Source organism: Neobacillus niacini (assembly GCF_046591715.1).
GTDB classification, from domain to species: Bacteria; Bacillota; Bacilli; order Bacillales; family Cytobacillaceae; genus Neobacillus; species Neobacillus niacini_L.
Genome location: NZ_JAWVNQ010000015.1, coordinates 1 through 57671 on the forward strand (window position 1 = coordinate 1; position 57671 = coordinate 57671).

Here is a 57671-nt window from a genome sequence, read left to right on the forward strand (position 1 = left end):
TCTACTAAATTAACGTAAAAACTCCTATCATTTTTTTTGCCCCAGTTTAATAGACTAAATATAACAGGGACAGATAAGGAGTTTTCAGGATGAAAATTTATGAATTTTACCGCGGCAGTGCCAATATTACCTTAAATGGGAGCATAGCAGCGCTTGTTCCAGCAATTTTAATAAGTCTTGGAAACCTTTATTATTTTCAGGACAATGAGATTATGTTATTAACGATACCTTTTGTTGTCTATAGTTTTATTAATTTTCAACTCTATCTTTTTAGAATAAAACAATCTATTTCCATTGAGAGAAAAATGACTCAAAACCTAAACGATTATCAGCATATATTTCAAACCAAGAATCTTGTTGTTGTATTCATGAATCACCAGCAGCCCTGCGTGCATCTCTATTTTCCTAATGGACATCAAGCAGGTATGATTAAGAAATATAGGCAAAAGGGACACTTTCCATTCAGAAAACCAATTCTATATGCGTTATATAATCAACATGAACAGGCTGTTGGGTTTTATAAAATAAAGCAATTAAAGACATTAGTCATTGAGGTTTATGATCAAAATATGAAGTTTGTAGGCTGCTATGAAAAAGAAAAGTTATCTTGGTTCAAGAGTAAGAAAGAAATGATGGATGAGAATGGTCGTTTTATTGGCACAGTAGAAGGAGCAGCATATTATATGGATGAATGTGTTTATAATCCATCAAGGGAGCAGGTTGGGCGACTGCGACGGGGGTGGATGCCTTTTGAATGGAGTGATCGTTTTCCGGAACCTAATACGCCCGTTTTGTCACTTTCAGAAAACTTATCGGAAAAGGACAAGCTATTAAGGATGTCATTTTTGGTAAATGAATACTTTATTGAGAGGTAAGACAGTGTTAATCTTACTTAATATTTGATAGAATTAGGTATCAAAATTGCGGAGGTTTTTGTCGTGTTAATTGAGTTAATTAAAGGGCATGGTTCAGGAAATGATTTTCTTCTAATAGATGAAATAAACAATCCCTATTCCTTCTCAGAAGCAGAAAGAGCAGAACTTGCTAGTTTGTTATGTAATCGAACTTCGGATTTAGGGGCAGATGGTATTCTTTTTATTATGAACAGTGAGCATGCTGACGGAAGAATGAGGGTCTTTAACAGTGATGGATCAGAGGCATCAATGTGTGGAAATGGCCTTCGGCTGGTAGCTAGGTATATTTGTGAAATGAAAGGGTTAAGTGAAGCGGTTATTGAAACCATGAAGGCGGATTTAAAGGTTAGTAAACAACCAGAGATCTATCCTGCTGTGACTACATATCAAGTAGAGATTTCACCTGTTTCATTCCGTCTAGGGGATTTGCCGTTAAATCTTAATGAACCCAACTTAATAAATCAAAAAATTCCACAACTGTCACAGGAGTTAACATTTTCAGCGCTGGCGGTGCCGAATCCGCATTTAATATCGATTGTGGAAAGTGCGCATTTACAATCTGATATTCAGAAGCAGATTAGCGAATATGTGAATAATCCAAATGAATTATTCCCTGATGGAGTAAATGTCAGCTTTGTTAAATCTTTGGATGAAGGGAACATTTATGTAAATACTTTTGAACGCGGAGTGGGCTTTACAAATGCCTGCGGGACGGCAATGTCAGCATCGTCATTAGTCACCTGTCTACAAGGGTTAAATAAAGTAGAAGAAGTTATCCATGTCTATAATAATGGCGGTAAAGTGCAATGTGTTGTTCACGAAAACGATGAGGATTACTTTATTGATTTAATCGGAAATGCAACTTACTTATTCCAGGCAAGGGCAGAGGTGGATTTGGGGCTGAAAACGTTTAAAGTTAAGTCGAAGGAAGATTTTGCTGAACAGGAAACCTACGAGAAACTTCAGGGCGAAGCACAAGCGTATTTGAGGAATGCTGGATTATAAAATAGTTAAGGTCACATAGAAATTTTATGTGACCTTTTTGGTCTGTGCATACAGCCAAGAGTGGCCGAAGAGTACGTAGAGAATGAATTAGGTCAATGCTGATTTATGGAGAAAATTATAGATACCGAAATAAGAATAATTACAAGAGAACGGTAACTAAAAGAGGTCTATAGTGACCGAAACCAGATTCGAAGCAAGAGTAGAGTAACTATAAGAGGCTCATAGTGACCGAAACCGGTTTCGAACCAAGAACACGGTAACTATAACAGGCTCATAGTGACCGAAACCGTTTTCCAACCAAGAGAAGGGTACCTATAAGAGGTCTATAGTGACCGAAACCAGATTCGAAGCAAGAGAACGGTAACTAAAAAAGAGGCATAGTGACCGAAGCGTAATTCAAAACTACGAAACGGTCACTATAATGTATTATTTCTTAGCTTTTAATACCTCTAATACAGGCTCAAAAGCCTGGATCGATTTTGTCTGAAAGTAATTTTTAAACGGGTCGCCTTGTTTTCGTATACGATTCAAAGCAGTTTCCATTGTAAAGTGGACAGGATTCAGTTTGTCTGTCACTTCTTCCCAATAAAGCGGTGTTGCAACCCCGGCATGTTCATTTCCTCGCATCGAATAGGGGGCTACAATTGTTTTCCCTTCACTATGCTGGACGTAATCAACGTAAAGCCGGTTTCCGCGATTTTTTTTCATACGTTCGGTGGTAAATGAATCAGGGTCCTTTGAAATCAAATATTCAGCAACGAAACTCGTGAAAAGACGTGTATCTTCAAAGGAAAATACATCCTCAGGAAGTGGTAAATATATTTGCAATCCTTTATTTCCCGATGTCTTTACAAATCCAATTAGGTTTAATTGATCTAGGATCTCTTTAATAAGCAACGCTGCTTTTACTGCCAAGTGAAATTCTTCCTTTGAAGGAGGATCTAAGTCAAAGACAATTTCACTGGCTCCTTTACTATGAATGGTCTGAAAGGGGATATGGTATTCAATCGCTAATTGATTACCCAGCCAAATTAATGTTTTTACATTGTTACAAACAATATAGTCAATTCCCTCGTCCTGATGTGTCTGTACAAAATCTGGTGCATAATCTGGACAATTCTTTTGATAAAATGGCTCACCAAACATTCCATGAGGATAACGAATAACGGTCAAAATCCTATCCTTTAAAAAAGGCAGCATATAAGGAGAAATTTCTCGCAGGTACAGAATAAAGTCCGCCTTTTGTATATCATGATTCTTCCATAAAGGCTTATCTGGATGAGTGATATCCAGATCTTCTGGTAAGTTTTTTTGTTTAAAAATAAATTGTTCATATGTACATTCATTTGGCTTTAAATCAAACCGGAATTCATGAAAATGAGGCTCGCGGAGCTGGTTATCATAAAGTTCCAGATACTTTACCTCCAGACAAATAGCCGGGTCAACATAGATAAACTGACTGTCTTCCTGAACCATATTCTGTTTGATTGTACTTTGAAGTGCTGACTTCTCATCCGGTTTAAAACCAAATAAAACTTGGCCTATCCCATGAAGTTGTCCCTCTCTATAGACGCCAACATAAAAGTACCCATTTGCCTTTTCGAAAGCTGTAATAAAACAGGAGACGTATTTCCAATTCTTGTACTTTAACCACTGTAACGACCTTTTTCCCTCTTCCCATAGACTGTTTTTATGTTTAGCAATAATTCCTTCCCCATCCTGTAATACAACGTTTTCCCATAACTGATTAAAATCAGTACGTGCCTCTACAAGCTGAATTAATCGATCACTATATGGATCTGCTTCTATGGGTAGATTAAGTTGATTGAATAAGTTATACAGCTCATGCTTCCGTTTTTCAAACGGCTTCGAATGCATAGCTTTTCCTGCTAATACAAGGATATCGAAGACCATTAAGCGACAAGGCGATTTAGCTGCTTGTTCGGCTATTTTTTTAGCTGCTTTTAATCTGCCGCGAACCTGTATCGTCGAAAAATTTGCCTTATAAGGACTTTCTAGAAAAACTAGCTCACCATCAAGACGAAGGGGAAGGAAAGGTTGAAAAATTTTAGAATGAGATTCAAGGAATTCTTTTATTTCTGGGAACTGTGACATTAAAGGCTTATCATTTCTGCTAGTTAAGGTGATTCCGCTTTTATCCCAATTCAAAATAGCACGAAACCCATCATACTTAACCTCGTACAGCCAATCAGGTTGAATGCTTAGGTCAAAGGTTAGTGTTGGCAGCATCGGTTTCATTGGTGTGATTTCCTTTCTTTTTCTTTATTTTGTTACAAACGATATGGATTCATCCTTTTCCAATTGTTTTTAGGAATGGTGTGGGCATAGTAAAGCAAACCTAATAACAAAAAGATTGGAGAATGACGCGAATGCATACGATGTGGAAAGGCAGCATTAGTTTTGGGCTGGTGAATATACCTATTAAGCTTCATACGGCTACTGAAGATAAAGACATTAAACTTCGGACCCTGCATAACAAATGCCATGCTCCGATTAAATATGAGAAAATATGCACTGTATGTGAAGAAGAAGTAAAGCCAGAGGACATCGTTAAAGCATACGAATATACAAAAGGAAAATTTGTCGTGCTTGACCATGAGGACCTTGAAAAGCTCCGAAAGGAAAATGAGGAGAAGGCCGTAGAAATAATTGATTTCGTTAAGATGGAAGAAATAGACCCAATATATTTTGACCGAAGTTATTATATGTCACCGAATGAAGGTGGAGGTAAAGCCTACTCATTACTGCGAAAAGCTCTTCAAGAATCACAAAAAGTGGGAATTGCAAAAATCATTATTCGTTCCAAAGAACAAATGGCCGTTATTCGTGTATATGATAATACACTAGTAATGGAAACCATTCATTTTCCTGATGAGGTCAGGCGTGCATCTGATGTTCCCAATGTTCCCGCTGACGATAAAGTAACAGATAAAGAATTAGATACAGCAATTATGCTAATAGACCAATTAACTTCAGAATTTGAGCCTGAAAAATATACAGACGAATATCGAACAGCATTGCTGGAATTAATCGAAGCAAAACGTTCTGGTCAGGAAACGGTAACACCTACAGCAAAAGAAACACCTTCAAATGTGACCGATTTAATGGCCGCTCTGCAGGCATCCATTGATAGAACCAAGCCAAGAAGTGCAGGGACTGCAAGTACTGCAAGAAAAGAACCTGCATTAAAGGAAACAGCTGTGAAGAAAGAAACACCAGCAAAGAAGGAGACAATAGCCAAAAAGCCTGCGGCACCGAGGAAAAAAGCAGCACCAAAAGTAAAAAAGGAAGCATAAGATTAAAAACCGATTCGATGAATTCGAGTCGGTTCTTTTTTGAGTAATTAGTATTATAGAGGATAGTACTTTGAATCCAATTACTGGCATATTCTTATGGAAGAATAAAAATTTGGAGATGTACGGGGGAGAGGCAATGGCTTATAATGTGCTTTTGTTTGCAGATCCTGGAATTGATGACTCTTTTGCCATCATGTATGCATTATTAAATCCTGATATAAATATTGTCGGGATTGTCAGTGGATATGGAAACACACCGAAAGAGCAATCGTTAGAAAATACCGCCTATTTACTACATTTAGCTAAAAGAGAAGATATACCCATTATTGCTGGAGCAGCAGGTCCATTGTCTGGAGAACCTGTACAATTTTATCCTGAAATACATGGTCCAGAGGGACTCGGTCCAATTAAACCGCCCGATACTTTTAAATATACAAAGGTTTATGATTTTAACAAAATTCTTGAAATCATTAATCAATATAAAGGCAACCTGTTCATTGTCAATGTTGGAAGATTGACGGAGTTAGCACTCATGTTTATCTTATATGGAAATGGTGCATTAAAGGATGTGAATGCTTTTTATATTATGGGCGGTGCCTTTTTAGTTCCTGGTAATATTACAGCTGAAGCAGAAGCAAACTTTTTCTCGGATCCTATTGCAGCAAGAATAGTATTAGAGAAAGCACATAACGTCCATATATATCCATTAAACATTACCAATAAGGCTATTATTACACCGGAGGTAATTGATATTCTTGATAAAAACAGCCCTACATCCTTTAGACCGTTACTTAAACCTGCTTTTGATTTTTACTTCAAGGCCTATCAAAAAAATGTACCAGGTATTAAAGGAGCTCCGTTACATGATGTAGTTCCATTGATGGCGTTAACAAACCCTGAGATTGTCAGGTATATTCCGAGAAGGGTAAGGGTGGAGGAATTTGGAAATGCAAAAGGAAAAAGTATTGCTGACTTTCGCCCAAAACCAGATAAAGAACCGCCTCAAACCTTGGATTATATTGGTATGGAAGCTGATATTCAAAAGTTTATGATAAATTTAATGGATACCTTTTTAAAAGGAGATTTTGGAAAAAATAATTAATTATTATTTATTTATAGTAGCTTGTTAGTATGCTATACTATAAAATTAATTGACTTTTAGAGCAATTAAGGATATGATTAAGGTACGCTTTTAAGTTCGTGTAAATATTTATTGGTTTAAAGTAGTCGTAACTGCACGAAATGTGGGTGATGTCTATTGCCCGGAGAGTGCATTGCGGCTTTTTGATTTTTTAAATGGTTATAAACTTAAAGTGAACAAATCTTTGGGGGTACTATTCATGAACAACGGTAAAGTAAAATGGTTTAATGCAGAAAAAGGTTTTGGATTCATTGAAGCAGATGGAGGTCAAGATGTATTCGTACATTTCTCTGCTATCCAAACAGAAGGCTTTAAAACTTTAGAAGAAGGTCAAGCAGTTTCTTTCGAAATCGTCGAAGGTGCTCGTGGACCACAAGCTGCAAACGTAGTTAAGGCTTAAATGAAAAATAAAAAGGTGGTGCAATGATAAGGCATCACCTTTTTATCTTTATAAAAAGGTTTTTGGTTTGCAAAAAGTACAAGGGGTGATCATTTTGGCGTTTGGTAGAAGAAATGATGAAGAAGTAAAGCTTGAAGAAACTAAAATTTGGAAATGTAATTCAGAGAATTGTAAATGCTGGATACGTGACAATTTTAAGAGCACTGAAGTGCCCCTCTGTCCAATATGCAAAAGTGAAATGAGTCTAACGACAAAAGAACTGCAAGTCATTCATAATCATAGTAAAAACTTTATGTAAACATAAGAAAAGCAGGGGGAGTATTCCTCTGCTTTTTCTTATGAAACAATATTCTCTTTACAATAATTAAATACTAATAGTTCTTCATCTTCTTCTAGCTCAAAGTCTAAAACCTTTTCCGTTCCTCTTTCATATAGATGATAGTTAGAGATTTTTGGTCCATTGTCATCTACTACAAAAAGTACTCTTACTCCAATTCCTTTATCTGAAAAGAGTTCATCCTCTTCGTCTATATCAAGTTCAAGAAAAAATTCATAGCGGTCACCGCTTAATAAACCAAATGGATCTATAATTTTCTCAACTGTATGACCAGTAATATTCAATGGAATCATCCTTTGCCAATTATATTTTCTTTTTTATTATATACATATTTCGAGTCAAACTAGAAATAAAAGAGGTTTTTCGACAATAAATTGTTATCAAAATATGGATGACTTTTATGAATTAAATGTGAACGATGTTAAATTTAATATTTATTTAATAACAATAAAGTAAAATTGAACTATAAGGAGTCATAGAGAAAAGGCGTGAAAACTTGCTTTATTATTTGTGAAGAATTTCACAACTAAACTGATAAAGTGAAAAATAGTATAGGGAGTGACTATTTTGGGTCAAATAGGGTTCTATATTAACCAAAGTATTTGTCAAGGCTGTAAAGCTTGCAGTGTGGCTTGTAAAGATAAGAATAATACTGAAACAGGGATTAATTTCCGCAGGGTTTATACTAAAGAAGAAGGTTCGTATATACAGCAGCCTAATGGCGGGATTGTACATAATATTAAGTCGTATTATTTCTCGATTGCTTGTAATCATTGTGAACAGCCGGCCTGCCTTAAAAACTGTCCCACAGGTGCGATCGTAAAACGGGAGCAAGATGGAGTTGTAACGATTGACCAAGAAATTTGTGCAGGGGCGCAAGTTTGTGTCAGTGCCTGCCCGTATGGCGGACCGCAGTATAACAAAGAAACCTTCAAATCAAACAAATGTAATTTCTGTATTGATCTTCAAGAAAAAGGAGAAGACCCTGTTTGTGTCTCAACATGTCCGCTAGGCGCAATTGAATTTGGACCTATAGAGGAATTACGGAAAAAATACGGAAACATTAAACAAATCAAAGGCATGCCAAGTCCGAATATTACTAAACCAAACATTGTCATTACGCCTCATCGTGACGCTGCGCTTGTATAAGGACTTGAGTCAAATGAGTAGGTGGAAAGATGTCAGTTCTCATAAAATGGCTGGAGAGCCTGCATGAAGAAATCATTGTATCTTCTAGTTGTGTCAGAAAGCGAAACCGAAAGTCGACTTGCGAATATTGCCTTGAAATATGTGAGCATGAAGCCTTAAGTGTAAAGGGAAATCAACTGATAATCGATTCAAATAATTGTACATTGTGTGGTGAGTGTGTAATTGTCTGCCCGTTATCTGCAATAGAAGGTTTAGTAAATAATCGTACATTTGATAACGGTAGCCTGGTTTATAATACGGAATATGTGCCAACTATTAAAGAATTGCTCATTTATAAAATAAGAGGATTATCATCGATCCAAACACAAAAGCCACTAAATAAAGAATGGGAAACTGCGTTAACGAAGTCAAATAATATATTAGAATTGCTTGGTGAAAGTCCTATTATTGTTACCGAAAAAGTCTTGGGTGAAATGCTATCAAGAAGAGCTTTATTTAGTTCACTTCAAAAAGAGGGAAAACAGCTCGCAAAAAACATGGCTCCTGCTGCATGGAAGATGGAGAAAGATGATTGGAAATTAACTAAGTATTATCCGGACTATCAATTTTACTCTGTTAAAATAAGCGAAGACAAATGTACTCTATGTCAGGTTTGCTTTTCACTCTGTCCTGAAAACCTATTTCATATTGAAGGCACACAGCTTTTGATTGACCATGAAAAATGTGTAGATTGTACGTCTTGTACGGATGTTTGCCCGGAAAATGCGATAGAGATTGTACCTGACATTAAAAGAAAAAGTAAAAACAAAAAAAATATCACTCATAAATCTTGCAAGGATTGTGGTCATACCTTTTACACATTTAAAGAAACAATTGAAAAATGTCATATATGCATCAATCGAGACTCTGATTGGTTAAGTCCTTATTAGATTGAAACCTGCTATCAGGTATCATATATTTTGCTCCATTTGGACAAATTAAAGCCATCTTATTGTGGGTGGTGAGAATGTGACAAAACGGAACATTAAGACAAAATCTGGTCTTCAAACAGCAAAAAGTTTAACCAGCTCTGAGTTTGCCAGCGAATTGACTTCAAATAACAAAAAGGCTAAAAAAGAAAAGCCTCACACATAAAATAATCAAAGCGCTGGGGAGCCCCAGCGCTTTATTTTAACTTTTTGCGTGTGGTTTTATCGCGATTAAAGCTACTAATGCCGCGAGGATGCTGAGTCCGCTAAGAGTTATGAAAATCCAGTAAGTAGCTAGTTTCATTAACAAAGCAATAATCGGAGGGCCGGCTGCTACTCCGATAAATCTCATTGAACTGTAGATGGAGGAGATTGTACCTCGCTCTTCCTTCTCAATACCTTCCGTAATTAAGGCATCCAAACAAGGGAGACCAATCCCAATCCCAACCCCGGCAATTAAAAACATACTTATCATAAACCAGAGCTTTATCGAAAACCAGAGAGCTAATATAGATAAAGCTGCTGCAATTATTCCTCCAAAGGTCAGCCATTTCATCAGAACTTTATTCTTTTTGATTGTCTTACCTGCAATAAAGGAAGATAAACAAAGTGCTCCAAGCGGTAAAGCTAAAAATAGACCTTTTTTAACATCTTTGATCCCATACTTTGTTTCAAAGATTTCAGATAGGTAAAATAATATCCCAAAAAGCACTAACATCAGGATTCCGCCAATGAAAAAGATTGCGTATAACCACTTGCCTTTTTCAGTGAAGGTTTTCTTTATATTTGTAAAGAATTGTTTAAATGGAACCGGTTTAGCCGGCTCTGGGCATTTCACTAAAAGCATAACCATAATAACAGAGATTGTGCAAAACACTGGGAATGAAAAGAATGGTAAAAACCAGATAAATCCTGCTAAAACAGCCCCTAAAATTGGGCTGAGAACCTTCCCAAACGTATTGGCTGTTTCAATTAACCCTAAACAGCTGCTGACATCATCGTCATTTTTGAACATGTCACCCACTAAAGGCAGAACAATTGGGGCAGCGCCTGCTGCTCCTACCCCTTGAAGGGCCCGGCCTACTAAAATTAACCAATAGGCATTGTCCAATTTCCAAGCTGCCCACCCGGATAGTAAACCTCCAATTCCAGCTATGATGAGACTAGGTATGATCACCTTTTTTCTGCCTATATGGTCAGATAGGTAGCCAGCGACGGGTATTAAGAAAATGGCTACAATCGAATAAACGGTAATAACCATACTTGTTTGAAACGAAGATATCGATAATTTTTTTTCCATTGAGGGCAGTACGGGTATTAACATAGAATTCCCTAATGTCATTACTAACGGAATGGATGAAAGGGAGAGTATTGCCCATTTTTGTTTTGATACTTCACCCGATTTTTTCTTTTTTCCGGCTGAGGAGGATTTATTTTTCACAGCCTTAGAACTTGGGCATAATTGTTCAATATGATCCATTTTTCTTCTATCCCGCCTTCATAATGATGTGCTATTGTTAATATTGACATCTTCATTTCAAAATAACTATTAAATAGCTATCCTTTAAATGGAATAAAAATGGTTATTTTAAAATTGAATTTTCTAATAATTGATGTTGACATGAGCATTACATTTAGTTTATTATAAAAATCAATACGAAGGGCATTGATGAAGAGTAGTAACTTTTACGGATTCTTTAAGAGAGCTGATGGGTGGTGCAAATCAGTGTAGACGTTTAAGTGAATGGACTTCGGAGCCTCCAAACCGAACCTCCTATAGGGTCAGTAGGCTTTGGCGAAATCCTCATCGTTACAAGAGGCAGATATTAAAGCAGTTAAACGCTTCGATATCGGTAAAGTGAGCTGATTTTTGGCTAATGAAGGTGGCACCACGGGTTTCCCGTCCTTTTTGGATGGGGGGCCCTTTTTGTTTTTTTATAATAAATAAAATCGTTGAACAAGAGTAGTACACTTATTTCATTCTTTTTTCAGAGAGCCGGGGATGGTGCGAGCCCGGTAAGAATGGATTTGTGGAATGGACTTGTGAGAGGCTGCTTGAACCTAAAGTAGGGCAGCACGGAGTTCCGCCGTTAAAAGGATAGGGTATCGGACCTTAAGAGGTACTGTACTCGAAAGAGGAAGCTGTTTAAGTACCAGCTTCAAAAGGAGGTGGCACCACGACTTAGAATCGTCCTCTATATGCATAATTTTTTAATTATGCATATAGAGGACGATTTTTTTTATTTTCTTAAGAAGGGATGTAAAGCAAATGAAAACGAAAAATACCTTTTTTCTAAAGGAATTAAAAGGAGATACATTCACTCCTATCTCTATACTGCAGAAAATTAGCGGAGACAAAAAATTCTTATTAGAAAGTTCACATAAATACAATGACTCAGGGCGGTACTCATTCATTGGATCTGATCCTGCTTTTGAACTCATTTCCACAGGTGACAAGAATGAAATACATTATCGAGATGGCAAAAGAAAAGTTTTACAAGGAAATCCTCTTGAATTGATTAAGAACTTGCTGCCCAAGGTAGAAGATAACCCTTTTCCGTTTATAGGCGGGGCAATGGGATATGTTGGTTATGATATCATCCGTCAATATGAAGTGATTGGCGAGGAGTATCCTAATGGCCTGCAAATGCCGGATGTTCATTTAATGTTTTATGAAGAAGTAATTGTTTTTGATCATTTAGAAGAGAAAATTACCATTTGTGGAATATCGCTTACGGATGATTATGATAAAGATTTACTTGAAAAAAGAATAGAACAGAGACTGGAGGAGCTTAAACAGCCTGCCCTTTTTCAGGATGACAAACCATTTCAATTTACTGGCTTTCAGTCGGAAACCTCAAAAGAAGAGTTTATTGAGAATGTTGAAATTGCTAAAGAACATATAAAAGCAGGTGATATTTTTCAGGTAGTTCTCTCTAGACGAATGAAGTCAACTTTCCAAGGCTCGCCGTTATCACTATATCGTAAACATCGTGCAAATAACCCTACACCATATATGTTTTATCTTGATTTCGACGATTATACGGTAATTGGTTCTTCTCCAGAAAGCCTTATTAAGACTAGAGGTCGACAGGTGTATGCCAATCCAATTGCAGGTACAAAAAGAAGAGGAAAAACAACGGAGGACGATGAGCGGATTGAAAAAGAATTGAAGAGTGATGAAAAGGAATTGGCGGAGCATAAGATGCTCGTTGACCTCGGAAGAAATGATTTAGGCAGGGTTTGTGAATTTGGATCTGTAACGGTCGATAAGTATATGCAGGTTGAAAAGTTCCGTCATGTCATCCATCTTGTTTCAGAAGTCAGCGGAACATTAACAAAAGACCATAGCAATCTTGATGCACTAGCTTCCTGCCTGCCTGCAGGGACAGTTTCCGGAGCACCGAAGATTAGAGCAATGGAGATTATTAATCAATTAGAGAAATCCAAACGAGGACTTTATTCCGGTGCAATTGGCTATTTATCCGCCAACGGTAATATTGATTTTGCCTTAGCTATTCGTACGATGATATTAAAGGATGGAACAGCTTATATACAGGCGGGAGCAGGAATTGTACATGACTCAGATCCAGAGTCAGAATACGAGGAAACGATAAATAAATTAAAAGCCTTTTTGGAGGGAGAACAATGATATTACTTATTGATAATTTCGACTCCTTTACATTCAATCTTTATCAATACTTAGGAGAATTAGGAGAAACCGTTTCTGTTATTAGAAATAATCAACTGACTATAGAGCAAATAAGGGAAATGAATCCGAAAGCTATCATCCTGTCCCCAGGTCCTGGAAAGCCGGAAGAAGCAGGAATATGTATTGAGGTCATTCAAAAATTATATCAAGAATTTCCTATCCTAGGGATTTGTTTAGGACATCAGGCAATCGGGGCTGCCTTTGGCAGTGAAATTAAAAGAGCATCCTTCATCAAACACGGAAAAACATCACAAATCACACATAATGGCTTCGGGATTTTTTCCTATTTACCATCACCATTAGAGGTAATGCGTTATCATTCTTTGGTGGTCGATAAAGATACTCTGTCTTCAGATTTAGAATGTGTTGCACAATCTATGGATGACCAAGAAGTAATGGCGATAAGACATCGATATTACCCAGTATTCGGGCTGCAGTTTCATCCTGAATCAATTGGAACACCATCTGGAAAGCAATTGCTCAAAAACTTTTTAACTCAGATAGAAGGGAAGATGAAAAATGAAGAATTTTCTACTCCAATTAGCTGAAGGTGGATCCTTTACAGAACCACAAATGAAGGAGGCTATGGACCTGCTATTAGGTGAAGAAGTTTCTGAAAGTGAAATTGCAGCCTTTTTAATGGGTTTGAAGTCAAAAGGTGAAACAGTGGAAGAAATTACCGGTATTGTCAAAGGTCTTAAGGAGAACACACTTCCTTTCCGAAAGAAATTTCCAAATGTAATTGATAATTGTGGTACCGGAGGGGATGGTTCTTCTAGTTTTAATATAAGTACCACTTCAGCCTTTGTAATTGCAGGTGCAGGTATCCCTGTTGCAAAACATGGAAACCGAAGCATTTCAAGCAAAACTGGAAGTGCCGACGTACTTGAGTATTTAGGGGTGAATTTAAATTTACCAGTGGAACGAACAGAAGAGATTCTCGATGAAATTGGGATTGCCTTCTTATTTGCACCGCATGTACATCCTAAATTAAAAAAGATCATGACTGTACGAAGACAACTGAGAATTCCAACTGTTTTCAATTTTATCGGACCCCTTACCAATCCTATTGACTTGGACTATCAAGTACTTGGTGTTTATCGGAAAGATTTATTACCGGTGTTTGCAGAAGTTCTGCAAAACCTAGGCCGTAAACGTGCAGTAGTCATCAATGGTGCAGGGTCTATGGATGAGGCGTCGCTGCAGGGTGAGAACTATCTTACTTTATTAGAGGACGGTGTTATTACTACTCAAACTTTTGTACCGGAGGAAGCAGGGCTTCCGCAATATGATAACAGCGCAATCAGGGGCGGAGATGCAAAGGAAAATGCAGTTATTCTCAAGAAGGTCCTAACAGGGGAAAGAGGAGCACCTCGAGATACAGTTCTATTAAATGCAGGGTTAGGAATATATACAAGTGGAAAAGCTGCCAATATTGTTGAGGGAATCAATATCGCTAGAGATGTTATTGATTCTGGAGCAGCATACGAAAAATTACAGAAAATAATTGAATTGACAGCTAAAGCTCAAAGAGAGGCGATATAAGTGGAAACCATATTAGATCGTATTATTAAGGAAAAACAAAAAGAGGTACTAAACCTGCGTGATGGAGATTTAATAGAAGTAGAAGCGAGGCCAAAGAGATCCTTTATCCAAAAATTGCAGAATAGTGTTGAAATATCGGTCATCTCCGAATTTAAAAGGGCTTCTCCGTCTAAAGGAATGATTAACAATGGAGTGGAACCTGAAAATCAAGCAAGTAAATATGAAAAGGCAGGGGCATCTGCTGTTTCAGTACTAACGGATTCAACATTCTTTAAAGGCTCATTTTCTGATTTAAGGGCTGTTAGGGAGGCAGTTGATTTACCCATCCTTTGTAAGGATTTTATTATTGATTCAATTCAAATTGACCAGGCAAGAGCGTATGGTGCGGATATTATCCTGTTAATTGTTGCAGCACTAGACGAGAACAAGCTGGCACACTTGTATCAGTATGCAATGAATTTGAATCTAGAGGTGTTAGTCGAGGTTCATAATCAAGATGAATTGGAAAAAGCACTGAAAATTGGCGCACAACTTATTGGCGTTAATAATCGTGACCTAAAGACTTTTAACGTCTCACTTGAAGTTACAGAGACTTTGGCAAAACCAATAAAAGATGCTGGAGCCTTTCTAATTAGTGAAAGTGGAATCCACCACAAGGAAGATGTGGAGAGAGTTAGAAATGCTGGTGCGAATGGAATTTTGGTTGGTGAAGCATTAATGAAGAGTCCGGATTTAGCTAAATCCTTTCAAGACTTCAGATTACCATTAATTGGCGGGATTAAAATATGAAGGTGAAAATTTGTGGCATTACAGACCTTACTACTGCAATGGCAGCTGTTGACTATGGCGCTGATGCACTAGGCTTTGTTTTTGCAAAAAGCAAGCGCAGAATTACTGAAATTAAGGCAAAGGAGATTATTGGCCATTTACCAAAAGAGGTATTAAAGGTTGGTGTTTTTGTGAATGAGTCAATAGATAGGATAGAGGAAATTGCATCAAGCGTGGGTCTTACTCATGTACAGTTACATGGCGATGAAACGCAAGCCATTAGTGATTCGCTTTCATACCCGGTTATAAAAGCGATAAGTATTCATGATAAACAGAGCATTCATTCTGGTAAGGATTTCAAATGTGAATATGTTTTGATTGACGGCCCTAAAGGGAAATACAGAGGTGGAAATGGCCTTTCCTTTGATTGGAACATTGTCTCTTCAAAGGATTTTCAAGATAAAAAAGTGATTCTTGCGGGCGGGTTACATGCAGAAAATGTGGAAGAAGCAATTAAGCTGATTCATCCATATATGGTCGATGTCAGCAGCGGTGTTGAAAGTGACGGAAAAAAGGATTTAGACAAAATTCAAACATTCATAATTAAGGCAAAGAGGAGCCATACAGGAGGAATAAAAGATGAATTCATATACACTGCCGAATGATAAAGGGCAATTTGGAATTTATGGCGGAAGATTTGTACCAGAAACATTGATGAAAGCGGTTCTTGAGCTGGATGAAGCTTATAAAATTGCAAAGGAGGACCCAGCCTTTCAAGCAGAAATAGATGGATATTTATCGGAATATGTTGGGAGAGAAACTCCGCTTTACTTTGCAAAAAATCTTACAAAATATGCTGGCGGTGCACAAATCTATCTTAAACGGGAGGATCTGAATCATACGGGTGCCCATAAGATTAACAATGCAATCGGTCAGGCACTTTTAGCTATCAGAATGGGTAAAAGAAAAATTGTTGCTGAAACGGGTGCAGGTCAGCATGGGGTGGCGACGGCAACTGTATGCGCCTTATTAAATCTAGAATGTATTATTTTTATGGGAGAAGAAGACATCAAAAGACAGGCGTTGAATGTTTTTCGCATGGAGCTGCTTGGAGCTAAGGTTGTTAGTGTTACCTCTGGCAGCGCTACCTTAAAAGACGCAGTAAATGAAGCTTTACGCTACTGGGTTGAGCATGTAGATGACACCCACTATCTTTTAGGTTCAGTAATGGGGCCGCATCCATTTCCAGTTATGGTTAGAGATTTTCAAAGTGTTATTGGCAAGGAAACGAAGCAGCAGTTTTTAGTACTGCAAGGAAAGCTTCCAGAAGCAGTGGTTGCATGCATCGGCGGGGGAAGTAATGCTGCTGGAATGTTCCATCCGTTTATTGAGGATAAAGAAGTTAGTCTATTTGGAGTTGAAGCAGCGGGACAAGGGATTGATACAGCTTACCATGCTGCATCACTGACAAAAGGAAAACCAGGAGTCCTGCATGGTGCATTAATGTATTTACTGCAAGATGAGGAAGGACAAATTATTGAAGCGCATTCTGTTTCAGCTGGGCTGGATTATCCAGGAGTTGGACCTGAACATAGTTACTTAAAAGACAGTGGCAGAGCAGAATATCGTTCAATTACAGACAAAGAAGCACTGGATGCATTTCAGCTTCTCTCAAAGCTGGAAGGAATCATCCCTGCACTTGAAAGTGCTCATGCCATCGCCTTTAGTGTTAAACTTGCTGCTGAAATGAAGGAAACAGAGAATATCGTTGTTTGCTTGTCCGGCCGCGGGGATAAGGACGTAACAGCTGTTAAAGAAAGGTTAGAAAGGGAGAGGTTATAATGAATAGAATTGAACAATCATTCAAGTCGTTAAAAGATCAGAATCGGAAGGCTTTTATCCCCTATATTATGGCTGGTGATGGTGGACTGAACAACTTGACAGATCGACTTATTACTTTAGAAAAATTCGGTGCTACACTCATTGAAATTGGCGTACCTTTTTCTGATCCTGTTGCAGACGGTCCGACCATCCAGCAAGCAGGCATAAGGGCACTCCAAAATGGAACCACACTAAAGGGAATTATTAAAGAACTTAGAAAGGCAAGGGATGTAGTGTCCATTCCTATCGTCCTTATGACGTACTTAAATCCTATCTATTCATATGGGATTTCAACATTTGCACAAGATATTGCGAATGCCGGTGTTGACGGCTGTATCATTCCAGATCTTCCGATTGAAGAAGAGGACCTTATTACAGGTGAATTAGAAGATTTCGGAATTGAATTAATCCGACTTGTAACGTTAACATCACCAAAGGAACGAATCAAAGAAATATCTAATCGCGGCAATGGATTTTTATATAGTGTTACCGTAAAAGGAATAACGGGAACGAGAAACGAATTTGATCAAGAAGTGATAGAATTTTTAAAGAATGTAAAAGAAATTAGTCCTATTCCGGTAGTCGCTGGATTTGGAATTTCAAATGAAAAACAAATCCATGAATTAACAGCCCATTGTGATGGAGTGATTGTCGGAAGTAAGATTGTAGATTTATTATATAAGGATGATTTAAACGGGTTAGAAAACTTTATGTCAGTTCTTAAACCTGCAAAAAACATCAGATAGGAGAAAAAATCTACTCATTATGAGTGGATTTTTTTGGTCTAGTGCCATTTGTTACAGCATCGCTATAGATTATTTACTATAATTTTGGTTAGAAGAATAAGTTTGGTACGTTAGGATGAGGATGTATGAGGGTGAAGGAGACAATCAGCTCATTAATCGCAGGTATTGATGGTTATTCAGGAATCTCCTATAAAGTTCACGTTGATTTTTTGAGGAATACTTTTACTGTCTTTGAATGGAGAAACAAAGACTATATCCTTCCATTTACCAATCTAGGGAATAAAAGATTTGGGGACATGGAGGAATTTAAACGAGAAATTTATTCACTTAACATCTTGGAATGGGAAACATCTTATCGAAAAGAAAAAGGAATTATTCTAGATGGGAAGTATTGGAGTATAAGGGTGAGTACAAAACAAAAGGTTTATGAGAGTGAAGGAATTGAATGTTTCCCGCCAGATTGGAAACGATTTTGTGATTCGATTGAAAAATTAACTGGCATACCCTTCAGGTAAACTTACTCCCCCCTGCACAATTGGCAGTAATGTCTTCTTGATACCTCAGTATATCTCTTATATAATAAGTCTATACTTTTACTGAACTTCTTTGTCATTTAACCATTTATTAGGGATGTCCCTTTATTTTGATTTCAAACTTCCAATCTTGGAAGTTTTGTTTGTTTTAGCATATTTTATAATAATGAAGTAGAAAGAAAGAGGCGTTAATATAAAATGAAGGAAATAACTGTCGAGGAATTACAAACGATCAAGAATCCCATCATCATTGATATTCGTGCACCGATTGAGTTTAAGGATGGTTCAATTCCAGAAGCAATCAATATTCCTTTATTTACGAACGATGAGCGTGAAGAAATTGGGACCATTTATAAACACGAAGGACAAGCTGCAGCTAAATGGAGAGCAATGGAATTGGTTTCACCTAAAATCCCATCGCTTCTAAAGCGAATTAAAACAGCCATGCAGAATGGGGAAGAGTTAATTATCCATTGTTGGCGCGGGGGAATGAGAAGTAAAGCGGTCGTAACTTTCTTAGACTTTGCAGGTATTCATGCAATGCGTTTAACTGGCGGCTATAAGGCTTATAGACAATATATTCTTAAGCAAATTCCGACGATGTTTCCAGAAAAAGCAGTAGTATTACATGGACTTACTGGAGTGGGAAAAACAGAAGTTTTGAAGAAGATGAAGTCTCTTGGATATCCAGTACTTGATCTTGAAGAAATGGCTGCCCATCGAGGGTCTATCTTTGGCACAATTGGGCTTGGAGAGGGAAATAATCAAAAGACTTTTGATTCCCTTTTATACAAAGAATTAAAAGAGCTGCAAGGTTCCTCTTATTTTGTTATGGAAGCAGAAAGCAAACGGATTGGGAAGGCCGTTCAACCAGATGAGTTAATGGAGAAGAAAATGAAGGGGATTAATATCTATATCCATACTTCTTTAGAGCAAAGGGTTATTCAGCTTGTAAATGAATATGTATTACCTTATCACAATGAGCCTTGGTATCATGAGCAAATTTCAATTGGAATTGAAAAAATTCTAAAAAGAATAAAAGACCATGATATTAGAATGACACTGATTCAATCTTTAGAACATAAAGATCATCAAACGATGATTGGTATTTTACTAGAACATTATTATGATCCACGTTATGATCATGCCACACTTGAATACGATGGAAAGTTTATTGATATTTATGCTGACGATGCTAACCAAGCCAGTATAAAGGTAATGGAAGAGATTGATAAGCTTTTTGTAAAAAAGAAAGAAGTTATTGAAGGTCATATCTTATAATGTCAAAATTTTAGGCTGGCTGATCCGGCCTTTTATTTTTATACATATAAAACCGCCGAAAGTATTCGGCGGTTCTTCATTCAGCCTGGCATAAACTATCGATTTTTAAATGGCCTTAATCCACGTCGTTTTATTTCATCCTTTAAAATCTTTATCCATTCTTTTTCTTTCCCAGACTTAACCGCATCCCGATACGAAACAACCAATTGTTCGTTACTCATAATTTTCAACTTTAGAATGCCTCCCTTGGAAAATGGATTGAATATTCAGTTTTTAATATTGTAATCGTTTTATTATCATTTGAGAACCCAATTCACAAATTTGTCATATTAAAAACATAATAATATTTCATAAGACATGAATGAAATATAGTTGCACTACATGGTTCCAAATGATTATACTAAGGAATAGTGATGAACAGAAAGGAACGGTGCTTAGAATGATTCATTTAACCTGGCGTAATCGTGAAACAGTTAAACAAGTAAAATGTGTACATACGGATGCAAAAAAATATATTGTTAATCATGCATTAACGGCCGGAAAGATCTATGATGTTAAAAATGAAACGGAAGAGTTTTATTACATTATTGACAATACCGGTAAAGTTGGCGGATTTTATAAAGAATATTTTCAAAATGTAGACTGATAGGCCAAGCCTGCAGTCTTTTTTTAATTAATCTATGGGGGAATAGAGAATGAAGTTGTGGAATGAGCTTTTTGAGTTAAAAGGTGAAACCGTTAAATTACTGCCCATCAACATCGACCATATCGACGGACTGTGGGAAGCTGCTAAACCGGACGAGATCTGGACATATATGGCTACTACCGTAAGAAGTAAAGCTGAAATGGAGCAGATGATAGTTTCAGCTATCCAGAAGAGAGAAAAGGGCAGCGAATACACCTTTACGGTTGTTAATCAAGAAGGCCAAATTATTGGCAGTACACGATTCCTCGATATCTCACCTGAAAACAAAAGTCTTGAAATTGGATCGACTTGGTATCACCCAAGTTCTTGGAGAACAAGAATAAACACGGAATGTAAGTACCTGCTCCTTCAACACGCTTTTGAAAGCTGGAACTTTAGACGTGTTCAGCTTAAAACGGATTCTCGTAACCTCCGTTCTCAAAAGGCAATCCAGAGAATTGGAGCTATAAAAGAAGGAACACTAAGGAAAGATCGAAAAATATCAAGTGGATATGTTCGTGATACGGTATTTTTCAGTATCCTCAACGATGAATGGGCAATTGTAAAAAAACATTTAGAAGCAAAATTAAGTGTTTAACAATTCCATAAGAAAAGAAGCATTGGAATCCAATGCTTCTTTTTACGTATCTATTGATTTGTACTTGCTTGTAATTCTGTTTTTTTAGCTTTTTGGTAAACTTTTCTGCTTAACCATGTTTGCAGAATTAAGAACATACCGCCCACTGCCCAATAAAGAGGGAGTGCCGCAGGAGAACTGAATGAGAACATAACAATCATAATAGGAGACAAGAGACCCATGAATTTCATTTGCTGCTGCTGGGCGGCAGGCATAGTAGATTGCGACACTTTAAATTGTAAATAATAAATTACACCTGCAATCAGGGTAATGAAATATCAGGATGACCGAGACTAAACCATAGGAATTTATGAGTTGCAATCTCTTCAGAACCACGAATTGCATAATAAAAGCCTGTCAGGATCGGCATTTGTATGAGTATCGGCAAACAGCCCATATTTAAAGGATTTACACCATGCTTTTGATAAAGACCCATCATTTCCTGCTGTAACTCTTGTTTCTTTTTAGGGTCAGTTTCTTCTTTTAACTTTTGTTGGATAACTTCCATTTCTGGCTTAAGGACATCCATCTTCTCTTTCATGTCCATCTGATTTTTGTATTGCTTTAACATAAAGGGCATTAAGGCAAGTCTGATGATTAGGGTAACAAGAATAATAGATAACCCATAGTTACCATTGAAAAACTCAGCAATAAAATGGATGGATACGATAAATGGTTCAACAAAATACGTATGGAAAAATCCATCCCCTTTTCCGTCGGCACGAGAACATGCTGAAAGTAAGATTGTGGTTAACGTTAATAATAATATTGATAATGAAGTTTTATTTCTCATATTTCCTCCTAGAATATTTAGATTGTTATTCTTTGAAGCTGGGAGGAGGAAATAGGGTCTTCTTTATCATCTCGGGAACTTTCTTTTCTACGAATATATTTAATAATACGGATTAGAATGATATTTATATTTAGGAAGCATTTCTTGTTATAAAAAAAAAATGGGTAATTAATTTCTGTATGTGCAGTTTCGCTTATGGTTCCCATAAAACAAAATTCCACATTCCATGCCCAAAGTAATTTGATCATGACACCGAAGTATAGACTTAAATAAAGTGCTTCCAATGCATTAGTATCTGTAAAATCAATGAGCAATTGGTACAAAAATTATCACCTCGCTTTTTACTGCTGTTTGAATTGAGTATAACCCTAGAAAGGGTAAAGAATCAATTTAAACGAATAATCGAAAAATGCTGCTCCACTTTAGAGCAGCATACTACTTTTTGTTTTGTTACTGTTTTTTCCAGTGTGCTGTGATCATTTTATAGGCGAAATCCACTTTTTCTTCAGATGGCGGTTCGACATGATTTAATGGATATTCAAGTCCAAGAGCTTCCCATTTATAAACACCGAGCTTATGATAAGGAAGGATTTCTATTTTTTGTACATTTTCTAATATACCGATAAATTCTCCAAGCTTTTGAAGATCTTCTGGATCATCCGATACTGTAGGGACGAGAACGTGGCGAACCCAGACAGGTACTTTACGGTCAGATAAAAATTTAGCAAATTCAAGAATATGATCATTTGCCATACCGGTTAATTGAATATGTTTTTTGCGATTTATATGTTTTAAATCGAGTAAAATCAAGTCCGTGTACTTTAATAACTCTTCAAGTTGTTCTATAAATAATTTAGAGTGTGAGAAACAGCCTCCTGAAGAATCAATAGTCGTATGAATCCCTTTTTTCTTACATTCCTTAAATAATTCAATAAGAAACGGTACTTGCAGCAATGGTTCACCACCGCTGACTGTAATGCCCCCGCCGGAAGATTGAATGAAAGGGAGGTAGGACATGAGATCATCCATGATTTCGGAAACGGTCATCTGTTTGCCGCTGCCGATTTCCCATGTATCAGCGTTATGGCAAAATTGACAGCGCAATAGACAGCCTTGTGTAAATACTACATATCGTATCCCTGGCCCGTCTACTGTTCCTAATGTTTCTATAGAATGAATATTTCCGATCATGATGATGATCCCCCTTTATTTTTTAAAGCAGGAGCTCCTAAGTCAGGAGCTCCACAGTATTGTTTTACAATGATTCGTGGAAAGTACGGTTGATCACGTCTAGCTGCTGTTCCTTTGTTAATTTAATGAAGTTAACCGCATAACCAGATACACGAATGGTTAATTGTGGATATAATTCTGGATGTTCCATTGCATCCATTAAGGTTTCTTTATTAAATACGTTAACATTCAGATGGTGTCCAGATTTAATAGCATATCCGTCTAAGATTGACACTAAATTACGGACTTGACTTTCTTCTTCTTTACCTAATGCTTTAGGAACGATGGAGAAAGTATTAGAAATTCCATCCATTGCTGAGCTGTATGGTAATTTAGCTACAGATGACAGGGAAGCAAGTGTACCTTTTGTGTCACGGCCATGCATTGGATTTGCTCCAGGTGCGAATGGTTCACCAGTACGACGTCCATCAGGTGTGTTACCAGTCTTCTTACCATAAACAACGTTCGATGTAATCGTCAAGATAGACATAGTGTGAACGGAATTACGGTAGGTTTTGTGCTTACGTAATTTCTTCATAAATGCTTCTACAATTTCAACTGCAATACTATCTACACGGTCGTCGTTGTTTCCGTATTTAGGATAATCGCCAGTTGTTTCGAAGTCGACTGCCAAGCCTTTTTCATCACGGATAACTTTCACTTCAGCATATTTAATGGCACTCAATGAGTCAGCTACAACACTCAATCCGGCGATACCTGTTGCCATGGTACGTAAGATTTGAGAGTCATGAAGAGCCATTTCAATTCTTTCATAGCTATATTTATCATGCATATAGTGTATAACATTCAAGGTGTTGATATATAGATCTGCCAGCCATTCCATCATTTGATCAAACTTTTGCATAACTTCATCGTAATTCAATACGTCACTAGTAATTGGCTGATACTGTGGACCAACTTGAATTTTTAATTTTTCATCTACACCGCCATTAATGGAGTAGAGAAGGGCTTTTGCAAGGTTTGCACGAGCACCGAAGAACTGCATTTGTTTACCAATTTCCATTGCGGATACACAGCAGGCAATTCCGTAATCATCACCATACTCTGGACGCATGATATCATCGTTTTCATACTGGATAGAGCTTGTTTTAATTGACATTTTAGCACAATACATTTTAAAGTTTTCAGGCAGCTGAGGTGACCATAGTACTGTTAAGTTTGGTTCTGGAGCTGGCCCTAAGTTATCTAGTGTGTGCAGGAAACGGAAAGAGTTCTTTGTCACAAGTGAACGACCGTCAGATGCCATACCGCCAATTGACTCGGTTACCCATGTTGGGTCGCCGCTAAATAATTCATTATAATCAGGTGTACGACTAAATTTAACTAGACGAAGCTTCATCACAAAGTGGTCAACGATTTCCTGTGCTTCAACTTCAGTTAAAGTCCCATTTTGCAGGTCTCTTTCAATATAAATATCAAGGAAAGTAGATACGCGTCCTAGACTCATGGCAGCACCGTTTTGCTCTTTAATAGCAGCTAAATAGCCAAAATATAACCATTGGAAGGCTTCTTGTGCAGTTGTTGCTGGCAGCGAAATATCAAAACCGTGACTTGAGGCCATTTCTTTTAGTTCTTTTAAGGCGCGAATTTGCTCTGCGAGCTCTTCGCGAAGGCGCATATTGTCTTCTGTCATTACCTTGCTCGTATTTTTTTGATCCTTTTGTTTTTCCGCGATTAAGAAATCTGCTCCATATAGTGCTACACGTCGGTAGTCACCGATAATGCGTCCGCGGCCGTAAGCGTCAGGAAGTCCTGTAATGATTGCTGCTTTACGAGCTAACATCATTTCATCTGTATAAGCATCGAATACACCTTGGTTGTGAGTTTTACGGAACTCTGTAAAGAATCTTTCGATTTCCGGGTTCAGTTCGTACCCATAAGATTCTAATGCTGCTTTTGCCATCCGAATTCCACCGAAAGGCTGCATAGAACGATTAAAAGGTTTGTCAGTTTGAACACCAACAACTTTTTCTAACTCTTCATTTAGGTATCCAGGAGTATGGGAAGTAATAGTGGATACCGTTTCAGTATCCATATCAAGAACTCCGCCTTTTTCACGTTCCTGCTTTGTTAATTCCATAACTTGTTCCCAAAGCTTATTTGTTGCATCTGTGGCACCAGCTAAAAAGCTGTCATCACCTTCATATTGATTATAGTTTTTTAAAATGAAATCACGAACGTTTACTTCTTTAGTCCATACGCCTTTAGTAAAACCTTTCCATTGTTCCATTATTAATTCACCTCGTAAGTTTATAAGAAGTTTAATATAACAGTGTTGCTGTTATTTCTTAACTAAAGTGTAACAGATTTTTTGTGAATGAAGTCACGCATATTGTTAACATATTGTGAACCTTATTTTTTTATTGATTTATTAAGGTTTGAGGCAGCTGACAGTTGTAATGGGGAGATGCTGATTTGGTTATCTGTACTATAATTATTTTTCGGAAAAACAAAACTGTTATATAAGAAAAAATCAACAATATCAACATGTTTATAGTGTAAACTCACTGAAACAGATGCCAGGAACAATTAAAAAAGCAGGAGATAGAAATCTCCCGCTTTTAATCGACAATTATATCAGCAATCATTGGACCATTATGATCTCGGTCTCCGTGAACTTCACAAATCAACCGATACGTACCTTTTTTATCAATCTGAAGTGGAACCATTGTTTCTTCTCCTTTTTTGACGGTACCTTTAATGTCTGTACCTTCAATATAGAACGGGTGCTCCTCACCATTAATTCCACTAATATATAAGTTTACCTTCTCACCAGTTTCGACATTGATTGTCCCTGGGTCCCAACGATAAACTTCTATTTCCTTTCCATCTTTTGTCTTACTGTTATATTCTACTGTAACCATATGGATTTCTCTGACCTCTCCAGCAGCAGTTTGATTGAAGACTGCTGTATCACCTGCTTTTAACAAAAACCACGCTGAAATTGTTACAAGTAAAAACGCTGTTACTAAAATAAAAACAAGTGTATCTTTCTTTAATACTAAGAATTTCATTATGAACCCCCTCAATAATTTGTCCTATTTCATGTTTATGCAGATAAGGGAGGAAAACTTGTCTCTTTTTTATAATTTTTTTCTAAAGCATGTACATATACATTAGAGAAGTGCTAATTTCTTTGATTTTCCAATTGAAAGGTTTATAGTTTAAGGCAGGAATGAAAGTACAGGTGGTAAGCAAACACTATGAAAAAAAGAAAAATACTTACAGTTGTGAAATTCCTCTTTCCCTTACTATTATTAGTTTTTGCTCTACTTGAATTGAATAAGTTTATTGGAAATTTAGATTTGGAATTACTTCAAACAGAAATTGCACAATTGCGGCCGGGTACTTTAATTTTAATTCTTATTGTGATGTTTGCTGCAGTGCTGCCCATGCTCCTCTACGATGTAGCCTTAATAGAAATACTAGGAATAAGGACAAAGAGAAAAGAAGTCCTTGAACAAGCTTTAATTGTGAATACTTACTCTAACCTTTTTGGGTTCGGCGGTTTAATAGGGGCAATGTTAAGAACCTATTTCTACCATACGTTTGAAAGGGATAAGCGCAGATTAGTGGGCGGAATTGCGGCGGTTTCTTTTTTTTATATGACAGGCATGTCATTTCTTTCTATTATTGTAGCTTTTAAATTTAGCGGTCATCCCATTTTTTTGGATACGTCATGGCTATTTTTTGCTGTTTTAGGGATATCATTATACCTGCCAGTATTTTTCGGGATTCATATTGTTAAAAGTAAAAGAGACAAGCAGTCATTAATCACCTTGTCGGCAGGGGTGAAGCTTTTTTTAATTTCACTATTAGAATGGGTTTCTATTTTTGGCGGTATTTGTTTCTTAACATGGATTATGGATATTCCTGTTACTTTTAATCAGTTATTTCCAGTTTATGTCGTGGCGGCTTGTGCAGGTATTATTAGTATGATTCCAGGCGGTCTAGGTTCCTTTGATATCGTCTTTATTTGGGGAATGCAGTATTTACATGTTGCGGAAGAAAAAGTTCTAGTTATCCTTTTATTCTACAGGATTGGATATTATTTTGTCCCATTCTTAGTCAGTACAGCTCTCTTTATTAAACGTTACTGGGAAAAATGGAACATGTCATGGAATAATATTCCTGCTGCAATTTTGCAAAATATTAGTCACATTATCGTTACCATACTCGTTTTTCTTTCAGGCTTAATATTGCTGTTATCTGCAAGTGTACCAGGTATAATGGATAGACTGAGAATTGCTCAAGAAATTCTGTCTTTTCCTATCATTAATATTTCTCATCAGCTTTCTGTGGCTGCTGGCTTCCTGCTCTTAGGGTTATCTCGAGGAATCGAATACAGCGTGAAAAGAACCTATCATTTAACCATGCTTGTGTTAATTTTTGCAGCTGTATTTTCTATCTTTAAAGGAATTGATTATGAGGAAGCTATTTTCCTGATAAGTGTTGCATTATTGCTAAGAATGTCAAAAGGACAATTTTATCGGGAAAGCTATGTTCTTACGTGGGGAAAAACCACCGTTGATATTTTGATTATTACGGTGATCATATCCATGTATTTGGTCATCGGCTATTCCAATCTGCCAACCTCAAAAATATCTATACCATCAAAATTATTACCTTATGTCATTGAAGATTCAACGGATTTATTCGAGAGCGCCATAATTGGGCTTTTCATTGCATCACTTATCCTTTATGCAGGGTATGTAATTAGCAAGCCGAAAAATTGGAAATTTGAAGATTCTTTGTGTCAAAAAGAAGAGATACTAGTACATTTGAAGACTTATCATGAAAAAAGTGTGCCTCATTTTTTATTGCTGGGTGATAAATATATTTATTGGAACAAGAAGAGAAATGTTTTAATTCCTTTTCAACAGTATGCAGATAAATTAGTGATTCTTGGGGATCCAATAGGCGAACGAGAGGATTTATCCAATGCAATAGAGGAATTTCAAGAACAATCTGACACCTACGGGTACACACCTGTCTTCTATCAAGTAAGTGATGATATGCTTCCATTTCTCCATGATAACGGGTTTACCTTCTTTAAATTGGGTGGGAGAGTCTCTAAATATGCATTTGTTAGTGAAAAAATTGCAGCGCAAATTTACCTCCATGGAAACGAGCGAAACCAATTTCATGGAACAAGAGAAACTAAAGAAGAATACCCAAACAAATGGATGCCCAAATACTTGGGGTATAGAAGAAAGTCAACGTTCTCGTTACCATTAACAATGACACAAATAACATTATTATTTTCTAAGAACAAAAGGTAGGATAATGGCTTGGCTTTGGCTGAGCCATTTTTATTACGATTATTTCAAAATCAAATGAATAACCTTTCTTTTGAATAACAATGGACAATAAATATTTACATTCATTGATATTTTGATAAAATCAGATGGGTAAATAAAAAGTAAGGATGGTTGCAAATTGTCAAAGCTTGGATCGTTTTTTATGCTATTATTTCTTATCTTATCGAATCAAACAACTAGCTATGCTGCAGAAAACCAGCATTTTGATATAAAAAGTGAAGCCGCAGTGCTAGTAGATTCAGAAACAGGTGCCATTTTATATCACAAAAATAGTGATGAAAGATTATACCCTGCAAGTTTGACGAAGATTTCAACAGCCATTTATGCATTGGAAAATGGTAACATTGATGATGTTGTTACAATAAGTCCTAGAGCGGTACAGGAAGAGGGAACAAGGGTTTTTTTAGTAGAAGGTGAGCAGGTACCTTTGAAAAAGCTTATTCAAGGAATGTTAATTAACTCAGGTAATGACGCAGCTGTGGCAATTGCTGAGCATTTAGATGGCAGTGTTGAACAGTTTGCTGATCATTTAAATAAGTATTTATCAGAGAAAATCGGTGTAAGCAATACAAATTTTACTAATCCAAATGGATTATTTGATGAAAATCATTATACAACCGCAAAAGACTTAGCCTTAATAACAAATTATGCAAAAAGCAACCCAATCTTCAACGAGATATTTGGAACAAAAGAGCTTCCGTGGAATGGAGAATCTTGGGAAACAACAATATTGACCCACCATCGTCTTCTAAAAGGGGAGATACCTGTTGAAGGGATTACAGGTGGAAAAACTGGCTTTGTAGATGAATCAAAACATACATTAGCAACAACTGCAGAAAATGGAAATATTAAGCTGACTGCTATCGTTTTAAAAGGGGATAAAAGCAAGGATACGTATCAAGATACTAAAAGACTGATAGAATATGGTTTAAGTAATTTTCGCCATCGTGTTATTAACCAAGATGAGTTATTTAAAATGAAAGAAAAAGAATATTACGCAAAAAGTGATATTGTGATTACAGAGCATATTAATGGCTCAAAAGAAAGGCTGACGGAACCAGGTGTTCTTGAGGTTGTAAATGAAGGAGAAGTCATTCAATCTATTCAACTTGAAGAGAAAAAACCTAAACAGGTTAAAGTAAAGGTGAAAGAGGAAAAGCTGCAAGCCAGCGAAGAGAGCAGTATCAATATTATTTATGGAATGATTATCTTAGCCTTTATAGGAGTTTTCCTTGGGGTAAGAAAAAAATGGGTGAGACGCCAATAAAGTAAAAAGCCATGGAGAGATGTACTCTTCATGGCCTTTTTTGCATGATATTCGAAAGCAGAAGCATAAGAAAAGAAATAAGAACCAGTGACAGAACGAAAGACCATGCTAACTTCATGTTTCCGGACTCCATCGCAACATAGATCGCTGTCGGAGCTGTTTGTGTTTTTCCAGGGATATTCCCTGCAAACATTAACGTTGCTCCGAATTCACCCAGAGCACGTGCAAAACTCATAATCAGCCCAGAGATTATAGCAGGAAGTGTCAACGGCAGGGATACCAATAAAAACACTTTTCTTCTGCTTCCGCCATCCACTTTTGCGGCATCTTCTATATCCTTATCGATTGATTGAAATCCGAGTTTTACTGATTGATACATAAGTGGAAAAGCAACAGTGGTAGAAGCGATTATCGCAGCCCAAGGTGTAAACATGATGGAATGATGGAAAAACTCCTCGATAAAAGCACCGATTGGGCTGTTTCTGCCAAAGAAGTAAATCAGTAAAAAACCTATGACTGTTGGAGGTAAAACGATAGGCAGCATTAGAAATGTTTCAAGCAGCATTTTACCTTTGAATTTCTTGTTATACAATAGTCTCGCAATGAGAATGCCAAAAAAACTAACAATAATAACGGAAATGAATGCAACTTCTAGTGAGAATCTAAGGGGGTGCCAAAATTCATATGTGAACATAATTATCAATCCAATACTATAAAGCCAAATTTTTCAAAAGTTTCTTTTGCGGTATTACTTTGTAAGTAGTCGAGGAAGATTTCAGCTTCTTTTTTATTGAGTGTGGATTTTATTATGCCTGCGGGATAAATAATACTATCGTGAGATTTAGCATCTGCAACGGCTGTAACATTTACTTTATCAGATACTTTTACATCTGTCATATAAACGATACCTGCATCAACGTTCCCTGTTTCTACATAAGTGAGTACTTGGCGGACATCCTTTGTCTGTATTACTTGAGGTTGTATTTGCTCCCAAATCCCAGCATTCTGGAGTGTCTGTTTTGCGTATTTACCCGCTGGAACAGATTCTGGAATACCAATAGCAATTTTTTTAATTTTGTTATTTGTCAAATCTGAAAATCCATTTAGTGGAGCAGGATTCTCTTTATTAGTAATTAACACAAGCTGGTTACCTAAGAGTTCAATCTGTTTTTGTTCATCGATTAAACCTGCTTGAATTAATTCATTAAAATGGTCATGTGATGCAGATAGGAAGAGATCAACGGGTGCACCTTGAAGAATTTGTTGTTTCAATGCTCCTGAGCCGCCGGTGTTATACAAAATTTTTATCTTTTTGTTTTCTTTTTCGAAGGTCTCCTTTATTTCTATTAAGGATTCATTAAGACTGGCAGCAGCAGAAATAGTCAATTCTACTGGTTTGGTTTGGGATAATTCCTTAGGTGAACATGCCGGCAGGCAGATTAAGACAAAGGTAAGACCGACAAGAAATAACTTCTTCATATATGTTGTCATCTCCGAAAAACTATCAAAGTGTTTTCTATCATTATAACGAAAGAATATTCTTGGTTAAAGTAGTTAGCATTAAAAAAAACTGCCTCGGTGGCAGTTTAAGTAATAATTCACATTTTATGTAGACTGACCATTTTACTGGAGTCTGCTTTCTACCTGCTGGCACACTTCATCTGCGGTCATTCCGTTAGCTTCAATGACAGAGCCTTTTGTAAAGGTATCCTGCATACCCATTACATTAGAATCCAACCCTGTAACAACACAGCAATCGCAATTTTGTGCATCTGATTCTTGTCTAAGCTGCACGACATCATGTCCTTTTTCCCTTAAAGCTTCAAGAACATCTGTTAGTGATTCTTCTACGCCAATTCTTGCCATACAAAACACCTCCTTAGTAAATTATCATGCCTAAATTCCTGTGAATTATTCTGTATAAGTCTCGATAATCTTCAAAAACTAAAAAAGGAGGTGTTACAATGGGAAAGCGTAAAAAGGATCCTTCCACTATTGGTCTGGCTTCACCGCAAGTTGAAGGCCAGGGAACAACAACAACAGAAACCGGTACAAGAGAAGCTTCATCTTCGCGCAGGAAACAAAAAAGAGACTAATAAAGAAAGCGGGCACTTAGCGGCCCGCTTTAATTAATTATTGTACATTTCTGCAACTTGCTTTTGAATTTCACTGTTTTCTAGATACTCATCGTACGTCATTTGCTTATCAACCAAACCATTTGGAGTTATTTCGAAAATTCGATTTGCGATGGTCTGAATAAACTGATGGTCATGTGAAGAAAAGAGTAGAGACCCTTTAAAGTTTATTAAACCATTGTTTAATGCCGTAATCGATTCCAAATCAAGATGGTTTGTCGGCTCATCAAGAAGTAAAACGTTCGCCCCGTTTAGCATCATCTTTGACAGCATACAACGAACCTTTTCTCCTCCTGATAGAACACTTGCTTTCTTAAGTACTTCTTCACCAGAAAACAGCATTCTTCCTAAGAATCCCCTTAAAAAGCTTTCACTTTCATCTTTAGGAGAGAACTGACGAAGCCAATCAACAAGATTTAATTCGCTGTTTTCAAAATACTCGGAGTTATCCTTAGGGAAATAAGCTTGGGAAGTGGTTATACCCCATTTATAAGTGCCGCTGTCAGCTTCCATTTCACCCATAAGTATTTTGAAAAGGGTAGTTTTCGCTACTTCGTTTGTTCCGACTAGCGCGATTTTATCACCCTTATTCATGAAAAAGCTGATATTATCCAGGACCTTAACCCCATCAATAGTTTTCGATAAACCTTCAACTCTCAGTAAATCATTGCCGATTTCACGTTCAGGTGTAAATCCTACAAATGGATATCGGCGAGAGGATGGACGAATGTCGTCGAGCGTAATTTTATCTAATAACTTCTTACGGGAAGTAGCCTGCTTTGACTTAGAGGCATTCGCACTAAATCGAGCAATAAACGCTTGAAGCTCCTTAATTTTCTCTTCTTTCTTTTTGTTTGCATCTGAAGCCATTCTTGTAGCTAATTGACTTGATTCATACCAAAAATCATAGTTGCCTACATAAATTTGGATTTTCCCAAAGTCTAAATCTGCAATATGAGTACAAACTTTATTTAAGAAATGTCGATCGTGGGATACGACAATCACTGTATTTTCAAAGTTTATTAAGAACTCTTCTAACCATTGAATCGCCTTAATATCTAAATGGTTCGTCGGCTCGTCCAAAAGTAACACATCAGGTCTGCCAAAAAGAGCCTGTGCAAGAAGAACCTTTACTTTTTCTGAACCTGTTAGTTCTGCCATTTTTTTGTAATGCAGGTCCTCACCAATACCGAGACCTTTTAAAAGAATCGATGCTTCTGGCTCTGCTTCCCAGCCGTTAAGTTCTGCAAATTCACCTTCCAGCTCAGCAGCTTTCATGCCATCTTCATCCGTGAAGTTTTCCTTCATATAAATAGCATCTTTTTCCTGCATTACTTGATAAAGTCTAGCGTGACCCATAATGACAGTCTTTAAAACTTCCTGTTCCTCATATTCAAAGTGGTTCTGTTTTAAAACAGCCATCCGTTCGTTTGGACCAAGTTGAACTGTTCCGGTTTGAGATTCGATTTCACCGGATAGGATTTTTAGAAATGTTGACTTTCCAGCGCCATTTGCACCAATTAGACCATAGCAATTTCCAGGCGTAAATTTAATGTTGACATCTTCAAATAATTTACGGTCACCATATCTTAAACTAACGTTACTTACAGTTATCATTTATATTTATCCTCCAACAGCAAAATATCTACTAATTATACCATTAAATTAAAGTAAGAGCGAATTCTTTGTTGAATGAGAGGATTTAATAGTAGAAAATAAAACATAATGCAGAAAATTTTTCTAATTTTTTTTCGCCGTTTTCACACTTTATTCATATTTTTGTTGTAGAATTATTGTAATGAAGTACTGAAGGAATAAAGTAGGTGAGAAGTATGTCGAAAAAGCAACTTACTGAACTCGTTAACAAGTTAAAACAGGCCGGAATAAAAGCAAGTTTAACAAAACCAAAGTCTAACTACCTATTATCTCTGCAGCAAATAAAAAAATTTCCTTCATCCGTGAATTAAATAGGTATTAAAAAGCGATTAATCCAAGGGACTAACCGCTTTTTTTATGCAATTATTATATTTCATCCATGATCTTCTCGTAGACTTCTTTCATATCAAATCCTTCTCCCATTGGGAATTTAGAAATGAATTTATTGTTCTCATCGATTAAATAGGTAAACGAGGTATGAACATATTGTCCGTTACCAGGGTCTTTGTATTGGAATTGAAGTGATTCTGCTACTTCCCTAATCTTTCTTTGGTCATCTTTGATATTTTTCTGATCACCAGTCAAGAAAATCCAATCATCTGAATTTTGAATATCAAAGGCATTCATATATTTCTGTAAGACTTCAGGTGTGTCACGGTAAGGGTCTATCGTAATCGTAATAAATTCAATTTCTTTACCGAAAACGTTGCTTTTTTCTAAATCACCTTGTAATTGAACCATCTTTTGCGTAGTAGTGGGGCAAATATCTGGACAATTAGTATAAATAAATTCGACAAGTTTCAATTTCTTCTCATCACCAAATTGATAGGAATCCCCATTTTGGTTAACTAGGGTAATGTTAGCTGGTACTTTGGAACTTGCATCCCGAATAAGAAAATAAGAGATCCCAGCTGTAATCAATAGGAACACTGCCAAACTACATATTAGATAGATTTTTTTCATTTTTTCTTCCCCCTGACATAAAGATAAAGAAGTTTTTCGCAAAAAGATGTGGATATTTCGTGAACAAAACCGAAAGTATTGGGTTACAAGTTTTAATCAATCGTACAATGGGAAACTGGACAGTTCTCGCAGTCATTTTCTAACTTTAAATAATCCAGATTATGAATAATGATTTTCTTATGGTCGATTGTGATAATATGTTTTTTTTTCAAGTCCGTTAGGATTCGGCTGATAATTTCTCTAGCAGTTCCACAAAAATGAGCTAGATCCTGAGTAGAAATAGGAACAGTAATATGAATCCCGTCCGCTTTTTGTAAGCCGTAGCTATTGGATAACCGAATTAAAGTAGAATATAGTGCACCCTTTTTTCCATATAAGACTAAATCTCGAAATTTAGTCATGGTTCTCCTGATATGATCATTCATCCATTTAATAAACTGATAGCCTAAATTACTATTTTGAAATAACGCTTTCTCTAGCATTTCTAATTGAATACCGGCCACTTGGCCATCTTCTATTACTCTTGCATTGAAAATATATCTTGGGTCCTCGGTAAAAAGAGTAAGCTCCCCCACGATTGTCTGCCTGGAGCATAGGCGTAAATACAATTCTTCACCTTCTGCGTTCATTTTCGATATTTGGATTCTTCCAGATAGTATAAGGAACATTTCTGAAGCAGGCTGTCCTTCTTGAAAAAGGAAAGATCCTTTTTTTATTTCGATGATTCTTCCTGCAGACTGTAAGAGTGCAGTTAATTCATTGGTTAGTGGACTCTCTGTTTGGGTATCAGTAGTCATATATCCCACCTATAATAATTTGACCTACTTTAATAATAAGTGTTAATCAAGCAAAGAAATAGTCGAAATAAGGTCAAATGTGTTAAACATTTGTGACGTTTTGGATATACTAAAAGGTGTGGATATCTTTGACAAAAGGTTTTTGTTATTGTATTCTTTAAAAGAATCAATATTTTCTTAAAAAGGGAGTATGTTGTATGTTAGGTGTCGTTCTTAACTAATCCAATCAATTGGATATTTTCATTCCATTTTAGCCTTGTTCAAATTTACGATTGAATACAGGTCTATTTAAGTGCGTCTTGGAATGAAGTTAAGAACAATGGGCAGACCAAGCATACATTTTTTCTCCGTGTTGCTGTGTGCATTTGAGCAGGCAGTTTTTTTATGGATTAAATATGTATACAAAGCGAGCAAATACTCGTTTTATTTAGCGTAGCCGCAATGACATTGTTCATTGCGGCTATTTTTATATTTATGGAGGGAAAAACATTGAATACTCATACATTTAAAGTTTTGGAAGTACAAGAAATTAAAGAAAGAATAGCAGAATTCGCATTGACGAATGAAGGAAAAGAAAAAATCTATAATCTTGCCCCTTCCACACATTTGAGGCAGATTGAAGCATGGCTTGATGAAGTTTCTGAAGCAGTCGAAATACTCAAAAAGAGCTCGAGTGTACCTGTTCATGGACTAGGGGGGATGGAACTAATTTTAGCTAAATTAAACAAAGGTACAGCACTCCGTCCCGATCAATTATCCAAACTGTATGATTTCCTAGATTGCTGTGGGAAAATGCGCAGGTTTATGAAGGATAAAGCTTACTATGCTAAAAGAGTAACCTCTTATGTGGAGGTAATTGAAGAATTGCCGGAACTTGCAAGTGAGATTAATCGCTGTATTCGAAATGGAAGAGTGGATGATTATGCTTCAAAAGAGTTATTAAAAATTAGAAAACAGCTTGCCATTCATGAAGAGCGTCTGAAAGAAAAAACGATGCAGCTAATCCGATCCAATAAATATAAAACGTATCTACAAGAGAACGTTGTCAGTCAAAGAGATGGAAGATATGTCATTCCTGTTAAGAAGGAATACAGAAATAAAATCAAGGGTTCTGTTTTGGATACATCTGCTTCAGGGTCAACCTTATTTATTGAACCAGAGGAAATTGCACATTTTCAAGAACAATTAACGTGGCTTGCAGCTGATGAAGACATTGAGGTCCAGAAGGTATTGTCGTATTTGACCGGATTGGTTGAAGAGAAAGAGCAGCAAATTGTATTAGCCATCGAAACGATGGTTCATTATGACTTTTTATTTGCGAAGGCGAAGTATAGCAGGTCTATTAATGGTGTAAAAGTTATGGTTAATGATGAGCAGGAAATAAAGTTAATTCAGGCAAAGCACCCTTTACTTGGTGATAAAGCAGTTCCGTTATCATTAGAATTGAAGAATGGCCAAAGAGCGCTAGTCATAACAGGTCCAAATACGGGTGGAAAAACAGTCAGTATTAAAACGGTAGGTTTGTTGACGTTAATGGTACAGTGTGGCCTTCATATTCCGGCTTCTGAAGGAAGCAGCCTAAGTATTTTTCAGCAGATTCTAGTGGATATTGGTGATGGTCAAAGTATCACAGACAATTTAAGTACATTCAGCTCGCGGATTGTAAACATCATTGAAATCCTAAAGGAAACCAATGACCATAGTTTGGTGCTTCTAGATGAGCTTGGTTCTGGAACAGACCCAGGAGAAGGGATGGGGCTTGCAACTGCGATATTAGAGCAGCTGTTTAATAAAGGTGCAATGCTGTTAGCTACAACCCACTATAGTGAAATAAAGGAGTTTGCAGAAGAACATCCAGGATTTGTAAATGGCTCCATGGAATTTGACATTGAAACCCTCAGCCCAACCTACCGTTTAAATATTGGCCGAGGTGGAGAGAGTCAGGCATTTGCAATCGCCTTAAAACTTGGTATTCATCCGAAAATTATTGAAAGAGCCCATCAAGTAACCTATAAAGAAATTAAAAACTATGCGAATAAAGAAATGGATAGTTGGAAACAGAAAGAATTAGAAAAACAAATAATTGTAAATAAATACAAAAATAGAAAGAAACTTGTGATCCACGATGAAAAGATTCCAGAATTCTCCCAAGGAGATAATGTAAAAATCTCACCAACTAATGAGTTCGGAATTGTTTATAGCGGTCCTGATCAACAAGGTAATTATCTAATTCAAGTAAAAGGGGAAAAAATCGCTGTTAACCACAAAAGAATTACACTTTATATCTCTCGTAAAGAACTTTATCCAGATGATTATGATTTTGATATTATCTTTCAATCAAAAGAAAATCGGAAGAAGAGTAAATTACTCTCAAAAAGGCATGATGATGAGATTATCATCAACTATAATGAACAATAAAAATACAGCCTTCCTATTTGGAAGGCTGTATATTATTTGCATATTTTTCAACAAGCAGCTGTTTCACTTGGTTATAGCTTAAACCTGATTGGCCATTTAATCTCTTTACCTCATCAATATCCGTTCCAACTACGGTTAGGTTTTTTTCGTTAGTTTTCATTTTGTTTTTCCTTCCTTATTTTACTTATGGTAAAGATTGTTTTTTTAGAAATGAAAAGGACATTTTTGGTACATACTATAAAAAAAGGAGGCGGTTCCCATTTTTTATGGTAAAAGGGCTAAGGATGAAGAAGTAGAAGTAGTTATGCTGGATACTGAAATCTATTCTTGTATGGATGATGCCTGTATTGGCTGGATGCGGAAAGAGTTTGTAACAGACGATTTACTCTGCCCAATGTGTGGAAATGAAATGGCATCAGAAATAAGAGAGCTTCCAAAAATATAATGAAGAAATGATTCAAAAAGACTGTCAAAATCAATGACAGTCTTTATTCTTCTCCAAAATCAAAGAAATGACCTTCGAATGCTCTTTGTGCAGATTCAGAAGTGGGAAAAAGAGCGTCATCGTCTTCAATTACATGAAAAGTTTCATTTAAGAATAAGGCAAGTGCATTTGGATCTTTTGGGTGAGCAACAATCTCAGCAGCTTTTATATTAGCAACAGTTGGTACATGTGGATTACGATAAATCACAAACACCTCATCTCCTGGCTTGGCACTCGAAATATCAACCATATCCATATCCAATTTACCATCCTCTTTTATAGATTTTCATTTTGTTGGCGAATTTCATCACCAGCCAACATAATCGTTGCATCCTCAATATCCTTATGTTCGTCAACTGAGTCACCTGGAACATACTTCTGTGAAGGGTATACTCCTCCTTGAATGGATGTTTGCTTCTTATTGGATGTTGTATTTTTCTTTGCCACACAAACACCTCCTTTACTAAGCTTTTGCTATCAGGAATGTGTTTATTCTTTCCTTAATTTAGAACACAAAAAAACTCCCCTTCATAGGGGAGAATGCCTCGTCTATTCGTTTTTATTTGCTAAACAGCGGTCGCACTCCATTAAGTAGCTTTCTGCTTGTTCCTCCATGTGCTGTCCGCATTCTGGACATTCCTTTTTCGGTAAATTGCGGAAAAATTCAACTGGACTCATTAACATAAGTATACCTCCTCTTTTTTAATACAGTTTATTAGTGTTTAGTTTGTTGTAGTACAGATGGTACAAAAAAATTTGTTCTTTTTATTCTTCTCTTTTTGCTAAACAACGATCACATTCCATTAAGTAGCTTTCTGCTTGTTCTTCCATGTGCTGCCCGCATTCTGGACATTCCTTTTTGGGCAATGTGCGGAAAAACTCAACTGGATTTACTAACATTTAAAATATCCCCCTTTTTTAATACAGTTTATTATTCGTTAACCTGTTGTAGTACAGTATAATCAAAAAAATAAAATTTGTGTAGTCCTTTTTGATAAATAATTTAATTTTTTTGAAAAATGATACATTTATCCTGTATCCATATTGTGTGTAAGTTTCTAATTCCTATGTATGTTGGTAAAAATATTTAAATCTAAATTCGACAATTTTGTGACAAAAACACTTCCCTACCGTATTTGTTTACATTACAATCAGAATAGGGGAGATAGTTCAAAAGGAGGAATGCTGTAAGTGGATAATGTTTCTAGCGAATTCCATCCATTTTTAATGGTTATTGCTATAGGGTTAACCATAATGGCTTCATATACTGGGTTAGATATGTTTACGCTAATAAAAAATTCCAAGAATAAAAGGCTGTTATACCTTGGCGGTTCGTTATCCATGGGAGTAGGGATATGGGTCATGAATTTCATGGGGTTAATTGCAGCAGATATTACTCGTTTTTCTAGTTACCAAATACCGCTGACGATTTTGTCTATTATTTTAGGGATTGCCTTTTCAGGAATGGCTTTTATCCCTTTATTTGGTAAGGAAGTTCGTACCCTGCATTTGATTTTTGGGAGTTTATTTTTAACATCAGCAGTTTTTGCTATTCATATTATTAGTATTTATGCAATGAACTTAACCTTCGAATATAATGTGCCGCTATTTGTGTTTTCGGGATTATTAATATTCGGGTCTTTTTTATTTTCCTTATGGATTCTTTTCGCTTCTAAAACATACTCAAAAGGAAATCAAACTTGGTTAAAGCCAATTAGTGCCTTAATTCTTTCAGGGGCCATTGTAGAAGGTCATTTACTTTTAAAAAGAGCCTCAACGATTATTTCAACCAATAATCCACTGAAGGATATCTTTAATCAAGAGACATTTTTAATTTATTTGGTATTATTTGTAACGGTTTTAATAGTAAGCGGGTTAATTGCCTCTAGTACATTAATTAGTAAGCAGCTGGCTGAAACAGACACCAGCCTTAATGATATCAAAGCTGCGTTAGATGCTTCAACGATCGTTGCCATCACAGATCCTCTAGGTACAATTGTGTATGTAAATGATAAATTTGAAGAAATCTCAAAGTACAAAAAGGAAGAAATTATCGGGAAAAACCATCGGATGTTGAATTCAGGTTATCATTCTAAGGAATTCTTTCAGGATTTGTGGACTTCGATTCAAGCTGGAAAGACGTGGCGGGGTGAAATTAGAAATAAAGCAAAGGATGGTTCGTTCTATTGGGTAGATACAACGATAGTACCTTTCCTGGATAAAAAGGGAAAACCGGTTCAATATATTGCCATTCGGTCTGACATCACCAACCGGAAAAACGCGGAGAAAGCACTTTTGGAATCGATAAAGGAAACAAAGGATATTACATTTGCCCTGGATCAATCCTCGATCATTGCAATTACAGATGAAAAAGGGAAAATTACAAGTGTAAACGATAAATTCTGTGAAATATCGAAGTACAGCCGGGAGGAATTGCTTGGAGAGGACCATAAGATCTTAAATTCTGGTTTCCATTCGAAAGAATTCTTTAAAGATCTCTGGAGGACAATTGGTCAAGGAGCTGTATGGAAGGGCGAGCTTTGTAACAGGGCAAAGGATGGTACTCTGTATTGGGTGGATACGACAATCGTTCCTTTCTTAAATGACAAAGGAAAGCCATATCAATATGTGGCGATTCGTACCGATATTACCGATAGGAAAAGAGCAGAAGAACATTTAAGGGAATCCGTAAAGGATAACAGTGATATTCGATTTGCACTCGACCAATCAACAATTGTTGCCTTTACGGACGCCAGAGGGATCATTACAAGTGTAAATGATAAATTCTGTGAGATTTCCAAATATAGCCGAGAAGAGATTATTGGAAAAGACCATGCTATCTTAAATTCAGGATATCATTCAAAATTATTCTTTAAAGATTTATGGAAAACGATTGGTGAAGGCAAGGTTTGGAAAGGTGAAATAAGAAATAAAGCCAAAGATGGAACCTACTATTGGGTAGATACAACAATCGTTCCTTTCTTAAATGACAATGGAAAGCCATATCAATATGTTGCAATTCGAAATGATATAACAGAGCGTAAGAAAACGGAAGAGGCACTCCATCGTCAAGATAAGCTAGCTGCGGTTGGTCAATTAGCAGCAGGTGTGGCACATGAGATTCGAAACCCGCTTACTTCCATGAAGGGATATGCAGAGTTCCTAACACTAGATGAGCAGGATCCTGAACGCTTGGAATTTATGAATATTATTTTAGATGAGATTGAGCGTGTTAATACCATTGTGGAGGACTTTATGGTCTTGGCAAAACCTAAAATGGTAGAATTAGAAGAAAAGAACGTGGTTCCTGTCATAAAAAATGTGGTCTCTCTTTTAGAATTTGAAGCAAGAAAGAAGCATGTTAAACTTACATTTGATTGTCCTCATGAAATTATCCAAATTGAATGTGACGAGAACCGCTTAAAGCAGGTGTTTTTAAACTTTATTAAAAACGGGATAGAAGCGATGCCAAATGGCGGGGAATTGCATGTAAAAACGACAATCAATAATACACAAGTCCAAATATCCATTCAGGACACTGGAGTGGGGATTCCAAAAGAGAAATTAAAGCAACTCGGTGAACCATTCTATACGACAAAGAAAAACGGGAACGGACTTGGATTGATGGTCAGCTTTAAAATTATTGAAAATCACAATGGAAAAGTGTTTGTTGAGAGTGAGCCGAATAAAGGAACAACTTTTAATATTCTTTTGCCTGCAAAACCTGCATGATGAAACGGAAGATACTTTCTTCCGTTTTTTTTTCATTCTCTTCAAAAATTAGACAATAATTTTTATAAAAAACAAAGCTACTTTTAGGATAAATAGATTAATATGTTTATATAAGTATTAATATTTGAATTAGGAGGGGAAATTGTGGGGGAAGCAAATTTTGTAAAGACGATTTGCGGTTATTGCGGCACAGGCTGCGGCTTAGTGTTAGAAGTCAAAGATAATCGAATAATGAAAATACGCGGTGATAAAGATGCACCGGTGAATAAAGGTCAAACGTGTGTGAAAGGCGCCTTTGCCTATGAATACGTTCATTCGAACAACAGATTGATTAATCCGCTTATTCGGAAAGCTGGACAATTAGTAGAAGCCACATGGGATGAGGCCTATCGTTTTATTGCAGATCAACTATCCTCGATAAAAGATACCTTTGGACCTAATGCAATCTCGATGTTTGCCTGCGCAAGAACAACCAATGAGTCCAATTACATTACACAAAAATTTATGAGGACAGTGATTGGCAGTAATAATATAGATGGCTGCAACCGCACGTGACACGCACCAAGTGTTGCCGGTCTGGCAACTGTTTTTGGAAGCGGTTTCCCAACGAATACGTTAGAGGATTTTGATAGAGCAGAGGTTCTCTTATTGATGGGTTCAAATACAACAGAAGCACATCCGATTATCGCAAACCGAATTAAGAAAGCAATTAAAAATGGCCTTAAAGTCATCGTGATTGATCCAAGAAAAATTGACATGGTTAAATTTGCACACCGTCACCTGCAAATTAAAGTCGGTACCGATATTGCTCTGATTAATGCCTTCCTTCGAGTTATTATTAAGGAAAATCTATACAACGAAGCGTTTATACAGCAATTTACAATTGATTTTGAGTCATTAAAAAAGCATGTCGAGATGTACACGCCTGAATATGCAGCATCCATTACTGGGTTGAGTGCAGAGGATATTGTAACGACAGCAAGGGAGTACGCAGGTTCGAGCGGGTCAATGATTGCTTATACGCTGGGAATCACAGAACACCATTGTGGTGTTAATAATGTATTCGATATAGCAAATCTCGCTTTGTTAACAGGTAATATTGGCAGAGAGGGAACAGGCATTATGCCATTAAGAGGGCAAAACAATGTTCAAGGTGCAGGAGATATGGGCTGCCTGCCAAACCAGTTAGCAGGAGCGATGAGTTTAGTTAATGATGAATACCGCGCACGTTATGAGAAGGAATGGAATGTTACGTTAAATCCCCATGCAGGCGACACTCAAACAAGGACCTTTGATCGGCTCGAAAATGGTGAGTTAAAAGCACTTTATATCATAGGGGAGAATCCTTTGCTTGCCGATGTTCATATGAACCATACGAAAAAGCTAATGGAAAAGCTAGATTTGCTAATTGTACAGGATATCTTCCTGACAGAGACAGCAAAAATGGCAGATGTGGTCCTTCCGGCTTGCTCGTGGGGAGAGGTTGATGGAACCTACACGAATACAGACCGGAGAATACAAAGGGTTCGGAAAGCCGTAGAACCAGGGATCAATGTAAAAGAAGATTGGGTCATTCTGTGTGAACTGTCAACGTTAATGGGCTATCCGATGAACTACTCAAGCAGTGAAGAAATTTGGAATGAAGTTAGAAAAGTAGCCTGGGAGATGTATGGTGGTATTTCTTACGAAAGACTTGAAAAAGAATATAGTATCCATTATCCATGCCCAACAGAGGATCACCCTGGCACTTTTATTATGCATGAGAGGTTTCATAATCAGGAATCTGTTGTGAAAAAATCACCATTCGTTCCGGTAGATTTCACAGAGCCATTGGAACTTCCTGATGAAGAGTATCCGTTTACATTAACGACCGGCAGACGGTATGAGTCCTATAATACACATTCACAAACTCGTTACTATGCACCTGGCGTGAAAGTGAAGCAAACAGAAGAAACCGTGGATATTCATCCGGTTGATGCACAAGCTTTGGGGGTTTCTGACGGTGAATTCGTTCAAGTCCGTTCCCGAAGAGGAGAGCTGACCGTTAAAGCAAAAATTACAGAAATGGTCGTCCCTGGCCTAGTGTTCATGAGCTTCCATTGGAGTGAAACACCAACGAATGTTCTAACACTAAATGAATACGACCCAATATCAGGAACCGCAGAATATAAAGCATGTGCAGTAGCAATTTCCCGAATATAAGTAGAAAGCACGGAATATAGACTTCCGTGCTTTTTTAGATACTTTCCTATAGTGCTCTTTTAGTATGAGAGCAGGTCACTTAAGTTGGGAAGTGGTCGCATAAGAGGGGTGAGAGCCTTTAAACCTAATAAGAGGGTAGATGCGGTCACTCATAACAGGGATGAGAGCCCGTAATCTAAATAAAAGGGAAGATGCGGTCACTCATAAGAGTGGTGAGAGCCCGTAATCCTAATTATAGGGAAGATGCGGTCGCTCATAAGAGGGATGAGAGCCCGCAATCCTAATAAACGGGAGTATGCGGTCGCTCATAAGAGGGATGAGAGCCCGCAATCCTAATAAACGGGAGTATGCGGTCACTCATAAGAGGGATGAGAGCCCGTTATCTTAATAAAAGGGAAGAGACGGTCACTCATAAGAGGGATGAGAGCCCGTAATCTTAATAAAAGGGAAGATGCGGTCGCTCATAAGAGGGATGAGAGCCCGTAATCCTAATAAAAGGGAAGAGACGGTCGCTCATAACAGGGATGAGAGCCCGTAATCCTAAGGTGCGGTCACTCATAAAAGCAATGAGAGCCCGTAATCTTAATAAAAGGGAAGATGCGGTCGCTCATAGCAGGGATGAGAGCCTGTAATCCTAATAAAAGGGAAGATGCGGTCACTCATAACAGGGATGAGGGCCAATTAGTAATTAATAAGAAAAGATACGGACACTCATAAGGGTTTGTCCAAAGTCTAGATCCTTTTTCGATAAATAAAAAAAACAAGCCAGGTAGTTACCCGGCTTGCTTAACCAATTGCTTAACATCTGTTGTTTTTCTTTGATAATAGAAGTAGTTAAGTGTAAAAGCAATTACATAAAACCCAATAAAGAAATAGAATGCTGTTACATAAGAACCTGTTGTATCAATGGACCAGCCAAAAAGCTTTGGAATGAGGAAGGATCCATAGGCTGCAAATGCTGCTGAAAACCCAATAACCGGCGCGGCTTCTTTAGGAATAAAAATTGTTGGGATCATTTGGAAAGTTGATCCAGAGCCAATTCCAGATGCAAGGAATAAAACAAGGAATGAACCCAAGAAACCAGCAAACTGATTAAGATTTAGGAAGTATATAACACCGAATGCACCAATTGCCATAACCACAAATACATAAGCGGTAACTCTAGCTCCGCCGAATTTATCAGCCAGCCATCCGCCAACAGGTCTAGCTGCAGCAGCAACCAAAGCACCTAAGAAGGCAAGTGATATATATTCAGGGAACTGCGATTTTAATAGAAGCGGGAATGCCGCTGAATAACCAATAAATGAACCGAATGTTGCAATATATAGTACAGTCATAATCCAAGTATGTTTACGTTTTACGATCACAAACTGATCTGCAACAGATTGTTTTGCACCGGGTACGTTATCCATTTTAAAGTAGGCAAGTAATGTCATGAATATAATTGGAATGACCCAGATAAATGCTGCATTTTGTAACCATATTTGTTGGCCATTTTCTAATACTTGACCTTTACCAGCAAAAGCGAAAGCTCCAGTTGTCACGATTAATGGTGTAACAAACTGTACAACGGATACACCCATGTTTCCTAAACCACCATTAATACCCAAAGCTGTTCCTTTTTCTTTTTTCGGGAAGAAAAAGCTGATATTTGCCGAAGACGAAGAGAAGTTTCCTCCACCAAGACCACAAAGCGCTGCCAGCAGTAACATAATCGAAAAAGGTGTATCAGGATTTTGTACTGCAAATCCAATACCAATTGCGGGAATGGCTAAGATTCCGGTTGAAATGACTGTCCAGTTCTTACCGCCAATGGAACCGACTGCAAAGGTATAAACAAATCGAAGGGTTGCGCCGACAAGTCCTGGAATTGCCGCTAATGTGAATAATTGTTCATCTGTAAAAGAGAAGCCAATATCATTTAGTCGAATTGCAACGACTGACCAAATCTGCCAAACAATAAACGCAAGCATTAAAGATGGAACAGAGATCCATAGGTTTCGTTGAGCATGTTTTTTTCCTTCTGACTTCCAAAACTTTTCATCCTCAGGATTCCAATAATTTATTCGTGCCATTTATATCTCTCCCTTAAATCCACATTATTTTTTTCTACGTGGATAATGTTTGTGTTATCACTATAAATCACATGGTAACATGATTTTTGTGACGTACGTCACAAAAATAGTGAAGGAACTGTGAACTCAAGGTAAAAGACAAAAAGTTGTAATATTTTGTTCGGCAAAGGCAATTTTACGAACAAAAAGACCCTCCATAGAGGGCCTTATTTCTTTTGGTCATCAACTTCATGGAACATACCAACATAATTCTTGGTTTCCCCGCTGTCATCTTTAATGGCAGTAATCGTTAGCCATTCTCGATAGATTTCTTGGTTTTTTCGTTTGTTCCAGATAAAGCCTTCCCAGTAGCCTGTATTGATCAAACTTTCCCACATCTTTTTATAGAAGTCATTATCATGTTCTCCTGATTGGAGGACACTCGGAGTTTTTCCAATTACTTCATCCATAGTATAACCTGTAATCTTAGTAAAAGCGGGATTCACACTTTGGATAATTCCAGTTTTATCGGTAACCGTTATTCCATCTGTGGCATGATTGACAATTTTAGCGGAAATATCCTGCTTCTCACGAAAATAAAGCCAGACAACTAATATCGAACTTGCTAACGAAAATTCTGATAGTGACATAAAACCGATTGCATAGTGTCCAGTCCAATTAAAGAGGATAGTCAGAATGATTGGCGGGAAAAAGCCTCCTAGTCCGCCCATCGCTGAAACAATACCATTTACTATGCCTGCCTGTTTTGAAAAATATAATGGTACTAATTTAAATATGGTACCATTTCCAAGTCCTGCACAGATTGCCACGAACAAACAGCCAAATGAATATATCGGTAAAGATGGAGTAAAAGCCAATAGAAAGCCGGCAAAAGTTAGTCCAGTGAACACACCCATTAAAATAAAAAATGGGTTCAATTTATCTCCCAGCCAGCCGCCAATAGGTCTGAAAACAGTTGCCAATGCGATAAAACCAGCAGTGCGTAATCCGGCATCCACCTTATCTAAATCAAAATGGTTGACTAAAAAGGAAGGCAAATAGATGGTGAAGGCAACAAATGACCCGAAAGTAATGAAGTAAAATAAACTCAGAAACCAAAGCTTTTCATTTTTATATACCTCTTTTATTTGATTTGACAAGGGGTTATTAACCCTTTTTTCCTCTTTATCACCAAAAAGAAAATTCAAAACTGCAAAGACTAAAACAACAATAAGGAAAATTTGTATGGTGGTTCTCCATCCAAATGCATTCGCCAGAACAGGTGAGGCGAAAGATGTAAGTGCTGTTCCAATATTCCCAGCACCATAAATTCCATTAATAAAACCATGTTTTTCTTTAGGATAATATTTAGGCAGTGAAGTAACACCGATTGAAAAAACAGCGCCGCCGATACCGAGCACTAAACCACCCAAAATCAGCATGAATAGTGAGTTTGCTATACTAAGAATCCCAATAGGAAGTAATAATATAAGAAAACTAATAGTAAAAATGGTTCTAGCACCAAACCGATTTGTCCAATATCCAATTGGAACTCTAAGTATCGACCCAAGGATTACAGGTACGGCTGTGGCCAAGGATATTTGCGTTGATGATAGCTTAATATCTGCTTGAATATATGGCATGAGTGATGAAATAAGCACCCAGACCATAAAACCGGCAACAAGGCTTGTAGTTTGAAGATATAATTGTTTTGCACCTTGAGACATTTTTAGGTCCTCCTTCATTTCCAATACGTGTAGTATTTCCATTAAGAAGCTATAAAACCGATATTTTTGTACAATTACACATTTTGGTAAAATTTTCTTATTGTATTATAGAACAATTTTTTTAATCTAACAGTGAGCTATGGCACAAATCTACGAATATAGTAAGTTTTTTATTGAAAATGGAAAATATGTCCTCTATCGTGTATTATCATATTAATTCAGCCAAGAAAATGATGGCAAACGGGCAGGAGGCAGATTATGAATTTTCTACATTTAGATACATTTAGTCAGCAATATGAGTTTATGAAAGAACTTTCTGAGCGTTTTTTGGCAAGGGCTCATCAAGTAGATATTGAGGGGAGTTTTCCTTTTGAGAATATACAGGATCTTAAAGATAGCGGTTATACCTCATTAACGGTTCCAAAAAAATATGGGGGAAGAGAGATTTCTTTATTCGACATGCTTCGTTTTCAAGAGAAAATTGCTGAAGGGGATGGTGCTACAGCGCTATCAATCGGCTGGCATATGGGGATTATCAAAAACCTTACAGAAAAGAATTCTTGGGATGAAAGTATTTTTAAAAAAATCTGTGAGGATGTAAAGAATGGTTCATTAATCAATAGTGCTGCTACTGAGCCTAAAACAGGAAGCCCAACCCGTGGAGGAAAACCTGAAACCACGGTTTATAAAGAAGGGGATAACTGGATAATAAACGGCAGGAAAACGTTTACAACAATGGCACCCGTTTTGGATTATTTCATAGTTAGTGCAACAATAAAAGATACAAATGATGTAGGAAACTTCCTTATTCCTAGGTCTGAAAATGGAATTTTTATTGAAGAAACTTGGGATAGTATTGCTTTAAGAGGGACGGGAAGTCATGATTTAGTCCTACAGAATGTAACCGTACCTGATAAGTTTTTTGTTGAGACACTTGGAATTGAGGGTAAGAAACCAAGCGGCTGGCTGCTGCATATCCCAGCTTGTTATCTTGGTATAGCCAAAGCGGCAAAGAAATATGCAATTTCATTTGCTTTGGAATATTCTCCTAATAGTGTAGAAGGGACAATTATTAACCTGCCGAATGTAAGGCAAAAAATAGGGGAAATGGAATTAAAGTTGATGGAATCAGAGTATTTCTTACATTCTGCTGCGAAACAATGGGATGATTCTGACGAGTACGGCAGAGGGAAAATGGGGCCGGTTCTTGGAGCAGCAAAATTAAATGTTACCAATAATGCCATCGCTGTAGTGGATTTGGCGATGAGATTGGTAGGGGCAAGAAGTCTGTCATTAAAAAATCCATTGCAGCGTTATTACCGTGATGTACGGGCAGGACTTCACAATCCGCCAATGGATGACATGACTATCCAAATTTTAGCAACCCACGCCATCAAACAATTTGATTAATTTTTATTCCCCTTGAACATTTTAATTATAAGGGGTGAAGAAAATGCCAAGAGGAAAGGAATTAAGCCAGCTTCCAAAGTCAGATACCACAATTGATGTAGGTACAAATACAAAGGATGTTCTAAAAAAAGGCTTTGATCAACAAATTAAGCCTCAGCCTAGAGATATGGATAAGGAAAATGAAGATATGATATAGGCATGAAAAACCTCCACCTTTTGATGTAAGGTGGAGGTAATTTTTATTCTTCAACTAGTTCCCCAATTTCAACAGTAGTCCGCTCTTCAAGAGGTCCCCTAAGGTGAACAGTTGCTGATCTTCCATCCTCATTTAATTGATCAATCCAGACAGAAGCTCCGTTATATTTGACTTCAATATCTGCAGAAGACGAGAGTATTTGTTTAATTCGGTTTACATTCATATTTTCACTCCTCATTTAATGGTCATCTTATTTTTACCTTCATTTAAGTTTTCATTCGTCATGTTTGAAACCGTTTTCTTCTATTATAAATGGTTCTAAAAGAATAGCATGTTTTATATTCTGTAAAAGATAAGACTTATATCATATTGCATGCTCTAAATTTCTTGTTTATGATTACTTAGAAAAAGATTGCTAAAATAAATTGAAACTTAATGTGCTTCGTTTCGTCTTATATAAAAGAGGCCCAAAGCAGATATTAATGCAAAAAGCTGGATTTCGATTTATCCCAGGAAATTGACCAAGCATAATAGAATGTTAGTTTTCTAGCAAAATTTAGTGAAAATTGACGAAATAAATTGGTTATTAATGGAAATGGTTTTGTTTTTATTTTTATGAATATATGTTATAGTTATTGAGGTTCGTTTACCGACGTTACTGGTAAGTGAGAGGAGAATTAAAAAATGAAAAAGATGAGACTGCCTGAACTAAAAAATAATGGATCCATTGCTTTCTTTGCAATTGCCGTTGTTTTATTCTGGCTAAAAACGTACGCTGCATACCAAATTGAATTTACTCTTGGAATTGATAATAACCTGCAAAAATTCCTCTTGTTTATAAACCCATTAAGTTCAGCGCTATTCTTTTTTGGTTTAGCTTTGCTGTTCAAAAAGCGCATGAAATTAGTTATTATTATTACTAATTTTATATTGTCGTTCTTACTGTACGCCAATATTGCATATTACAGATTCTTTAGCGATTTTATTACAGTTCCAGTACTAATGTCGACCAAAACAAATGCAGGACAATTAGGAGACAGTGCTCTTTCACTAATGTCACCATTTGATTTCTTATATTTCTTAGATTTCTTTATTTTGATATTATTGTCATTCACTGTATTTAAGAAGGTCACAGTAGAGAATCGAAAGTCATTTAAAGTGGTTTTATTGTTTGCTGTCACGGTGTTTTTATTTAATCTTGGATTAGCAGAAAAAGATCGTCCACAGCTATTAAGCCGCTCATTTGATAGGAATTACTTAGTAAAATATTTAGGTGCCTATAACTTTACTATTTATGACGTCGTTCAAAACATCAAATCTTCGGGGCAGCGGGCATTAGCTGACAGCAGTGATATTACTGATGTTGAGAACTATCGAAAAGCTAATTTTGCTGCACCAAATCCTGAGTATTTTGGTAAAGCAAAAGGAATGAATGTCATATATATTGCGATGGAATCACTTCAAAGCTTTGCCATCGATTATAAAATGCCGGACGGGCAGGAAGTAACACCGTTCTTAAATTCCCTAGTTCACGGGAATGAAGCATTCTATTTCGAAAACTTCTTTCATCAAACCGGTCAAGGTAAAACCTCTGACGCAGAATTTCTGATGGAGAATGGATTATATCCAATGGCTCAGGGTGCTGTTTTCGTAAATAAAGCACAGAACACCTACCATGCAATGCCTGCTATTCTTAAGGGGAATGGTTATTATTCCGCTTCGTTTCATGGAAACTACAAAACGTTTTGGAACCGAAATGTCATGTACAAAGCTTTAGGATATGATCAATTTTTTGATGCCGAGTATTACAATATGACTGATGAACATACAAAAAACTACGGTTTAAAGGATAAACCATTCTTTACCGAATCAATGCCTTTATTGAAGAGTTTACCACAGCCGTTTTATACAAAGTTTTTAACCCTTTCTAATCATTTCCCATTTGAAATGGACCCAGAGGATACAGAGTTCCCTGCTGGTGAGACGGGAGATAAAGTGGTCGATCAATACTTTCAAGCAGCACACTATATGGATGAAGCAATTGAACAGTTCTTTACTGATTTAAAAGCTTCAGGTTTATACGATAATACAGTGATTGTGATGTATGGAGACCATTACGGTATTTCTGAAAACCACAATGAAGCAATGGCAAAGGTGCTCGGGGTCGACGAAATTACGCCAACACTAAATACCAGCTTGCAGCGTGTCCCTTTATTTATTCATGTTCCTGGGGTAAAAGGTGGAATTCAGAAGCAATATGGCGGTCAGGCGGATGTCCGTTCCACCATACTTCACCTATTAGGTATTAATACAAAAGATTATTTGGAACTTGGTTCTGATTTATTGTCTAAGGACCACCGTAATTGGGCTTTATTTAGAAATGGTGATTACGTTTCACCTGAAACCGTTCAAGTAAAAGGGAAATGCTACAGTAACGTAACAGGGGAGTTACTCGAAGGTACAGAGGCATGCAAGGAAATTGCTGAAAAAGCCGCGACTGAGCTTAAAATTTCAGATGAAATTGTTTATAAAGACCTTTTACGTTTTTACCAACCAGCAGGATTTACCCCGATAGATCCAAATGACTACGAATATTTAGCTCCAAAGGTGAAAAAAGGAGCTAATGAAGATAATGAAGAAGAAAAAAACAATGAAGATACCAATGAATCTGAAAATGTAAAGAATACAGAAGTTCCGAGTGAAACTGAAGGAATAAATCAAAGTGAAACTGCAAATGAATAACAAATGAATACAAGATAAAAAGGAGCTTTCATTAACAATGGAAGCTCCTATTTTTATTAAGTTATGTGAATAAATATGTAGCCTTGTTATTATGTTTATAATATAATGAATAGTAAAAAAATTGCATGACGCAAGTGTGGAGGAGATTGATATGAGAGATGTAAAGTTAATTAACATATTTGAACATCATATTGCACAAAAATACTTGAATCGATCTGGCGTTGCACATGCAATTGCAGTGGCCTATCATGCATTTCACTTGAGCAAAGAATATCATCAGGATATTGATATTGCGGCAAAGGCAGGTCTCTTACATGATATGGGGCACTACACCTGGTATAAAAATGGGAAATGGGATTATGATCTATATAAACAAAATGACATTCATCCGATAAAAGGGGCGGAGAGGGCGCACAAATTATTAATACGTCTCGGTGAAAATCCAGTGAAGGCCAAAACCACGGCTTTAGCAATACTGTTTCATACTGATTCATTCCTACCATCAAACGATATTGTTCGAACTCCGCTGCAGCAAATTGTAAAATGGGCGGACGAGAAAGACGAAGAAGAAGGGGGAATGCACCATTATCGAAGTATTGATTATGATCGTGCAAGACAAAGCATCATTCGTTTAGATGACTGGATAGATACAGAACTTCAAAATACTAGGCATGACTAAAAAAAGCTGTGCTTAAGCACAGCTTGAACTTAAATATGTATTAAACTTTATGGAACCCTTCCTCAGTTAAAAATTCTTCCGCTTCACCATATGTATCGAAGCTTTCTTCAAGATTTAATCCAAAGTAAATATTCCAGGTATCATTCTCATTGATTACGATCAGATGATCTTTTTCCTTGTTCACCCAGCGCTCTTCAATTTGATTTCCGATAATAGCTTCTTCTGCAAGTGATTTTTCAATGGGCAATAAGGATTCAATGGACTCTTTAACTAGTTTCTTTATTTCATCACCAGAAAAGTCACGGATGTTGACCATTCCTTTATCATCGGTCTGATATGAAGACAGGTTTCCGGCATAAACAAATCCGTTTCCATTTGGGTGTAGATGATAAACTACGTTTTTTTTGTCAGATGCACTGTTAGGCAGCTGGAAATTAACACGTTTAAGTGAAACGTCTTTTCGCTCTAGTTCTGGGAAAGATTCGATAATGGCTAATTTTTCGTTAAAAGTAAGCATTGATGCCTCCAATATTTTCGTAATGTTACTATCATACAGATAGTTTAACTGAAGATACAACAATTTATTTAAAAAATGCTTCAGCGTCTAAGCACAGAAGCATTTTTTTGATAAACTGAAATTTAAAAGCCGCCGCCTACAAAAGCAGAACCGACAATTATTAAAAGAATAAACAAAACAACAATTAATGCAAATGTATTGTTTCCACCTTTTTGACCCATTCCATCTCCACCTCCAACATTAGCTACTACAATTTATGAATTAACATGTTAGAAGGCTTGGACGAACTTCATGGTTGTCTTTGTTTTTAATAAAAAACTATTGAATGGGCTATAAAGTCATGTTACCATTATGTATATATATAAACGATTTTTGGAGGAGCCTGTCACAAAGGGATATCTATGTCCCTTAGAGACAGGCTTCTTTTTTATTTCCAAAAATTGAATGTAAAAATAAATGAAAAGAAGCGTGAGGTGGAATGATAGTGATGTAATAAGTAAGTTGTTATATAAGTTTACCTGCAGCCCAGTTGGGTTGATATTTCAGAATTAAGGAGGTTTTGTTTTGTCTTTTCTACACCTGGCGATTGTAGCACCATTAATCCTATCCATTTTTATCCCAATATTTTACAGAATATTTCGTCGAGTACATACAGGATGGTTTGTGCTGCCGTTACCTATTTTATTATTCGTCTATTTTATTACCTTCTTACCTGAAACCATGAGAGGGAAATCATTTAGTGGGAATATTAACTGGATTCCGTCTTTAGGAATCAACTTTACAGCAAGAGTTGACGGACTTGGACTTCTTTTTTCATTGCTCATTACAGGGATTGGGGCATTGGTTGTTCTATATTCCATTTATTATTTAGCAAAGAATAAGGAAAAGCTCAACAACTTTTATGTATATTTACTGCTCTTTATGGGTGCCATGCTCGGAGTTGTTTTATCGGACAACTTAATTGTGATGTATGCATTTTGGGAGTTAACCAGCTTTTCTTCTTTTCTTTTAATCGGTTATTGGTACGAAAGAGAAAAATCCCGCTATGGTGCCCAAAAGTCGATGCTGATTACGGTATTTGGCGGACTTTCTATGCTGGGAGGAATCATCCTTCTTTACATCATGACTGGAACGTTTAGCATTACAGAAATGGTGTCTCAAGCAAATGAGATTTTTGATCATACATTATTTGTGCCTGCATTACTTTGTATTTTACTTGGTGCATTTACGAAATCAGCACAATTTCCATTTTATATTTGGCTTCCGGATGCAATGGAAGCTCCTACGCCAGTAAGTGCTTACTTACATTCCGCGACAATGGTGAAAGCAGGCATATATTTGGTCGCGCGTTTTACTCCTGTGTTTGGAGAACATATTCTTTGGTTCTGGCTTGTTGCGGGGGGCGGATTATTAACACTTATTTGGGGTTCTATATTTGCGGTAAAGCAAACGGACTTAAAAGCGATTTTAGCCTTTTCAACCGTCAGCCAGCTAGGATTAATTATGTCCCTGCTTGGCGTTGGGGCAGCGGCACATCATTATAAATTTTTAGATGAAAACATTTTTACAGTAGCTGTCACAGCAGCTGTTTTCCACTTAATTAACCATGCAACCTTTAAAGGAAGCTTATTCATGGCTGCTGGAATAGTTGATCATGAAACAGGAACAAGGGATATACGGAAACTTGGCGGGTTAATGCATTTTATGCCAATCACATTTACTATTTCTATTATTGGCGCATTCTCGATGGCGGGACTTCCCCCTTTTAATGGTTTCTTAAGTAAAGAAATGTTCTTTACTGCAATGGTTCATGTCACCGAAATGGATATATTTAATTTGCAAACCTGGGGTGTTTTATTTCCAGTACTAGCTTGGATTGCCAGCATTTTTACTTTTGTTTATAGCATGATTCTTGTTTTTAAAACATTCACTGGTAAATATCAGCCAGAAAAGCTTGATAAAAAGCCGCATGAGGCTCCAATTGGATTGCTGATTTCTCCGGTTATCTTAGTTTCACTTGTGATTGTTTTCGGTTTTTTCCCAAACCTTTTATCGGACAGCCTGATTTCTCCAGCTATGGGTTCAATTCTTCCGAGCCTGTTAGGTACTGGCGAAGAATTTATGGTTCACATTTCCTTCTGGCATGGTCCAACAATTGAATTGTATATGACAATTGGCGTAATTATTTTAGGATTAGCTCTTTTTAAAACGCATTCCAGATGGAAAAAAATCTATCAGGTTATACCAGATAAGCTAGCTCTAAATCGATTGTATGACACCGTATTAGAAGGTTTACAATCATTTTCGTATAAGGTAACAAATACGTATATGACCGGTTCGATTAGGTCGTATCTCGTTTATATATTTGCTTTCTTCATAGTCGTTCTTGCAGCTGCTCTCTTTGGAAAGAATGCCTTTACGCTTAGTACAAGCAATGTTTCCTCCATTGGAGTATATGAAGTAGCCTTAGCCATTCTTGTAGTTTTGGGATCGATTTGTATTCTATTTGCTAAATCTAGAATGACGTCTATTATCTTGCTTGGGGCTGTTGGGTATACGGTGTCTTTATTTTATGTTTTATTTAGAGCACCAGATTTGGCTTTAACTCAGCTTGTTATTGAAACCATTTCAGTTGCGTTGTTCTTGGTTTGTTTCTATCATTTACCGAAATTAAGAAAGTTTGAGACTAGGATGAGATTTAGATTAATTAATGCTCTCATTTCTATTGGAGTTGGAGCAATTGTAACCTTAATCGCCCTTTCTGCTCATAGCAGTAAACTCTTTGATTCTATTTCCAAATATTACGTGGAGAATACCTATACAGAGGCTGCCGGCAAAAACATGGTTAACGTCATTCTTGTTGATTTCCGCGGTTTTGATACTCTATTCGAGATAACAGTATTGGCTATTGCATCGTTAGGAATATTTGGCATGATTAAATTAAGATTGGACAGGAGGAAAGAAGGATGAGAAAAACAAACAATATCATACTTGAAACAGCGATAAAAGTTCTTCTTTTCTTTATTGTTCTCTACTCAGTCTATATTTTTACAGCGGGCCATTATTATCCCGGCGGAGGATTCATCGGCGGCTTAATGACTGCAGGTGCAATTGTTCTCTTATTAATTACCTATGACATCAAAACAGTTGAAGAAATGTTGCCAATTAATTACCGAATTCTCACGGCAATAGGGCTGCTATTTGCAATTGGAACAAGTGCGGGTTCGCTTATCTTTGATGTTCCATTTTTAACGCATGCATTCGGAGATGTTCAACTGCCGGTTCTTGGTGAATTATCACTGCATACCGCAACGATTTTTGATTTAGGAGTTTACTTTGTTGTTGTAGGAGTTACGATGACCATTATTCGCACGATAGGGGAGGATGAATAATGGAAATTTTAATGGCATTTGTAATTGGAATTCTTTTTATGACCGCCACTTATTTAATGCTTTCAAAGAGTCTATTACGTATTATTGTTGGTACAGGCCTTTTAAGTCATGGTGCGCATCTGCTGATTCTTACTATGGGCGGACTTAAAAGAGGAGCTGCGCCAATTCTAGGGGGAAATGAGGGAAGCTATACAGATCCCTTGCCTCAAGCGTTAATATTAACTGCGATTGTAATCAGCTTTGGTGTGACCGCATTTTTCTTAGTAGTGGCTTATCGATCTTATCAAGAGCTGGGAACAGATAATGTAGAAGAAATGAGGGGAACAGAGAAAGATGACTAACTTAATCATTTTACCAATATTAATCCCCTTATTCACCGGGGTAATATTAATTTTTCTAAACAAAAATATCAAGGCTCAACGAGTATTTGCAACAGTTTCTTCTATCGGTACAATTGTGGCTGCTTGGTTTATTGTCCAAAAAGTACGGAGTGATGGAATCCAGTCCCTTAATGTAAGCAGCTGGGAGGCACCATTTGGAATTACTTTAGTATCGGACATGCTTTCAGCACTTTTAGTACTAACGACTAGTTTACTAGCGTTTGTATGTTTGATTTACTCCTTTAGATCGATTGGAGAAGAACGTGAGAAACATTACTATTATGCTGTTTTTAACTTCTTATTAGTTGGAGTAAACGGTGCGTTTACAACAGGGGATATCTTTAACCTATTTGTGTTTTTTGAAGTAATGCTTATGTCTTCCTATGTTTTGTTAGTTCTTGGAGGAACAAAGATACAACTGCGAGAATCCATTAAATATTTACTAGTTAATGTCATTTCTTCAGCTTTATTTGTGATAGCAGTTGCCTACTTATATTCCGTTGTCGGCACATTAAATATGGCGCATATTTCATCGC

At 36.9% G+C, this 57671-nt stretch carries 59 protein-coding genes, 2 pseudogenes and 2 other annotated features (1 of these 63 running past the window's edge); of the genes and pseudogenes, 37 read left to right on the forward strand and 24 right to left on the reverse strand.

Features of this window, described 5'->3' with window-relative positions; all coding sequences use genetic code 11:
- Window positions 1-89: 89 nt before the first annotated feature.
- Together SFC47_RS22260 and dapF are read left to right on the forward strand one after the other, a co-directional pair.
- Window positions 90-875: a hypothetical protein gene (locus SFC47_RS22260; RefSeq protein WP_411256744.1), complete on the forward strand. Its 786-nt coding sequence runs from the start codon at window positions 90-92 to the stop codon at window positions 873-875.
- A gap of 63 nt (window positions 876-938) precedes the next feature.
- A complete protein-coding gene (dapF, locus tag SFC47_RS22265) occupies window positions 939-1919 on the forward strand; it encodes a diaminopimelate epimerase (RefSeq protein WP_411256745.1) in 981 nt (326 codons plus the stop codon).
- Between the two features lie 426 nt (window positions 1920-2345).
- Here the strand turns inward: dapF and SFC47_RS22270 are convergent, their stop codons facing one another.
- A complete protein-coding gene (locus SFC47_RS22270; protein WP_411256746.1) occupies window positions 2346-4178 on the reverse strand; it encodes a DNA ligase D in 1833 nt (610 codons plus the stop codon).
- Between the two features lie 131 nt (window positions 4179-4309).
- On the opposite strand from SFC47_RS22270, the gene ku reads away from it, so the two are divergent.
- From ku to SFC47_RS22290, 4 genes are all read left to right on the forward strand, one after another.
- Window positions 4310-5236, forward strand: a complete 927-nt coding sequence (gene ku / locus SFC47_RS22275; RefSeq protein ID WP_411256747.1) for a non-homologous end joining protein Ku — start codon at window positions 4310-4312, stop codon at window positions 5234-5236.
- Window positions 5237-5372: 136 nt separating this feature from the next.
- Window positions 5373-6338 carry a nucleoside hydrolase gene (locus SFC47_RS22280; RefSeq protein ID WP_411256748.1) on the forward strand — a complete coding sequence of 322 codons (966 nt, stop codon included), beginning with the start codon at window positions 5373-5375 and terminating at the stop codon, window positions 6336-6338.
- 238 nt (window positions 6339-6576) lie between these two features.
- Complete coding sequence (locus SFC47_RS22285) at window positions 6577-6777, forward strand: cold-shock protein (protein WP_307194848.1); 201 nt, start codon at window positions 6577-6579, stop codon at window positions 6775-6777.
- Window positions 6778-6871: 94 nt separating this feature from the next.
- Window positions 6872-7075, forward strand: a complete 204-nt coding sequence (locus SFC47_RS22290; RefSeq protein WP_411256836.1) for a cold-inducible protein YdjO-related protein — start codon at window positions 6872-6874, stop codon at window positions 7073-7075.
- 38 nt (window positions 7076-7113) lie between these two features.
- Here SFC47_RS22290 and SFC47_RS22295 read toward each other — a convergent pair whose 3' ends face one another.
- Window positions 7114-7407 carry a DUF6509 family protein gene (locus tag SFC47_RS22295; protein ID WP_411256749.1) on the reverse strand — a complete coding sequence of 98 codons (294 nt, stop codon included), beginning with the start codon at window positions 7405-7407 and terminating at the stop codon, window positions 7114-7116.
- A gap of 274 nt (window positions 7408-7681) precedes the next feature.
- Between SFC47_RS22295 and SFC47_RS22300 the strand changes: the two genes are divergently transcribed.
- From SFC47_RS22300 to SFC47_RS22310, 3 genes are all read left to right on the forward strand, one after another.
- Window positions 7682-8263 (forward strand): DMSO/selenate family reductase complex B subunit, encoded by a 582-nt coding sequence (locus SFC47_RS22300; protein WP_486348381.1) that lies wholly within the window; start codon window positions 7682-7684, stop codon window positions 8261-8263.
- Window positions 8264-8292: 29 nt separating this feature from the next.
- Window positions 8293-9192 carry a 4Fe-4S dicluster domain-containing protein gene (locus SFC47_RS22305; RefSeq protein WP_411256751.1) on the forward strand — a complete coding sequence of 300 codons (900 nt, stop codon included), beginning with the start codon at window positions 8293-8295 and terminating at the stop codon, window positions 9190-9192.
- 79 nt (window positions 9193-9271) lie between these two features.
- On the forward strand, window positions 9272-9397 hold the full coding sequence (locus SFC47_RS22310; RefSeq protein WP_411256752.1) for a hypothetical protein: 126 nt from the start codon (window positions 9272-9274) through the stop codon (window positions 9395-9397).
- A 36-nt stretch (window positions 9398-9433) separates the two neighbouring features.
- Here the strand turns inward: SFC47_RS22310 and bcbE are convergent, their stop codons facing one another.
- Window positions 9434-10711: a bacillibactin exporter BcbE gene (bcbE, locus tag SFC47_RS22315; protein ID WP_411256753.1), complete on the reverse strand. Its 1278-nt coding sequence runs from the start codon at window positions 10709-10711 to the stop codon at window positions 9434-9436.
- A 177-nt stretch (window positions 10712-10888) separates the two neighbouring features.
- Window positions 10889-11142 (forward strand) — a binding site (T-box leader).
- Between the two features lie 33 nt (window positions 11143-11175).
- Window positions 11176-11430 (forward strand) — a binding site (T-box leader).
- Between the two features lie 70 nt (window positions 11431-11500).
- Here bcbE and trpE point away from each other — a divergent pair.
- The 9 genes from trpE (at window position 11501) to mnmH (ending at window position 19697) form a co-directional block, all read left to right on the forward strand.
- Window positions 11501-12883, forward strand: a complete 1383-nt coding sequence (gene trpE / locus SFC47_RS22320; protein WP_411256754.1) for an anthranilate synthase component I — start codon at window positions 11501-11503, stop codon at window positions 12881-12883.
- Window positions 12880-13491: an anthranilate synthase component II gene (locus SFC47_RS22325; protein WP_411256755.1), complete on the forward strand. Its 612-nt coding sequence runs from the start codon at window positions 12880-12882 to the stop codon at window positions 13489-13491. Before trpE ends, SFC47_RS22325 begins: the two co-directional genes overlap by 4 nt.
- A complete protein-coding gene (gene trpD, locus SFC47_RS22330) occupies window positions 13463-14488 on the forward strand; it encodes an anthranilate phosphoribosyltransferase (protein WP_411256756.1) in 1026 nt (341 codons plus the stop codon). Before SFC47_RS22325 ends, trpD begins: the two co-directional genes overlap by 29 nt.
- Complete coding sequence (gene trpC, locus SFC47_RS22335; RefSeq protein ID WP_411256757.1) at window positions 14489-15277, forward strand: indole-3-glycerol phosphate synthase TrpC; 789 nt, start codon at window positions 14489-14491, stop codon at window positions 15275-15277.
- The gene (locus tag SFC47_RS22340; protein ID WP_411256758.1) at window positions 15274-15921 is read left to right on the forward strand and encodes a phosphoribosylanthranilate isomerase; all 648 of its coding nucleotides are present in this window, start codon (window positions 15274-15276) and stop codon (window positions 15919-15921) included. Before trpC ends, SFC47_RS22340 begins: the two co-directional genes overlap by 4 nt.
- Window positions 15896-17098, forward strand: a complete 1203-nt coding sequence (gene trpB / locus SFC47_RS22345) for a tryptophan synthase subunit beta (protein WP_411256759.1) — start codon at window positions 15896-15898, stop codon at window positions 17096-17098. Before SFC47_RS22340 ends, trpB begins: the two co-directional genes overlap by 26 nt.
- A complete protein-coding gene (gene trpA, locus SFC47_RS22350; protein ID WP_411256760.1) occupies window positions 17098-17883 on the forward strand; it encodes a tryptophan synthase subunit alpha in 786 nt (261 codons plus the stop codon). Before trpB ends, trpA begins: the two co-directional genes overlap by 1 nt.
- Before the next feature lie 125 nt (window positions 17884-18008).
- The gene (locus SFC47_RS22355) at window positions 18009-18398 is read left to right on the forward strand and encodes a hypothetical protein (RefSeq protein ID WP_411256761.1); all 390 of its coding nucleotides are present in this window, start codon (window positions 18009-18011) and stop codon (window positions 18396-18398) included.
- Window positions 18399-18614: 216 nt separating this feature from the next.
- Window positions 18615-19697: a tRNA 2-selenouridine(34) synthase MnmH gene (gene mnmH / locus SFC47_RS22360; protein ID WP_411256762.1), complete on the forward strand. Its 1083-nt coding sequence runs from the start codon at window positions 18615-18617 to the stop codon at window positions 19695-19697.
- A 95-nt stretch (window positions 19698-19792) separates the two neighbouring features.
- Here mnmH and sda read toward each other — a convergent pair whose 3' ends face one another.
- Window positions 19793-19918 (reverse strand): sporulation histidine kinase inhibitor Sda, encoded by a 126-nt coding sequence (gene sda / locus SFC47_RS22365; RefSeq protein ID WP_411256763.1) that lies wholly within the window; start codon window positions 19916-19918, stop codon window positions 19793-19795.
- 218 nt (window positions 19919-20136) lie between these two features.
- On the opposite strand from sda, the gene SFC47_RS22370 reads away from it, so the two are divergent.
- On the forward strand, window positions 20137-20343 hold the full coding sequence (locus SFC47_RS22370) for a DUF6501 family protein (RefSeq protein ID WP_411256837.1): 207 nt from the start codon (window positions 20137-20139) through the stop codon (window positions 20341-20343).
- A 49-nt stretch (window positions 20344-20392) separates the two neighbouring features.
- Window positions 20393-20980 carry a GNAT family N-acetyltransferase gene (locus SFC47_RS22375; RefSeq protein ID WP_411256765.1) on the forward strand — a complete coding sequence of 196 codons (588 nt, stop codon included), beginning with the start codon at window positions 20393-20395 and terminating at the stop codon, window positions 20978-20980.
- Window positions 20981-21030: 50 nt separating this feature from the next.
- On the opposite strand, the pseudogene yidC reads toward SFC47_RS22375, so the two are convergent.
- From yidC to SFC47_RS22395, 4 genes and pseudogenes are all read right to left on the reverse strand, one after another.
- Window positions 21031-21812: pseudogene (gene yidC / locus SFC47_RS22380) on the reverse strand (membrane protein insertase YidC).
- 450 nt (window positions 21813-22262) lie between these two features.
- Window positions 22263-23003, reverse strand: coding sequence for a pyruvate formate-lyase-activating protein (gene pflA, locus SFC47_RS22385; RefSeq protein ID WP_411256766.1), 741 nt, complete (start codon window positions 23001-23003; stop codon window positions 22263-22265).
- Window positions 23004-23067: 64 nt separating this feature from the next.
- Entirely contained in the window at window positions 23068-25293 is a 2226-nt protein-coding gene (gene pflB / locus SFC47_RS22390) for a formate C-acetyltransferase (RefSeq protein ID WP_411256767.1), read from the reverse strand.
- A 331-nt stretch (window positions 25294-25624) separates the two neighbouring features.
- The gene (locus SFC47_RS22395; RefSeq protein ID WP_411256768.1) at window positions 25625-26077 is read right to left on the reverse strand and encodes a cupredoxin domain-containing protein; all 453 of its coding nucleotides are present in this window, start codon (window positions 26075-26077) and stop codon (window positions 25625-25627) included.
- A 189-nt stretch (window positions 26078-26266) separates the two neighbouring features.
- On the opposite strand from SFC47_RS22395, the gene SFC47_RS22400 reads away from it, so the two are divergent.
- Both SFC47_RS22400 and SFC47_RS22405 read left to right on the forward strand, forming a co-directional pair.
- Window positions 26267-28345, forward strand: coding sequence for a phosphatidylglycerol lysyltransferase domain-containing protein (locus tag SFC47_RS22400; RefSeq protein WP_411256770.1), 2079 nt, complete (start codon window positions 26267-26269; stop codon window positions 28343-28345).
- 157 nt (window positions 28346-28502) lie between these two features.
- On the forward strand, window positions 28503-29651 hold the full coding sequence (locus SFC47_RS22405) for a D-alanyl-D-alanine carboxypeptidase family protein (RefSeq protein ID WP_411256772.1): 1149 nt from the start codon (window positions 28503-28505) through the stop codon (window positions 29649-29651).
- 28 nt (window positions 29652-29679) lie between these two features.
- Here SFC47_RS22405 and modB read toward each other — a convergent pair whose 3' ends face one another.
- The 3 genes from modB to SFC47_RS22420 form a co-directional block, all read right to left on the reverse strand.
- Window positions 29680-30345 (reverse strand): molybdate ABC transporter permease subunit, encoded by a 666-nt coding sequence (gene modB / locus SFC47_RS22410; protein ID WP_411256774.1) that lies wholly within the window; start codon window positions 30343-30345, stop codon window positions 29680-29682.
- A 5-nt stretch (window positions 30346-30350) separates the two neighbouring features.
- Entirely contained in the window at window positions 30351-31130 is a 780-nt protein-coding gene (modA, locus tag SFC47_RS22415; protein ID WP_411256776.1) for a molybdate ABC transporter substrate-binding protein, read from the reverse strand.
- Window positions 31131-31274: 144 nt separating this feature from the next.
- Window positions 31275-31517, reverse strand: coding sequence for a YkuS family protein (locus SFC47_RS22420; RefSeq protein ID WP_411256777.1), 243 nt, complete (start codon window positions 31515-31517; stop codon window positions 31275-31277).
- Window positions 31518-31615: 98 nt separating this feature from the next.
- Here SFC47_RS22420 and SFC47_RS22425 point away from each other — a divergent pair, with 98 nt between their 5' ends.
- Window positions 31616-31747 (forward strand): YuzL family protein, encoded by a 132-nt coding sequence (locus tag SFC47_RS22425; RefSeq protein ID WP_289343770.1) that lies wholly within the window; start codon window positions 31616-31618, stop codon window positions 31745-31747.
- A 33-nt stretch (window positions 31748-31780) separates the two neighbouring features.
- Here SFC47_RS22425 and SFC47_RS22430 read toward each other — a convergent pair whose 3' ends face one another.
- Entirely contained in the window at window positions 31781-33403 is a 1623-nt protein-coding gene (locus SFC47_RS22430) for an ABC-F family ATP-binding cassette domain-containing protein (RefSeq protein WP_411256778.1), read from the reverse strand.
- A gap of 215 nt (window positions 33404-33618) precedes the next feature.
- Between SFC47_RS22430 and SFC47_RS22435 the strand changes: the two genes are divergently transcribed.
- Window positions 33619-33753, forward strand: a complete 135-nt coding sequence (locus SFC47_RS22435; protein WP_256989117.1) for a hypothetical protein — start codon at window positions 33619-33621, stop codon at window positions 33751-33753.
- A gap of 55 nt (window positions 33754-33808) precedes the next feature.
- On the opposite strand, the gene SFC47_RS22440 is transcribed toward SFC47_RS22435, so the two are convergent.
- Together SFC47_RS22440 and SFC47_RS22445 are read right to left on the reverse strand one after the other, a co-directional pair.
- Complete coding sequence (locus SFC47_RS22440) at window positions 33809-34405, reverse strand: SCO family protein (RefSeq protein ID WP_411256780.1); 597 nt, start codon at window positions 34403-34405, stop codon at window positions 33809-33811.
- 92 nt (window positions 34406-34497) lie between these two features.
- The gene (locus SFC47_RS22445) at window positions 34498-35202 is read right to left on the reverse strand and encodes a Crp/Fnr family transcriptional regulator (protein WP_411256781.1); all 705 of its coding nucleotides are present in this window, start codon (window positions 35200-35202) and stop codon (window positions 34498-34500) included.
- Window positions 35203-35691: 489 nt separating this feature from the next.
- Between SFC47_RS22445 and SFC47_RS22450 the strand changes: the two genes are divergently transcribed.
- Window positions 35692-37620 (forward strand): endonuclease MutS2, encoded by a 1929-nt coding sequence (locus tag SFC47_RS22450; RefSeq protein WP_411256783.1) that lies wholly within the window; start codon window positions 35692-35694, stop codon window positions 37618-37620.
- A 13-nt stretch (window positions 37621-37633) separates the two neighbouring features.
- Here the strand turns inward: SFC47_RS22450 and SFC47_RS22455 are convergent, their stop codons facing one another.
- On the reverse strand, window positions 37634-37780 hold the full coding sequence (locus SFC47_RS22455) for a hypothetical protein (RefSeq protein WP_411256785.1): 147 nt from the start codon (window positions 37778-37780) through the stop codon (window positions 37634-37636).
- 99 nt (window positions 37781-37879) lie between these two features.
- On the opposite strand from SFC47_RS22455, the gene SFC47_RS22460 reads away from it, so the two are divergent.
- Window positions 37880-38065, forward strand: a complete 186-nt coding sequence (locus tag SFC47_RS22460; RefSeq protein WP_411256838.1) for a cold-inducible protein YdjO-related protein — start codon at window positions 37880-37882, stop codon at window positions 38063-38065.
- Between the two features lie 43 nt (window positions 38066-38108).
- On the opposite strand, the gene SFC47_RS22465 is transcribed toward SFC47_RS22460, so the two are convergent.
- The 4 genes from SFC47_RS22465 to yhfH (SFC47_RS22480) all read right to left on the reverse strand — a co-directional run bounded on the left by SFC47_RS22465 (window position 38109) and on the right by yhfH (SFC47_RS22480) (window position 39004).
- Window positions 38109-38360, reverse strand: coding sequence for a transcriptional regulator SplA domain-containing protein (locus SFC47_RS22465; RefSeq protein ID WP_411256839.1), 252 nt, complete (start codon window positions 38358-38360; stop codon window positions 38109-38111).
- Window positions 38361-38380: 20 nt separating this feature from the next.
- Complete coding sequence (locus SFC47_RS22470) at window positions 38381-38551, reverse strand: hypothetical protein (protein ID WP_411256786.1); 171 nt, start codon at window positions 38549-38551, stop codon at window positions 38381-38383.
- A 102-nt stretch (window positions 38552-38653) separates the two neighbouring features.
- Window positions 38654-38788, reverse strand: coding sequence for a protein YhfH (gene yhfH, locus SFC47_RS22475; protein WP_411256787.1), 135 nt, complete (start codon window positions 38786-38788; stop codon window positions 38654-38656).
- A gap of 81 nt (window positions 38789-38869) precedes the next feature.
- Window positions 38870-39004, reverse strand: a complete 135-nt coding sequence (gene yhfH / locus SFC47_RS22480; protein WP_411256788.1) for a protein YhfH — start codon at window positions 39002-39004, stop codon at window positions 38870-38872.
- A 327-nt stretch (window positions 39005-39331) separates the two neighbouring features.
- On the opposite strand from yhfH (SFC47_RS22480), the gene SFC47_RS22485 reads away from it, so the two are divergent.
- From SFC47_RS22485 to fdhF, 3 genes and pseudogenes are all read left to right on the forward strand, one after another.
- On the forward strand, window positions 39332-41836 hold the full coding sequence (locus tag SFC47_RS22485) for a PAS domain S-box protein (RefSeq protein WP_411256840.1): 2505 nt from the start codon (window positions 39332-39334) through the stop codon (window positions 41834-41836).
- A gap of 144 nt (window positions 41837-41980) precedes the next feature.
- Window positions 41981-42142 (forward strand): annotated as a pseudogene (locus SFC47_RS22490) (hypothetical protein); the annotation flags it as partial.
- Window positions 42119-44038 (forward strand): formate dehydrogenase subunit alpha, encoded by a 1920-nt coding sequence (gene fdhF / locus SFC47_RS22495; protein WP_411256841.1) that lies wholly within the window; start codon window positions 42119-42121, stop codon window positions 44036-44038. The pseudogene SFC47_RS22490 and the gene fdhF, both read left to right, overlap by 24 nt.
- Window positions 44039-44811: 773 nt before the next feature.
- On the opposite strand, the gene SFC47_RS22500 is transcribed toward fdhF, so the two are convergent.
- The gene (locus tag SFC47_RS22500) at window positions 44812-46113 is read right to left on the reverse strand and encodes an MFS transporter (protein ID WP_411256789.1); all 1302 of its coding nucleotides are present in this window, start codon (window positions 46111-46113) and stop codon (window positions 44812-44814) included.
- 206 nt (window positions 46114-46319) lie between these two features.
- Window positions 46320-47819: a nitrate/nitrite transporter gene (locus SFC47_RS22505; protein WP_411256790.1), complete on the reverse strand. Its 1500-nt coding sequence runs from the start codon at window positions 47817-47819 to the stop codon at window positions 46320-46322.
- A 258-nt stretch (window positions 47820-48077) separates the two neighbouring features.
- Here SFC47_RS22505 and SFC47_RS22510 point away from each other — a divergent pair, with 258 nt between their 5' ends.
- The gene (locus SFC47_RS22510; protein WP_411256791.1) at window positions 48078-49229 is read left to right on the forward strand and encodes an acyl-CoA dehydrogenase family protein; all 1152 of its coding nucleotides are present in this window, start codon (window positions 48078-48080) and stop codon (window positions 49227-49229) included.
- A gap of 43 nt (window positions 49230-49272) precedes the next feature.
- The gene (locus tag SFC47_RS22515) at window positions 49273-49425 is read left to right on the forward strand and encodes a hypothetical protein (RefSeq protein WP_411256792.1); all 153 of its coding nucleotides are present in this window, start codon (window positions 49273-49275) and stop codon (window positions 49423-49425) included.
- Between the two features lie 43 nt (window positions 49426-49468).
- On the opposite strand, the gene SFC47_RS22520 is transcribed toward SFC47_RS22515, so the two are convergent.
- Entirely contained in the window at window positions 49469-49648 is a 180-nt protein-coding gene (locus SFC47_RS22520) for a small, acid-soluble spore protein, H family (RefSeq protein ID WP_411256793.1), read from the reverse strand.
- A gap of 461 nt (window positions 49649-50109) precedes the next feature.
- Between SFC47_RS22520 and ltaS the strand changes: the two genes are divergently transcribed.
- Window positions 50110-52167, forward strand: coding sequence for a lipoteichoic acid synthase (gene ltaS, locus SFC47_RS22525; protein ID WP_411256794.1), 2058 nt, complete (start codon window positions 50110-50112; stop codon window positions 52165-52167).
- Between the two features lie 151 nt (window positions 52168-52318).
- Window positions 52319-52846, forward strand: coding sequence for an HD domain-containing protein (locus SFC47_RS22530; RefSeq protein WP_411256795.1), 528 nt, complete (start codon window positions 52319-52321; stop codon window positions 52844-52846).
- Window positions 52847-52886: 40 nt separating this feature from the next.
- On the opposite strand, the gene SFC47_RS22535 is transcribed toward SFC47_RS22530, so the two are convergent.
- The gene (locus SFC47_RS22535) at window positions 52887-53363 is read right to left on the reverse strand and encodes a hypothetical protein (RefSeq protein ID WP_411256796.1); all 477 of its coding nucleotides are present in this window, start codon (window positions 53361-53363) and stop codon (window positions 52887-52889) included.
- 122 nt (window positions 53364-53485) lie between these two features.
- Entirely contained in the window at window positions 53486-53584 is a 99-nt protein-coding gene (locus tag SFC47_RS22540) for a YjcZ family sporulation protein (RefSeq protein WP_411256797.1), read from the reverse strand.
- Between the two features lie 343 nt (window positions 53585-53927).
- Here SFC47_RS22540 and SFC47_RS22545 point away from each other — a divergent pair, with 343 nt between their 5' ends.
- The 4 genes in view from SFC47_RS22545 to SFC47_RS22560 are tightly spaced (each overlapping or abutting the next) and all read left to right on the forward strand, a layout consistent with a single transcriptional unit that may run on beyond the window.
- A complete protein-coding gene (locus SFC47_RS22545) occupies window positions 53928-56333 on the forward strand; it encodes a Na+/H+ antiporter subunit A (protein WP_411256798.1) in 2406 nt (801 codons plus the stop codon).
- On the forward strand, window positions 56330-56755 hold the full coding sequence (locus SFC47_RS22550) for a Na(+)/H(+) antiporter subunit B (RefSeq protein ID WP_411256799.1): 426 nt from the start codon (window positions 56330-56332) through the stop codon (window positions 56753-56755). Before SFC47_RS22545 ends, SFC47_RS22550 begins: the two co-directional genes overlap by 4 nt.
- On the forward strand, window positions 56755-57096 hold the full coding sequence (locus SFC47_RS22555) for a Na(+)/H(+) antiporter subunit C (RefSeq protein ID WP_411256800.1): 342 nt from the start codon (window positions 56755-56757) through the stop codon (window positions 57094-57096). Before SFC47_RS22550 ends, SFC47_RS22555 begins: the two co-directional genes overlap by 1 nt.
- Window positions 57089-57671, forward strand: partial view of a Na+/H+ antiporter subunit D gene (locus SFC47_RS22560; RefSeq protein WP_411256801.1) — the 5' portion only. The gene runs 905 nt beyond the window's last position; only the first 583 of its 1488 coding nucleotides appear in the window; it begins with the start codon at window positions 57089-57091; its stop codon lies beyond the right edge, outside the window. The genes SFC47_RS22555 and SFC47_RS22560 overlap by 8 nt, the downstream gene beginning before the upstream one ends.

Excerpts from the sequence above, each read along its gene's own strand:
- SFC47_RS22260 (WP_411256744.1), top strand. The coding sequence starts at position 90 with ATGAAAATTTATGAATTTTACCGCGGCAGTGCCAATATTACCTTAAAT.
- SFC47_RS22270 (WP_411256746.1), bottom strand. The coding sequence starts at position 4,178 with ATGAAACCGATGCTGCCAACACTAACCTTTGACCTAAGCATTCAACCT.
- ku (WP_411256747.1), top strand. The coding sequence starts at position 4,310 with ATGCATACGATGTGGAAAGGCAGCATTAGTTTTGGGCTGGTGAATATA.
- SFC47_RS22280 (WP_411256748.1), top strand. The coding sequence starts at position 5,373 with ATGGCTTATAATGTGCTTTTGTTTGCAGATCCTGGAATTGATGACTCT.
- SFC47_RS22285 (WP_307194848.1), top strand. The coding sequence starts at position 6,577 with ATGAACAACGGTAAAGTAAAATGGTTTAATGCAGAAAAAGGTTTTGGA.
- SFC47_RS22295 (WP_411256749.1), bottom strand. The coding sequence starts at position 7,407 with ATGATTCCATTGAATATTACTGGTCATACAGTTGAGAAAATTATAGAT.
- SFC47_RS22305 (WP_411256751.1), top strand. The coding sequence starts at position 8,293 with ATGTCAGTTCTCATAAAATGGCTGGAGAGCCTGCATGAAGAAATCATT.
- bcbE (WP_411256753.1), bottom strand. The coding sequence starts at position 10,711 with ATGGATCATATTGAACAATTATGCCCAAGTTCTAAGGCTGTGAAAAAT.
- trpE (WP_411256754.1), top strand. The coding sequence starts at position 11,501 with ATGAAAACGAAAAATACCTTTTTTCTAAAGGAATTAAAAGGAGATACA.
- SFC47_RS22325 (WP_411256755.1), top strand. The coding sequence starts at position 12,880 with ATGATATTACTTATTGATAATTTCGACTCCTTTACATTCAATCTTTAT.
- trpD (WP_411256756.1), top strand. The coding sequence starts at position 13,463 with ATGAAGAATTTTCTACTCCAATTAGCTGAAGGTGGATCCTTTACAGAA.
- SFC47_RS22340 (WP_411256758.1), top strand. The coding sequence starts at position 15,274 with ATGAAGGTGAAAATTTGTGGCATTACAGACCTTACTACTGCAATGGCA.
- trpB (WP_411256759.1), top strand. The coding sequence starts at position 15,896 with ATGAATTCATATACACTGCCGAATGATAAAGGGCAATTTGGAATTTAT.
- trpA (WP_411256760.1), top strand. The coding sequence starts at position 17,098 with ATGAATAGAATTGAACAATCATTCAAGTCGTTAAAAGATCAGAATCGG.
- SFC47_RS22355 (WP_411256761.1), top strand. The coding sequence starts at position 18,009 with ATGAGGGTGAAGGAGACAATCAGCTCATTAATCGCAGGTATTGATGGT.
- mnmH (WP_411256762.1), top strand. The coding sequence starts at position 18,615 with ATGAAGGAAATAACTGTCGAGGAATTACAAACGATCAAGAATCCCATC.
- sda (WP_411256763.1), bottom strand. The coding sequence starts at position 19,918 with ATGAGTAACGAACAATTGGTTGTTTCGTATCGGGATGCGGTTAAGTCT.
- SFC47_RS22370 (WP_411256837.1), top strand. The coding sequence starts at position 20,137 with ATGATTCATTTAACCTGGCGTAATCGTGAAACAGTTAAACAAGTAAAA.
- SFC47_RS22375 (WP_411256765.1), top strand. The coding sequence starts at position 20,393 with ATGAAGTTGTGGAATGAGCTTTTTGAGTTAAAAGGTGAAACCGTTAAA.
- pflA (WP_411256766.1), bottom strand. The coding sequence starts at position 23,003 with ATGATCGGAAATATTCATTCTATAGAAACATTAGGAACAGTAGACGGG.
- pflB (WP_411256767.1), bottom strand. The coding sequence starts at position 25,293 with ATGGAACAATGGAAAGGTTTTACTAAAGGCGTATGGACTAAAGAAGTA.
- SFC47_RS22395 (WP_411256768.1), bottom strand. The coding sequence starts at position 26,077 with ATGAAATTCTTAGTATTAAAGAAAGATACACTTGTTTTTATTTTAGTA.
- SFC47_RS22400 (WP_411256770.1), top strand. The coding sequence starts at position 26,267 with ATGAAAAAAAGAAAAATACTTACAGTTGTGAAATTCCTCTTTCCCTTA.
- modB (WP_411256774.1), bottom strand. The coding sequence starts at position 30,345 with ATGTTCACATATGAATTTTGGCACCCCCTTAGATTCTCACTAGAAGTT.
- modA (WP_411256776.1), bottom strand. The coding sequence starts at position 31,130 with ATGAAGAAGTTATTTCTTGTCGGTCTTACCTTTGTCTTAATCTGCCTG.
- SFC47_RS22420 (WP_411256777.1), bottom strand. The coding sequence starts at position 31,517 with ATGGCAAGAATTGGCGTAGAAGAATCACTAACAGATGTTCTTGAAGCT.
- SFC47_RS22425 (WP_289343770.1), top strand. The coding sequence starts at position 31,616 with ATGGGAAAGCGTAAAAAGGATCCTTCCACTATTGGTCTGGCTTCACCG.
- SFC47_RS22430 (WP_411256778.1), bottom strand. The coding sequence starts at position 33,403 with ATGATAACTGTAAGTAACGTTAGTTTAAGATATGGTGACCGTAAATTA.
- SFC47_RS22435 (WP_256989117.1), top strand. The coding sequence starts at position 33,619 with ATGTCGAAAAAGCAACTTACTGAACTCGTTAACAAGTTAAAACAGGCC.
- SFC47_RS22440 (WP_411256780.1), bottom strand. The coding sequence starts at position 34,405 with ATGAAAAAAATCTATCTAATATGTAGTTTGGCAGTGTTCCTATTGATT.
- SFC47_RS22445 (WP_411256781.1), bottom strand. The coding sequence starts at position 35,202 with ATGACTACTGATACCCAAACAGAGAGTCCACTAACCAATGAATTAACT.
- SFC47_RS22455 (WP_411256785.1), bottom strand. The coding sequence starts at position 37,780 with ATGAAAACTAACGAAAAAAACCTAACCGTAGTTGGAACGGATATTGAT.
- SFC47_RS22465 (WP_411256839.1), bottom strand. The coding sequence starts at position 38,360 with ATGGATATGGTTGATATTTCGAGTGCCAAGCCAGGAGATGAGGTGTTT.
- yhfH (WP_411256787.1), bottom strand. The coding sequence starts at position 38,788 with ATGTTAATGAGTCCAGTTGAATTTTTCCGCAATTTACCGAAAAAGGAA.
- yhfH (WP_411256788.1), bottom strand. The coding sequence starts at position 39,004 with ATGTTAGTAAATCCAGTTGAGTTTTTCCGCACATTGCCCAAAAAGGAA.
- SFC47_RS22485 (WP_411256840.1), top strand. The coding sequence starts at position 39,332 with ATGGTTATTGCTATAGGGTTAACCATAATGGCTTCATATACTGGGTTA.
- SFC47_RS22500 (WP_411256789.1), bottom strand. The coding sequence starts at position 46,113 with ATGGCACGAATAAATTATTGGAATCCTGAGGATGAAAAGTTTTGGAAG.
- SFC47_RS22505 (WP_411256790.1), bottom strand. The coding sequence starts at position 47,819 with ATGTCTCAAGGTGCAAAACAATTATATCTTCAAACTACAAGCCTTGTT.
- SFC47_RS22510 (WP_411256791.1), top strand. The coding sequence starts at position 48,078 with ATGAATTTTCTACATTTAGATACATTTAGTCAGCAATATGAGTTTATG.
- SFC47_RS22515 (WP_411256792.1), top strand. The coding sequence starts at position 49,273 with ATGCCAAGAGGAAAGGAATTAAGCCAGCTTCCAAAGTCAGATACCACA.
- SFC47_RS22520 (WP_411256793.1), bottom strand. The coding sequence starts at position 49,648 with ATGAATGTAAACCGAATTAAACAAATACTCTCGTCTTCTGCAGATATT.
- ltaS (WP_411256794.1), top strand. The coding sequence starts at position 50,110 with ATGAAAAAGATGAGACTGCCTGAACTAAAAAATAATGGATCCATTGCT.
- SFC47_RS22530 (WP_411256795.1), top strand. The coding sequence starts at position 52,319 with ATGAGAGATGTAAAGTTAATTAACATATTTGAACATCATATTGCACAA.
- SFC47_RS22535 (WP_411256796.1), bottom strand. The coding sequence starts at position 53,363 with ATGCTTACTTTTAACGAAAAATTAGCCATTATCGAATCTTTCCCAGAA.
- SFC47_RS22540 (WP_411256797.1), bottom strand. The coding sequence starts at position 53,584 with ATGGGTCAAAAAGGTGGAAACAATACATTTGCATTAATTGTTGTTTTG.
- SFC47_RS22550 (WP_411256799.1), top strand. The coding sequence starts at position 56,330 with ATGAGAAAAACAAACAATATCATACTTGAAACAGCGATAAAAGTTCTT.
- SFC47_RS22555 (WP_411256800.1), top strand. The coding sequence starts at position 56,755 with ATGGAAATTTTAATGGCATTTGTAATTGGAATTCTTTTTATGACCGCC.